Source organism: Vibrio sp. CB1-14 (assembly GCF_040412085.2).
Lineage (GTDB): Bacteria > Pseudomonadota > Gammaproteobacteria > Enterobacterales > Vibrionaceae > Vibrio > Vibrio chaetopteri.
Map to the genome: position 1 here is coordinate 2,537,543 of NZ_CP115920.1, position 57,671 is coordinate 2,595,213.

The following is a 57,671-nucleotide window of genomic DNA, read 5'->3' on the forward strand; positions in this document are numbered from 1 at the left end:
AAAGCCATTAAAAGTGGTGACTACTCTCCAAGTCTCGCCATGTAATTAAAATGGTGAGCGACCAATATTAAAAAGCCCCAACCAAGTTATCTTGATTGGGGCTTTTGTATTCATTCGCTATCAGGATTAATGAAGCTTAAGGTTTGGACGCAGCACACGGTTGATGCGACCGACCAACATCATCAAGCCGGTCTTTAACACGCCATGAAGTGCCATTTGGTGCATGCGATACAATGAAATATACACCACACGTGCGATTCTACCTTCAACCATCATCGAGCCCTTAGTAAGGTTACCCATTAGACTGCCGACCGTTGAGAAGCGGCTTAGAGACACCAAAGAGCCATGGTCGTTGTAAACATAAGGTTTTAGCTCACGGTCGTTTAGCTTAGCTACGATGTTTCCAAAAGCGCGGCTCGACATTTGATGAGCAGCTTGAGCGCGTGGCGGCACAAATTTACCATCCGCTTGAGTACACTGTGCAAGGTCACCAATGACGAAAATATCGTCATCACGAGTGGTTTGCAGCGTGTCTTTTACTACGAGCTGATTGATACGGTTCGTCTCAAGACCAGCAATGTCTTTCATGAAGTCCGGCGCTTTAATACCCGCAGCCCATACCATGATTTGTGCTGGGATATGCTCGCCATCTTTCGTAGTTAGACCGGTTGCATCCGCTTGCGTCACCATAGTCGCTGTACGAACTGTCACGCCAAGTTTTGTAAGCTCAGAGTGTGCTGCACTTGAGATACGTGGCGGAAGTGCTGGCAAAATGCGCTCACCGGCTTCTACCAAGTTCACGTTAAGCTTGCTCGAGTCCAGATCACCAAACCCGTATGTACGAAGTTCTTTAACCGCATTGTGCAGCTCAGCAGAGAGCTCAACACCCGTCGCGCCCGCACCTACGATAGCAATATCTACCGTACCCTGACCGTTTTTCGCATGTAACTTCAAGAACTCATTGTTCATCTCAGTACGGAAACGGTGTGCCTGCTCTGGGCTATCCAGGAAGATACAGTTATCACGAACGCCTGGAGTATTGAAGTCATTAGACGTAGAGCCAATAGCCAAAACAAGAATATCATAGTCGATATTACGGCTAGGCATTAGCAGTTCACCCTGCTCATCCTTCAGCTCACTGAGCGTGATGTGCTTGCTTTCACGGTCAATCTCTTGGAGGCTGCCCATTTGGAAATCGAAATGGTGGTTTTTTGCATGCGCACGATAGCTCAATGCATCCACACCTTCATCCAGCGAACCTGTCGCTACTTCATGCAGCAACGGCTTCCATAAATGGCTGGCTTTACGATCAACTAGGGTAATATTGGCGCGCCCTTTACGTCCCAGTGTACGGCCTAATTTGGTTGCAAGCTCTAATCCGCCTGCGCCACCACCTACTACGACAATATTAGTCACAATGGCTCTCCTAAAAAGTGAAAATTTAAAAATTGAACGTGCCCCGACAAAGTCCAAGCACAAAAATTCTTGTCATTCTGCGTTAACTTGCATGAGTACAGAGTGCCCCTAACGCGTTACAAATCCGGTTTCACTTCACATATCGGCACAAAATCGTCTAATTTTGCGACCTTTGGGCAAGTTTTCTTCTTGCTCTCAATTTTTTTTGATATTTATCAAAATTTGTAGAATGGTTTTATTATATAGAGCAAATCAATGTCCGCAACTATTCCGTGGGATTATTTTTTCTTGGTAAATTAAATGGTGATTAAAGCAGCAATTACCGGCACAACAAAAAAACGGCCCTACTTAGAGGACCGTTTACAGGCTAAAACCTGGAGAATTCTTTAGATATCATGCATTTTTAAAAGCTTTCATCGCCTGCAAATGCTGAGAAATCTTCTTGAACTTATGAGTCTGAGTCTCATCCCATGTCACGTCATAATAATCACTTAATGCATCAGCCGTTTCGTGATTGTCACGGATCTCATCTTCACGAGATAGAACAACCATACATTGCTTCGCATTCTTAGTACGGAACTTCTCGACACACTTAGTGGCGATGTCTTCGTACTCTTCAGGACGGTCGATACGTCCTTGCATGTTGATCTCTGGATGAAGGTTTGGGTTAAAAACTACCTGTTTAATGCCACACAAAAAACCGATTCGCTCAGACCAATAGCCACCGAGTCCAACACCACAAATCAATGGATTAGTATCAGAAGACTCCTGAACTAACTTGTTGACCTCTTTGAGAAGAAACTGCATGTCATGTTTGGGATGGAGTGTGCTGTAGTTAACGAAGCGCACGTCTTCGTCGATGAATTGCAACTGAAGCACCTTTTCATGGTTGCCTGGGCTTGTTGAGTCAAAGCCGTGAAGATAGATAATCATAGTACCTCTCGATCATTCCTGTAATGGTACGCTTTCCTTAAATCTAACATGAAAGCCATAACTTCAAAGGGGTTAAACGCGTTTTACGATGATGGAACTGATAAACAGTGATCCATTCAACAATTTCGCTGATAAATTTGCTCAGCAGCAACTAAAAACTCTGGATTTTCCCATTGCTCTGCGGCGAGTACATACCAAAGCATGGCCATAATTTCAGAGTGAGGCTGCCAACTACGCATATCATCTAGCCACTCAGCGGCATTGTCGATATAACGATATTGCTGATAAAGATTAAGTCCCGTCTGGTAATCTAGACCCAACATATCCAACGTCAGGACTAAATCGAGCGTAGGGGAAGCCATCGCCGCATATTCCCAATCTATCACCACAAGCTGATCTTTGGCGCTTAGTATGTTGTGGTGACCAAAATCGAAATGGCAAAGCACATTGTCTTCGCAATGAAGCTTGGGTAACTGGCGGTATTTCTCATACAGTGACTTATAACGCCGTTTTAAGACATTATCGTGAATATGCGCCCAGTAATGGTCGAGTTTGGCGGTGAGATCAAAATTACGTATTGATAAGGACGGTTTGATCTCGTGGATCTTGGCTAACTCACTCAATAAAGCATCGGCCGGATGATCTGCCGAAATAGGTTTCCCTTCGCACCAAGTGACCAACAGCCCCTGCTCACCCTGCGCCACAACACGATTGGCTGAAAGATACCCTTCAACGCTCAATAACGCATTGGCTTCATTGCGGCGATCAATATCGAATACTTGGCAATGCTCACTACCCGCTCGCCAGACTAACCAACCATAATTCGATGTAAGAACGCGCCAACAACGATTGGTTAGCCCTCCAGAAAGAGGAAGTGCCCCGAGGGGCACTTCATTAATCAGAGAGGGGATGGCCGCAAGATTGGGCGCTGATTGCAGCGCTTGCTTCCATGGCTGCATCATTAACTCTGTAATATCGGCATTACAGACCCAATACCGAGCGAGACTCTTGTTTACGAATCTCGGTCTCGTCAGCCCACTCAATCAGGCCAGTTTCTAGATCCATAAGACGCATCGTCATTTTGTAGTAGACGTCTTTGTCACTGCCCGCCTCTTTAACGATGCTGCTCAAGTTGCCGTAAAGCATGTACTGTGCGCCCACCATTTGACCAAATTGAATCGCAGTGCTTTGGTTCACAAGCTCGTCGTTGTTTTGGAAGTTAAGCTGCTCACGCACAGACTCTACGCGATCCATATCCACGAAACGGAATTTGCCTGAGTTAAGCATCTTGGTACTGATTGTGTCAGTAATCGACTCAGTATCAATGTGCTCTGTGGTTTTATTCTTAATGCGCTCAACAAACACGATTGGACGGCTGTCGCGAGTGATTGCCGCTACAGAGCCCGACATCAACATGCTATCAACCATATCCCCGGCAATTTTTTGCAGATCAGTCGAACCGAAATCGATGGTCGTTGTTTCAGTTGCCTGTGCATCGCCATAGCTGACTTTATTTGAACAACCGCCAAGAATGACAGCTAAACCCAACAAAGCAATAATACTCTTTTTCATTTTGTTTCCTTAGTCTTGCTTACGTTTCCAACTCGTGGAAATTAATCATCAGCTCCGCGCAACTGCACACGGAATTCTTTACCATTTGGATTAACAGACACCTCAGAGAGGGTAATGGTTTCATCACCGCGTAAAATGGCTCTACGCCACGGCGCCTGTTTTGTATTGACTTCTAGGCCTTGCTCGTCATACCAATAAAAACGATATTGAATCGTTTGATCGACAGAGGTCTTATTCGATAGCTTAACCACCGCTCTAGGGTGACCATTTGTGTCAACAGTAGAGATGTCGTCAATGGAGAACTTATCCCCCATTTTTTCATCCCCATAAAGCACCGTCTGAGTCTGTCCCTCAATTTTAATACCGGCTGTTTTGCTTGAGCTACAGCCAACAATTGAGAGCAACACCCCAATTACTACTAACCACTTTTTCATTACAATCTTCCTAGTTGCTTGTGCCAAATAGTGGCATTACCACCTTGCCTCGAAATCCAAACCAAGGCTGTTTGGCGATCTCTTACTTCAAAAGTATAGTCCTGACCATCCACTGTGAGTGTATGCTCACCCGCATTCACTATGCTACTCGCCGCGTTTACTCGCCCCGGCAATGTTTGCCAACTGCGGGTATCCGGTTGTTCAGTCAAAGTATTCCACACGTTGAACAGCAGATTACCCACGTTGTCTTCATCACCCGTCGAGCTTTTACGAATCTGATCTTTTGCATACACACGCAGCGCTTGTCTTAACAAAATTGAAGGCATGTTCTCAGAAAGCTGCTGCTGCGCCATCAAGTTTACATCAACCAGCTCATCGCTCTTCATCGATTTACTGTCTAACACCAGAGGCGACAGTTTTGGCGGAACATTGGGTACATAATAAGGCAAGGCGACAGTATACAGAGCGGTATTGCCACGACTGTCATAGATAGGCAAAGTCAGGTTCCAAGCCTGCATCGCCGAGACAACCCCCTGCTCTTCCAGCACAATCACCCTACCCTGACCTTGTTTTGGCCCAGAGCGATCGCCATATTGTTTTTTCAGTTTAGCCAAATCTTGATTACGGCTAGAGCGTTTCGCCACGCGAATCGCGGATTCAATAACCGCTTCATTTTCAGGTGCAACGGCTAAAGCACGCGTGTAATCAATATAAGCACCATTTAAGTCATTCGACGCTTCATACAGAAGACCCGATAGGTACAGTAGATAGCCGTTTTGAACTGCCTTGAGCTTGTTACCTGCATCAGGGTAGCGTGACAGTACTGATCCCAAGTTTGGTGATAGACCTTGCTGCTTGAGCTGCTGCTCCGCCGATTGGAGATCTTTTTCTCTTGCTTGACGAGCTCGCTCTTGAACTCGATTAGCGCGTCTTACTTCGACCAACGCGCCTTCAAGATCATTGCTTTCAACGTAGTTAAGTCCAAGGTACAAGTGTAGAAAACCCAGCTCATAGTCAGGCGGGGTATACTCGGTAATGTTGTCGTTAATCGCCAACGCACCGACACTGGTTGCTGTGTCAGTAATCGAGATCAACGCTTTATCCTGCTGCACGCGCACCGCTTTATCACTTAATTCCAGCGCGGACTTACTTTGCGGGTAGTCGCGGTTCAAAAATTCCACTCTACCGCGTTCAAAGTTATCCAAAATTCCGCCCGCTACAGGCTCAGCTGGCAATGCTGACAAGGCCTTATCGTACTGACCTGTTTTTACCGACTGGTAAACAATCGTATTTTGCTGAGTATAGTGACTAAATAGATTGCCGGCGGAAAGCCCGGCACAAGCGGTCAAGGTCGCTGTAAGCGCGACCGTTGCCGTATGTTTAACGCAACGTCTTAACATAAATTTTGAATAACATGACTCATTTGTTTGTGAAACTATGACCGCTAAACGCCAATATGGTTGCAACTCGGCCGATATTGGCCACAGCTTCATTCGTACGCAACAGTCAGGATAACAACTTGGTTAACTTGCTACCTATGACGTTTTAGCCGACTAATAGGGGTCCAAGTGGACGACCGCCCACAAGGTGCATATGAATATGATAAACCTCTTGTCCACCATAAGCGTTGCAATTCATGATCAGACGGTAACCGTCATCAGCAATGCCTTCTTCTTTTGCAAGCTTTTTCGCGACAGTAAACATACGACCCATCATTGCTTCGTCATCAGCCTCAACATCATTCACTGTTGGGATCAGTTTGTTTGGAATGATAAGGATATGGCTTGGCGCACGAGGATTAATATCGCGAAACGCCGTCACTAAGTCATCTTGATACAAAACATCAGCTGGGATTTCTTTACGAATAATTTTGCTAAAAATGGTTTCTTCAGCCATGAAGGTCTCCAATTACCAGATAGGATACGTGTGTGAGTGAATACACTTAATAATAAAAGAAAGTATGCACCATGGGCTTAGGGATCACAATTGAAAGCAAACCCAACTAGCTACTTGTTTTTATTATTGTTCAAATCTTCAACGTGTCGACTCTTTCTCTCGAAGACTGAGCTAACACTTCTTCACAAAACTATCACTTTTGTTGTGTTTTTGATGAGTGCGTCATAAAACGTAGCACTGTTTATTAGATATATTTCAGTTTTTGCTATTTGTAACGATAGAGAGACATAGCACCAACTGATATTTAGTCCGCACGCAGATTGTGCGACAGGTTGGTGACAAGCGTCCAGACTATTTTTGTATCGTTTTTGTATTGCTGCACTTTATAGGGAGAGATAAATGCAGGGTTCTGTCATCAGAAGAATGTATGCCGGCTTTACGCTGATCGTCGTACTATTCGTCATCACTATTGCCATCATGCTTAACGGCATGAATCAGATTCACCAAAACTTTGGTTCGGTATCGAACACATCGTTACCCCTGGTGTCCATGTCTAACCAAACCAGTGTGCAGCTGCTATCCGCTGATAAGTCATTCAAAGACTTTCTCACTACGCAGAATGAAGAGCGCATGACCATTCGCCGTGAAGAGTTTACGGTATCGATGCAGAAATTTGGCGAGGCGCTTACTCAGCTTTCTGAAGTCAGCCAAGGTATCCCAGAGCTTGAAACGGCTATTACCGAATTGCGTGACGTGCAAACCCGTTATGACCAGGAAGCGCAAACAGCTATGGACAACTACCAGTCCATGTTTGCCGCGCAAGAGCAAGTTCAGCAATCGACTCGTCGCTTCCAAAAACTTCACGCTGACTTATCCGTGGGTATGAAAGATTATGTGGATGATTCATCGAGCATCTCGGTGAAAGTGATGGCGAAGAGCTACTTCATTAAACTTAAGGATGCTGAAATCATTACATCCGATGCGCTTGCTAGCAGTGATACAGAATTTGTACAGCAAGCCGTAAACAAAAACCGTAAGGCAGTGAGCCACTTAAACTACGCGTTCAATGGCCTAGTCACTCAGATGCCAGAGCTAAAAGACGCTTTTTCTGAGTCGGTAGCTCAATTTACGCAGGATGTCGGCCGCAAAGGTGGGGTACTCGACCAACACAACAACTACCTTATTGCTAAAGATGCCTTATACCAGAACATTGAAAGTCTAGCCGTCGTGGTTGACGATGCCATGGGAACACTTAATGGCTTCAATGACATTGCAACCAGTAACCTCAATTCATCATTGGCTCATGCCGGTGACATTTACAACGAAGGCGTCATCAAAGCCGTCGGTATCGGTTTTGTTGTAACATTGATTGCGGTTGGTATTGGCTATCACATTGCACAAAGTGTCCGCCAACCACTCAACAGCACGCTTAAGACGCTGGAGAGCCTAACTGAAGGCGACATGACTCAGCGTATCGAAGTGAAATACAACAACGAGTTCCGCCGTCTAGGGAATCACATCAATACCCTTGCGGACAGCTTACACAACGTTCTGGTCAAGCTTAACGATGCTTCGGACAACCTAACGGATACCGCAAGCAGCAACCAATCGACATCAGCCAGTGCCCAGCAACAGTTGAGCGCTCAGCGTGAGCAAACGGCTAACGTTGCTACAGCAATGACGGAAATGTCTCATTCGGTACAAGAAGTGGCGAACAGCGCGCAAAGCTCTCTAGAGAAAGTGCATGCCGTAGAGTCTGCATCTGAATCTGGTCGTCAGATCATGAGCACCAACATCAGCACGATCAACCAGCTTGAAACTCGTCTCAATGAATCGGTTGAAGCGGTGGGTGAGCTGCAACGCATGAGTAGTCAAATTGGTAGTATTCTTGATGTAATCCGCAATATTGCAGAACAAACCAACCTGCTCGCCCTCAACGCAGCGATTGAAGCGGCACGTGCAGGTGATCAAGGTCGAGGCTTCGCAGTCGTTGCGGACGAAGTTCGAGTGTTGGCACAAAAGACCACGGAATCAACCACAGAAATTGAAACCATGATCAGTAACTTACAGTCTAGCTCAAAGAGTGCTGGCTCAGTGATTGAAAGCTGCATGAAAGATATGGAGCTGTCCGTTGAGCAAGCTTCAAGTGCTAATGGCGCGATGGAAGAGATTCAAGCGCTCATTATTGAAATCAGCCAAATGAGTACTCACATCTCTCAAGCCGCTGCAGAGCAGAGCGAGACAACCGCTGACATCGCGAAAAACATTGAAGAAATCAATCACATCGCAGATGACAGTTACCAAGCCATGTCGCAAATTGCCGCGACCAGCCAAAGCTTAACTAGCCTTGCTAACCAACAAGGCGAACTGGTACATCGATTTAAGCTTTAACTTCGTCAATAAAGCGTAAATAATTCAACAAGAGCGAGATTCCTAGAGTCTCGCTCTTGTTTTTTAAACCTAACGCCATTATATCTTGAGTATGGCTTGCTTTACTTTTTAAAGACCTAGCGCAGGGCTGCGTTGGGTCGTCTTCCATTTTCTTCGGTAAGCCAAATGTTGAAGGAAACACTATGGCCGTTCATGTAGGCATCATTGACCAAGACCCGATTCGCTTGGTCACTCCATTACTCGATGACCGCACCGTCAGTCGTCATATCATTTTTATCGGTGACGAATCCCAGTTTGATATGTATGAGCGCCTGAGCGCCGTACTTGGTGAGCGAGAAATCACCTCTGAGTTTTTTGAAATTCCCAATATCGTCAACACCTCAGCCATCAAGCAATCCATTCTAACGCTCGCCAATACACTCAAAGAGAAAAACCTTGAGGTCAAGCTCAATGCAAGTTGTGGTTTAAGGCACAGACTGCTGTCCGTCTATGAAGTGTTCCGCACCTTCCACTGGCCTATTTTTGTAGTTGAGCCAAACAGTGACAAGATGTGCTGGTTGTACCCAGAAGGCGCACAGGATGCCCAGGTGCAAGACCACATTACTATTGGCGACTATCTAACCATCTTTGGCGCGAGAGGCGAGTTCACTGACTACGACCTACCACCACAGTTAGATAAGAAGCTGTACCAACTTGGCGAGAAATGGGCAAGTAACGCCCTAGAGCTTGGCCCTGGCCTTGCGACGTTAAACTACCTTGCGACTACATGCCGTAAAGAGCAGAAACTTGATGTCGCCTTGTCTGAGAAGCAGCAAGGCTACCGCGAGCTGAACATGCTAATCAGCGACCTAGTCGAGTCTCAAATCGCCAATTACGACAACGGGGTACTGACGTTTATCAGTGAAGACGCTCGACGTTTCTCAAACGGTGAATGGCTAGAGAACTTAGTTCATAGCACAGTGAAGCAAATCCGTGATGACTTGCCGACCATTCAAGATCACTCGCTAAATGTACAGGTGTATCGTCAGCTCGGAGAGCGTGAAGTGCGTAACGAGTTGGATGTCGCTTCCGTGGTGAACAACAAGCTGCACATTATCGAGTGTAAAACCAAAGGCATGCGGGATGACGGTGACGACACGCTCTACAAGTTAGAGTCACTGCGCGACCTCCTAGGTGGCCTGCAGGCACGAGCGATGCTAGTAAGCTTTAGACCCCTTCGTCACAACGACATTACTCGCGCAGAAGATCTGGGACTGGCACTTATCGGCCCTGATGAACTCAAAGATCTCAAACACCACCTCACTATCTGGTTCCAAGGCGCTGGCGGTATTGATGAGCGTGCGCGTCTGAGCTAATTTCCAACTAGCTCATACAAAAAAGGCTTGGCACAGCGCCAAGCCTTTTTGCTATCTAAATCTGAATTAAGCAGATTTGATTTGTTCACGCTTTACTGCAGCTTTATGCTTCATGCCAACGATAACCACACACACGTATGCGGCAATCGTTAGACCAAGGATAGCAAATGGTAGTGCTGCCCAGCCGTAACCATCAACGGCAATACCACTGATCACACTGCCAAAACCAAAGCCAAGCGAGATAAAGAACATCATCAGACCTTGAGTCAAACCGCCGCCAACAAACGTCAGACGTGCAGCAATCGCTGGAGAAATCATGTCCGTTACCGTAATACCTTGCAAGTAAACGAGGAATAGCGCTAGAGGAATGATGTAGTGCAGAGACATACCCGCTTCTGCAATCACATAAGCAATAGCAATCACCACGATTGATGCAACTGCAGATAGCTTAAATAGGCTTAGGTTACCAAAGCGTGCAACGAATTTTTCCGCGGCAACCAGAATCACTAAGCCAAGAATTGATGCTACCGAAAGGTTGGCTGCAGACAGAGACTGAGACACACCATAGCCATTCTCTAGTAAGTTCGGATATTGTGCTTGGAATGCACCTTGACCCGCACACAGTAGGCCAACCGCCAACAAGAATAGACCAAAGTTAGAGAAGATAACCTTAACAAAGCCAACTTTTGGTGCATCATCTTCTGCAGCTGCAGCTGCCATAGCTTCCGCGTTATCAAGAATACGCTGCGCTGGCTTCTTATTTGTTAGCATAGTGATAACCGCGAGCACTGCAACGATCGCCATCATTGCTATAAAGCGCATTTCGTATGACCAGCCAAGATCTGTCACGTACGCGAGTGCAATGCCAGATAGCAACGAACCGATAATAAGAACCTGAGCCATGCGACCAAGCATAGACGCTTCGGTCTTTGCATCGTAACCAGCAAAAGTGATAAACACTGGGTTTAGCATAAGAAGAATCGCAGAGCCTGTACCAAAGAAGACTGAGCCTACCGCCATCATAGAAAAGTTGCTACCCGCAGTAAGGAAACATGCGCCAGCCAGTAAGTAAGACACCATACCGAAAAGCTGAGCAAGACGGTGTGCCTTATATTTGTCTGCTAGCATGCCAATAACTGGAGCAAAAAGGCCAGCCAGACCAAACAGACCCATTGCCAAGCCAGCGTCCGTTGCGCTGCCAGTACGAGCAAGGATGAACGATGGCACCATCATAGGAATAAAAACGATTTGTACGATACCGTAAGCAAAGTGCGCTGAGAACCAGCCTTCTAAGCCAAGCTTTTTCAACATGTTGCAGACCTCTTTAGGAAAATATCCATAGGGTTGTAGGAATAAAGGAACAGTACGGCAAAAAGAATCCTTCTTTTACCCACTTTCATCATAGCCTCCATAATCAACGATAATAAGTAACATACTAGTACACGTTTTGTGTGCTTATCTGTTACTCTAGCGCGCTCATTGTGGCAGGCATTTAAAGGCCGCAATCATAGCAAGGTCTCCATTAGCCAGTAATAGTGCTACCTCCCCCACTGTCAACATAACGCTTCACTGAGCGTCACAAATGCTATACTCTACGCATCATAACAATAAACTCATTAGCGACTCATTCACACGCTAATTCTTTTGGTGGGAGCTCCCCCTATGAACCTTACAAAATTGCGAGTGTTTGCACTGACTGCCGAACATGGCTCGCTAACCAAAGTTGCCAATATTATGGGTAAAACCCGCACATCTTTGAGTATGGCTCTCTCGAGCTTAGAGGATGAGCTTGGCGTAGAACTGTTTGAACGAACTCGTAATCGCCTAGTTCTGAATGATGCAGGTGCAGCCTTACTGCCAGACTGTCGGAATATTCTCAATATGGCTGAGAGCTTGTACTCAAAAGCAGAACAGTTCCGCCAAGGCGACAGCGACAAAATCCGTATTGCCTACGATGACACACTTCCATCGACGTTTTGGCGTCGGCAGTTAGTGGCACTGTCTGATGAGTTTCCTCACATATCGCTCACTGCAATAAAATCATCCAGTGCAGATATTCCAACGCTCGTTAAAGAAAACCACGTTGATCTTGGCTACGGGCTTGTGTTTAGTTCAGGTGACGACCCAGCGATCAAAGTTCGCGCTCTGCACCGTATTCGTATGATGGCCGTCTGCTCACCACTACATGATTTGGCTAAGCTATCTAATGTGACCAGCACAGACATCACTGCCTATCGTCAAATTGTACTTTCTCACCTTTTCGACGAAATTCACCAAGATTTCCGCCCGATTTCTAGTAGTACGATGAGCTTTTCTAACTATCAAGAAGTACTAGAGGCCGTGGTTGATAACCTCGGCTGGGGCATTATTCCTGAGAGTTTAGTCAAACAAGAACTACGCAAGGAGCATCTTGTGGTACTCAAGCACCCAAATGGAATGTACTACGAGAGCTTTGGCGAGATGTCTAGACCGAATGACCATACCGTTGAGACGCGTCAGGCGCTGATCGATGGAATTGAGGAAGGGATTTACGATTTGTTTTAAGGGTTGTGGTTTCTTTGGATTCTGCATATTTACCCCTCCTAGCCTCCCCTTATTAAGGGGAGGAACCATAAGCTCGCTACGCATCGCCTTATAATTAGTGCAATGTTACGCGAGTAACGAGCAGTGGTTCTCCCCCTTTATAAGGGGGAGCTAGAGGGGGTGCTCTTAAAAAAACCAAAAGCCGAAGCAACAGCTTCGGCTTTTTCACGTCAATCAGTCAAACAACCGATTAAACGATACGCAGACCGCCTTGAGCGATTGCGAAACGACGTGCGCGAGTGAACGAGTACGCGTTTGTGATACCTTCGCCAGTTGGACCTGCGATTGTGAACGTTGAAGTACCTTCAGCGTTGTAACCTACACCAGATAGTGTTGGACCGTTGTGAGCGAAGATAGTTGTGTTGATAGCACGACCGAACTTAGTGACGTTCTCGATGTTACCAGAGTAGATACATGCAGAGTGCTTGTTACCACGTTCAGCAGCTACTGCGCGCTCGATAGCTTCGTCGATGTTCGCACAACGAACAACTGGAAGTACTGGCATCATTTGCTCTACGTGTACTAGTGGGTGATCGTTCTCAACAACCATAACCGCTAGACGAGTCTCTGATTCAACACCGATAGACTTAAGGATTTCACCTGCGTCTTGACCAACGTGTTGCTTAACTGGGTGCCATACGCGAGCAATTTCTTGCGCAGTACATGGCTTAGCACCGTCGATTTCGTCCATAGTTAGGATTTGTGCAGTTAGCTTCTCAGCTTCTTCTGCAGAAAGAACGTAAGCGCCCGTTGCTTCTAGCTTAGCTAGGAACTCGTCAGCGACTGCATCTTCAACGAATACTTCTTTCTCACCGATACATAGTAGGTTGTTATCGAAAGATGCACCGCCGTAAACGCCAGCCGCAGCTAGGTCTAGGTTAGCAGAAGCGTCAACGATGACAGGTGGGTTACCAGCGCCAGCGCCTACACCTTTCTTACCAGATTGTAGGATTGCTTTCACTAGACCAGGACCACCTGTACCTACTAGCATGTTAACTAGTGGCGACTTAGCGATTTGGTTAAGAGTTTCTAGAGTAGGCTCTTTAACCATAGTAACTAGGTTAACTGGGCCGCCTGCTTCAACGATAGTTTTGTTGATCATGTCGATCATCATCGCAGAAACCACTTTAGAAGATGGGTGAACGTTGAACGTTACCGCGTTACCAGACGCTAGCATAGAGATAGCGTTGTTAACGATAGTTTCAGTTGGGTTAGTGACAGGAGTAACAGCACCGATAACACCGTAAGGTGCGCGCTCTTCTAGAGAGATACCGTTGTCGCCAGACCATACTTTAGTTTCTAGAACTTCAGTACCAGGAGTTTTAGCAGCCGTTAGCTGGTGCTTAGCGATCTTGTCTTCAACGCGACCTAGTTTCGTTTCTTCACGTACCATTTTCGCGAAGTCTTCAGCTTTAGCTAGAACTGCACCACGGATAGCAGTAAGGATAGCTTCACGGCCTTCTTTAGTAGAGTTTGCGTAGTATTCTACTTGTGCTTTATGAGTTGCTTCGATTGCAGCTTCAACAGTTTCGAAAACGCCTTGTGCGTTGTTGATATCGAATGACATTATAATTACCTTCTGTAAAGTATTCAGTGGCAAGCCACTTTTAAAGAGCAGGATTAAACCTGCTCCTAATCTTTATTCAATTAAGCGTCGCTATTAATTAAGCGTAAGTTTGAGCAGCTTCTTCGCCGTTCACTACGCGTAGCGTACCTAGTACTAGTGCTTCTAGCTCAACTTCACCTGGGAACTTAGTTACAGGAGCGATGAACTCAACACGCTTAGTGATTTCAGCTGTGATGTACTTGCTGTATGCGATACCACCAGTTAGAAGGATACCGTCAACCTTTTCACCGCCGAATACCGCGCCCATAGCAGCGATCTGCTTAGAAACTTGGTAAGCCATAGCGTCAGTCACTAGTTTGAACTCAGCGTCGCCAGCTTCCGCTTTCTCTTCGATTTCACGCATGTCGATGCTACCTGTGTAGCTGAATGCGCCGCCTTTACCTTGGATGAATGCTTTCATCTCAGCGTGCGTGTACTCACCGCTGAAGCAGATGTCGATTAGCTCGCGAGTTGGTAGGTCACCAGAACGCTCTGGAGTGAATGGACCTTCAGATACTGCGTCGTTTACGTCAACAGTTTGGCCGCCCATGTGAGCACCTACAGTGATACCGCCACCCATGTGACAAACGATAACGTTAACGTCTTCGTACTTCTTACCTTGGTCTTCAGCGAATTTACGCGCGATAGCTTTTTGGTTAAGAGCGTGGAAACGACCCTTACGCTTGATAGCTTTGTGACCAGAGAAAGACGCCAGCTCAGATAGCTCGTAAGTTACTGGAGCGTCAGTGAAGAATGCTTCGATGCCGTTCTCATCAGCGATCTCTTTACCAATGATGCCTGCAAGGCTAGCTGGGTGCTGGATTTGCGCTTCTAGAAGGTCTGCGATTACTGCATCGTCAACCTTGTAAGTACCGCCAGAGATTGGCTTAAGAACACCACCGCGACAAGCAACAGCGTTTAGCTCAGAAGCTTTAACGCCCGCTTCTTCTAGAGCCGCTAGAATTGCTTCTTTACGGAATTCTTTTTGGTTTGCAACAACTGCACCGAATGGCGCTAGCTCTTCAGCGCTGTGACGTAGAGTTTTTTCGAACAGTTCAGTTGTACCTTCGAAAAGACCGATTTTTGTAGACGTAGAGCCTGGGTTGATAGCTAGAATTTTCATCACTTATAAACCTAATTTAAGTTATTGCTAGTTATAATTAAGCAGACGCGTCTGCTGCTTCTTTCTGCTGGCTCATCGCCGCGACAGAACATGCAAGCGCGATAGATACTGTCTTCTCAGCTTCGCCGTCAGCGCGAGAAACTAGAACAACAGGAATACGTGCACCAAGTAGAACACCCGCCATGCTGAAACCAGCCATGTACTGAAGTGCTTTAGCAAATACGTTGCCTACTTCGATGTTTGGAACCATTAGGATATCTGCGTTGCCCGCTACTGGAGACTCGTAACCTTTAAGGTTTGCAGCGTACTGAGATACCGCGATATCTAGAGAGATAGGACCAGAAACGATACAACCTTCGATTTCACCGTTTTGGTTCATTTTTTGAAGCTCTGCCGCGTCCATAGTCGCTGGCATTTTGTCGTATGGCTTCTCTTTCGCACACAGGTTAGCTACTTTAGGCTCTTGGATGCCTACAGAGTGTGCAAGGCTCACTGCGTTCTTGATGATGCCCGCTTTTTGCTCAAGCGTTGGCATGATGTTCATTGCTGCGTCAGTGAATACGTGGAAGCTGTCGCCGCCTTCTTTAAATAGAACGCCTGCGTGGCTAAGAACGTTACCAGTACGTAGACCGTGCTCTTTCTTAAGCACTTCCTTTAGTAGAACTGAAGTGTCGATTAGACCCTTCATTAGTAGGTCGCCTTTACCTTCTGCGATTGCAGATACCGCTGCAGTAGCGATTGCTTCTAGACCATCAGCTTCGATAATGTCGAAGTTCGCTAGATCAACGTTAGCTTTTGCTGCTGCTTCGTTGATTAGCGCACGCTCACCAACAAGAATCACGTCAGCCATTCCTTCTTGGAATGCGTTGTTTGCTGCGTCTAGCGTTGCATCATCGTGCGCCGCTGCAACAACCATGCGTTGCTTCTTACCGAACTTTTTAGCTTGCTGAATAAAGAAGTCTTTATTGTACATAGGGGCGATACCTTTTATTTAAGAAGAGAGCCACTCGCCCTCTTTCTATTATCGATAAACACTTATCTCTAAAAACAATTCGTCATTGTGGAGCAATAGAAGCGAATTATTTTGTTGGACCCTCGTGAAAGGATGGGTTGAATTTATCGTAGGTATTATCGGAATTAACGTCACTCAGTGTCAGTTTTTTTGACCGATTTACGGTAACAACTATTTGACCATGAATGATTCATAAGCATTCATATCACCAGTAGCTATGGGAGCAGATCGTGATCACAAATTTGCTTAGATTTGGCTGTCAATTTGACAAGAGAAAGGCAAAACGTAACAAGGCAGAGCTTAGGTAACACACCCTTTATACTAGGTAAGTTACCTATATAAAGTTGAGTAACACTGCGAATATCAGCGATAAATTCACAGCAATTATCTATTCGCTATTTACGATTAAAGGCCATCGAGTTGCCTATGCTCAAACCACTCATTCAGTGAATGAATGTTAATGGCACATTGTAGTGGTTTAATGATCCCGGACACCAAATTAGGTGGTAAAGTCTCCACCGTAAATGAGGTGTTCAATGACAAAACGACAACGACGTACATTTTCTCCTGAGTTCAAAGTAGATGCCGCAAGCTTGGTTCTTGATCAAGGTTACTCAATATCTGAGGCGGCACGATCCTTAGATATCGGCGATACGGCCTTACGACGCTGGGTAGATCAACTAAAGATTGAGCGCGGCGGAGAAACGCCAGCGGTTAAAGCTCTAACGCCAGAACAGCAGAAGATCCAAGAGTTAGAAGCTAGGATTAATCGCTTGGAAAGAGAAAAATCCATACTAAAAAAGGCCACAGCTCTCTTAATGTCGGACGAACTCGAACGTTCTCGCTAATTGACCAGTTGAGGGAGCATGAACCGGTCAAAGTTCTTTGTGAGCTGTTCGATGTAGCTTCTTCCTGCTACTACGAGTTTAAACAACGAAAGCCGGATGCCAATCGTATTCGGTTAGTCAGCCGAGTTAAGCAGCTCTTTAACATGAGTCGTGGCTCTGCCGGAAGTCGGACTCTTGCTTCTATGCTGCAGTCTGAAGGCTTCGATGTCGGACGCTTCAAAGTACGCAAGCTTATGCAAGAAGCCGGGCTGATGAGCAAACAACCAGGCTCGCATCGCTATAAGCAAGCTAAGCTAGAGCGACCAGATATCCCCAATCGATTGAAGCGTGAGTTCTCAGTTTCCACTCCAAATGACGTTTGGTGTGGCGATATTACTTACATCTGATCCGGTTCAAAGTGGAGTTATCTGGCTGTTGTACTCGACTTATTTAGTCGCAGAGTAGTGGGTTGGGCGCTATCAGACAAACCCAACGCAGAGTTGACTTGCAAAGCTTTGGATATGGCTTGGGAACAACGAGGACGGCCTAGCAACGTGATGTTCCACTCAGACCAAGGAAGCCAATACAGTAGCCTTAAATACCGTCAAAGGCTTTGGCGATATCGCATAACTCAGAGCATGAGTCGTCGAGGTAACTGCTGGGATAATGCTCCTATGGAGAGGCTATTTAGAAGCTTAAAAACCGAATGGATACCAGCTACTGGATACCTGACCCAAACTCAGGCAAAGAAGGATATCAGCTATTACTTGATGGATTACTACAATAGGCAACGGCCTCATCAAGCAAATGATGGGCTATCGCCAGTTACTGCCGAAAATCGGCTTAAGTTAGTGTCCGGAATTTGTTGACCACTACACATTTGTAAAGTGTAGTAGTAACGCTAGAGTAAGTTTTTTTGACGCTGAGTGAAGTGCCCCGATTCATGACCATACCCTATACTTGCCTCAGCTAATCAACGTGATTGAGAAGTTTAAGTTTCTGAATCACAAAGTAGATACACCATTGACTACTATTAAGTAAGGGTCGACGATGACAATCCAAAATCGCCTAGAAGAAAGTGTAAATAACCTAAACACTGTACTTGAAGAGCAAAAGCAACTTCTTGCTGAGCACAAAGCGAGCCAAAACTACGCTGAACGCCTACAAAACCTGCTTACTCCAACAGATGAACTAAGCACTAAAGGTGATGACCTATACATCGGTGGCTGCAAAGCAACTGATCTAATTGAACAATACGGCAGCCCGCTATTCGTACTGAGCGAAGACACTCTACGTGGCAACCTACGTCGCGTTAAGAATGCATTCGGTTCAAACTGGCCTAAGCCTGTGAACGTAATGTTCGCAATCAAATCAAACACTAACTACGCTGTTCGCGCTATCTGTAACGAAGAAGGCGTTGGTGGCGACTGTTTCGGTCCTGGTGAAGTTGAAGCAACTCACATCGCAGGTGCGGATCCAAAAACTATCGCACTAAACGGTACCGTTAAGCCTGAGCTAGCTATCCGTAAAGCAATTGAGTACGGCTACGCAATCCACCTAGACTCTTACGAAGAAATTGAAATCGTAGAGCGTATTGCGGCAGAAGTTAAGCCAAAAGAAAAAGTACGCATCGCTGTACGTCTGAAAGTTATCCCAGAAGATTTCTTCAACGACTTCGAACCAGATGCATACCCATTCCCTAACTTCATCGGCGCGATGAAATGGATCAAGTTCGGTCTACTAAAAGAAGAAGCGAAGAAAATCGTTAACCGCGTTAAAGAAATCGATGCATTCGAATTCTACGGTTTCCACACTCACCTAGGTCGTTTCTCTAAGCAACCTGAAGGTTGGGATGCGCTATACCGTGAGTACGCACGCAACGTTATCGAGATCTCTCGTGAGTGTGGCGTTCAACCATTCCAAATCGACCTTGGCGGCGGTTGGCCACGTGAGCGTGAGCCAGAGTGTCGTAGCGTTGAACACATGATGAACCGCAACACAATCGAAGACTACGCTGCTATCGTATGTAAAGGCATGCTAGAAGAATTCAACAAAGAAGGCTTCGAGATCCCACAACTATGGCTAGAACCAGGTCGTTACATCGCAGGTAACATCGGTACGCTACTAACGTCTGTATACGTAGTGAAAGATGACCAAGAGATGGACTACACCTACACAATGGTTGACGCATCTACGTACCTAGCAACGCTAGTAGAGTCTCAAGAGTCTAAGAACCCAGTTCTACCGGCTAACAAGATGACTCAGCCTCTTCAAGAGAAGACGACTGAAGTAGCGGGTCCAATCTGTATCCCATCTATCTGGGAAAGCGGTGCACGCATGCCAGCTCTAGAGCCAAAAGACGTTCTAGCTATCATGGATGTAGGTCACTACGCAGAATCTCAAGCGAGCCAGTTCAACTCTCTACCACGTCCTGCAACTGTACTAGTTAAAGACGGCGAAGCTGAACTAATCAAGCGCGCTGAAACGGTTGAAGACGTATTTGCTACGCAAATCCTTCCAGAGCGTTTCAAAAAAGCAAAAGCAGAACTTGAGAAGCAGCGTAAAGCTTAATTCTTAAGTCTTCTGGACGGACAAAAGCCTCTCAATTGAGAGGCTTTTTCGTATCTGTTGCCCAGATAATGTTACCAATAGACAAGTAACAAAAAAGCGGAGCAGTTTCCTGCTCCGCTTTTCTATAATCTCACTTTCTAACCGCGATAACCGTTAATTAAGTAGCTTGCGCGCCGCTTCCACAACAACGCGAATAGAACGCGTCTCTGCTTGTTTCAACGTATCGTGATCCGGTGTCTCTTTCTGTGTACGGTTGATGATAACGCCCGCAACACAGCCAGCTCGTAGACCTGAACTTGCACACATTGTTAGTAGCGTGGCTGATTCCATTTCAAAGTTAAGCACACCCATTCGTTGCCACTCTTCCATAGAACCTTGGAAACGACGTACTACACGACCCGAGAACGTATCATAGCGCTCTTGGCCTGGGTAGAACGTATCGCTCGATGCTGTCACACCAGTGTGCACTGTTGCACCTGCTTCAATCGCAGCTTCTTTCATTGCCGTTGCTACATCGAAATCCGCAACCGCTGGGAACTCCATTGGCGCGAAGTGTAGGCTTGCACCATCAAGGCGAACAGAGCCTGTGGTCACAATCATATCGCCCACATTCACATGTGATTGAATCGCACCTGTGGTACCAACACGCAAGAAGGTACGCACGCCAAGTTGCGCTAGCTCTTCTACAGCGATAGAGGTTGACGGACCACCGATACCTGTCGAGCAAACCACCACTGGCTTACCGTCTAATTTTGCACGATACACAGTGTACTCACGTTGGCTTGCCAAAAACTCTGGCTCATCCATCAACTCAGCGATCTTCTGAACTCGAGCTGGGTCACCTGGAATAATGGCAAGTGTTGCGCCTTGTAGATCTTCTTTATTTACTCCGAGATGGAAAACAGCTTGGGACATGGGGGACTCCTTTTGTCTCTTGGGTATGGGTTTAAGCTTATAAGATAGTGTCACCAATAAACGTACACGGATCACACTTATTTAATGCAACAGACGCAACATTTCACATTAAATCGGTTTGCATCACACTTTATTGTCGAATTTGCTCTGATATTGCACAAATTCAGTTTTTCAGCTCACAAAAAAGCCGCTCATAAACGTTAAGTCCCTGAGCGGCTATCGCCATACTAGTCGAGACTAATCCAACGAGGATTTATGACGAAGCAGTCTTAGCGCATTCAAGGTCACAATCGCCGTCGCGCCACTATCGGCTAGTACGGCGACCCAAAGCCCAGTAATACCCAGCAAGCTCGTGACAAGAAACACCCCTTTGAGACCAAGCGCAAGGGCGACGTTCTGTTTGATGTTGTTGAGCGTTGCACGTGAGAGTTCGATCATCGCTGGTAGCTCAGTTAAACGGTTGTGGGTCAGAGCTGCATCGGCGGTTTCAAGCGCGACATCAGTACCGCCTCCCATCGCAACCCCAATATTGGCCGCTTTCATTGCCGGAGCGTCATTAATACCATCTCCCACCATCGCCACTCGATGCTGGCTTGCCAGTTCATTCACATAACTCACTTTGTCCGCAGGCAACAATCGCGCTTTATAATCCATCCCAAGAGGAGAAGCGATGGATGCGGCGCTGCGTTCATTATCCCCGGTCAGCATGATAGTTCGGATACCAAGTTTGGACAGTTTTGCCACTGCCTCAGCAGTATCTGGCCTAATTTCATCTTGCCACGCAATCAGACCCTGCAGCGCCATCCCCTGCTCGGTTTCACAAAGTGCTACCACGACGGTTTTACCTTGATCCTCAAGTGCTGCAATTCGCTCTAGAGCTTCGCTAGAAATTGACACCTCAAGCTTGGAGGGGGCAGAAAGTATCCACTTCACATCTTCTAACATGCCTTCAACACCCACACCAACCAGCGCTTTTTGCTCTGAGGCAGGCAAAATCGACACACCTTTACTTTCTACATAGCGCACTAACGAGGTTGCGAGTGGATGGTTAGAACCCTGCTCAATAGACGCTGCCGCTGATAGTAGCTCGTCTTCAGACAATGAACCACTGACAATCACATCCGTCACTTGCGGTTTGCCTAGCGTTAGGGTGCCCGTTTTATCAAACGCAACGGATTCAATGTTGCCAAGCTGCTCAAGCGCCGCCCCGCCTTTAATGAGTGCACCACGTCTTGTCGCCGCAGCTAGCCCAGAAGTAATCGCGGCTGGTGTAGAAATAACGAGAGCACAAGGACAAGCAATCAATAACAGCGCAAGGCCTCGATAGACCCAGGTTTCCCAAGGCTGAGCAAACAGAAGTGGCGGCGTAATAATAACCAGCAAAGACACTAACATCATAAGCGGGGTATACCAGCGGCTAAATTTATCGAGAAAACGCTCGATCGGCGCTCGGCGTGACTCGGCTTCTTCAATAAGGTGTAAGATGCGATCAATCGCGTTCTCACCTTGCTTTGATGTCACTTTTAGGCACACGACTTTATCAGCCAACACTGCACCTGCCATGACCGTGTCACCAACCATACGCTCAACGGGAACAGATTCACCGGTAAGTGCACTTTCATCAAAGCTTGCATTGGCACTGAGAAGTTCACCATCAGCGGGCATTCTATCGCCCGGCGCGACTTCAATAATATCGCCAGGCTCGAGCAAAGCGGCACTTTTCTTTTGACGAGTGTTGTCAACAATGACCGTGGCTTCTTCTGGTACTAGCGACATTAGCGCTTGAACGCCGCTTCTTGCTCGTGAAGCAGCGAACGCTTCAAGGCGCTCGCCAATCAAAAACAGCAACAGCACCATCGCCGCTTCAACCGTTTCACCGAGATAAAGTGCACCAATCGCCGCCACACTCATCAGAGTTTCAATGGCAAAAGGCGTACCCGATTTAGCAAGCTTAATAGCTTTGGCGCCAATAGGCATAAGACCAAGGATACAAGTCAGAATAAAAAGCCACTCACTGATAACAGGATAAGTCCCTTTAAAGGCAGCGGCGATAACCATACCTGTGGATATCGCAAGGATATGTGCGTTGTCTTTAAAAGTCTTTTTCCAGCCTGTCAGCTCAGCGTCACCGTTGTTATTAACCGTGCTGCCATCTAATGCATTGAGGGTAAATCCGGCATCGGCAACAGCGGCTTCGACTTGTGAAAATAGCGCAGCATCATTGACTCTCACCACCAATTTTTCGGTAGCAAACATCACTTTTGAATTAACAACGCCTTGGATTCGACTGGTTGCAGTTTCCACTTTTCGCGCACAAGCGGGGCAATCCATGCCGGCGACTTTCCAGGACTTTAGCAGTCCAGTGGATTCGGTTGAGGGTTGGCCACTGGAGGCAGCAGGCTCTTCAGGTTCCGCGCTGCAGCAACTGTCGCCAGACTGGCAGCCTTCATCCGGACTCGCAGCGATAGTGGAAACTTGGGTGATTTTGGCTGCATCACAAGCGTCACTTACAGGACGAATAGCATTGATTTTTTGCGTACTGCACGCTTTATGTTTGTTACACATGGGACTCTCCTTTTCATATCCTTGATCCCAAGTGTAAACCTTGGAGCTAGCTCCAAGGTCAAGAACAAATTAACCAGAAAGTGTTGGTGATTCGAGCTGCTTGTCGATTTTTGATACTTCTTCGATCATCACAGGATCATGGGAGCAGAAAGGCTGTGAATTGACACTAACGATACTTGGGTCTTTGGTTTGTGTGCACTCTCCAGTTTTATGAAGCTCGGCAATATGGAAACGCAGCACAATGTAACCAAGCACACCAAACACAATGTTGCCTACGGCTTGACCATACAAAACCCCCAAGGCGCCAAACCACAGTGAGCCAAAGTAGACAAATGGCAAGGTACCGGCGGTCGCTTTTCCCAAATTGAGCGCTGTCGAGTAAAGCGGCTTCCCAAGATTATTAAATGATGTATTGGCAACAAACAGCACGCCATTAAACACGAAGGTGATCGCCACATAGGTAGCAAACGCCGCAACAACATGCGCCGCATCGCCGGTCAATGAAAACACCGCTATTAACGGGTCTTGAACTAAATAGAGCAACAAGCAAACCACCAGCGTGTAGAACGTAGTGACAATTAACGAGTTCTTTAATGTCTCTTCAACCCTATCAATTCGTGCAGCACCAAAGTTTTGGCCGACAATAGGGCCAACCGCCCCAGACAACGCAAAAATAAACGCAAAACACACTGGAATAATACGGCCAATAACCGCAAAACCAGCCACATAATCTTCACCATATTGAGCGATCGCTGTGGTAACAATAGCATTACCAATTGGCGTCGCGGTATTAGTGACAATCGCAGGTAGAGCAATGGCTAGCATGACCTTAGTATCGCGCTTCACGGAATCAAAGGTTGGTCTAGAAAGCAGCTGGTGTACTTTGATGAGCGGCATAAATGAGAAATAGAACACAGCAAATCGAGCCACTACAGAAGCCGCCGCGGCTCCCTCTACATTCCAGTTGAAGCCGAAGATAAACAACGGGTCGAGTATGGCATTAACAATACCACCCGCGAGCGTTGCCCACATCGAACGCTTTGCATCACCAGCGGCACGAAGCCCAGCGCCACTCGCCATCCCAAGGGCAATGAGTGGGGTACTAGGAAGCAAAATCCACAAGTAGGCTTCTGCACGCTCATGCGCTCGACCTTCCGCCCCAATGGCAGTGAGAAGCTCCGGTATGTACGCGCACATCAGCGCGGTCACCAAGGCACTAATAACGAAGGAAATCACTAAGACACTACTGCCAATTTCTCGCGCATAGCTGATGTTCTTAGCGCCAATGGCCTTGGACATCAATGCACCCATTGCAATGGATGTACCGATACTGACCGACGTAGCAAAGAAAGTGAGAGTGCCCGCAAAGCCCACCGCGGCGGCGAGTTCTGCTTGTCCGAGCATACTGATAAACAGCATGTCGAGTAAGTCGACAATGAAAATCGCCATGATGCCCACAGTCGATGTTCCAGACATCACCAAAATGTGGCGCATCGTTGATCCTTCAACAAACTTGGCAGATTGTTCAGCCATTGAATTCCCTTTCTGTCTACAGACGCTCTACAAACAACAAAGGGCGCCGCAGCGCCCGTTTCGAATAATAGCTAGTTTATACTGGATGTTTGAAGCATGCTTCAATGGTTTTACCAATAGCACGCAGCACATCACGACGGGTAATCACACCGACCAAACGACCGTTATCGATAACAGGATACATTTTCGGCTTACCCACTTTCATCATATCAGCCAGTTCGATAATGGAGGTATCCGGAGCGACAGACAATACCTCACGGTACATACAGTCCCCTACCGTGTGCGTGTCCTGACAGTGATAACTCACTTTTACTAACTTCTCGAGCAAATCTTGCTCAGAAATAAAACCAATCACCTGCTCTCTTTCATCAATAACAGGCCCGCCTAAATGGGTCGATTGCATCACTTTGTCGAGTGCTGCACTGAGCGACATGTCTTCCGTGAACGTGACCGTTCTTTGCGTCATATAATCTTTTACTTTTAGCGACTCCATAGCACTCTCCTTACTTCCCGATAATCAAACCTTGTACGTTCATTCTGGTGCAATCCGTCACAAGGTAGAAATGGGACTTATCGATACTATCGATAGTGAATTCCTATTACAGCGGAAACTCCTTGATTCCACTGCATTGATATTTTTAAGCGTAAGACGGTTTTTTCGATTTTGCCTATCTTATCGATAAGAATTTTGTAACAATCCCGTGAATTAGATTTTCCGTTACTGGCGCCATCATGTTCAAAAAGCTGCTTCAATCTTTATCCGATGCTGTTGAATTTCGCTCACGTATTTGGGTGGTTCACATCTCAGAATCGTTTCTTAAAGACCAATCCTTTGTGGTCAATGAGGATCAGTTTTCAAGTCCGTTATCTTGGATGAAAAGCCGCGGCTACCCGAAAACTATGCTCGACAAGGTCGAGACAATGAAGCGTTCGCAAGTACTCGTTGTTGAGCTCGGTGAAACCACTCACCAGCTTATGAGAGTGAAATAATCTCACCCTCATTATAAGCAAAGCGTAAGTTACGCTGACATCACCCAGACTTCCTCACCACGTATTTCGACAGGCCACGTTTTCACCGAGATATTAGGGTCTTCGACACACTCGCCAGAGGTTAAATCGAAATGCTGCTTGTACAATGGGGAAGCAACGCAATCTCTGCCACCTATGTCTCCCACAATCCCACGACTTAGCACAAATGCCTCACCCAAAGGATCCCAATTATCAATGGCATACACCGCCTGTTCCGTTTCCGGTAAATAAAACAGAGCAAGTTGAGTTTCCCCGACCAGTGCGCCGCGCCCTTGGTATGGCGTCAAATCAGCAACATCACAAATCTTATTCCACATAATTAATCCTCCAACTGCGGGTCAACGATGGTAACAGGGATCCTCTGGCCTCGAACACGCTGATAGCCAAGGTCGGTACTTTGTTGGTCACTGTTGATAAATGGCATAAACTTGGCACGCTTCTCTTCAGATTCAATCGCTGTTTTCCATTCACACTGGTATGTGTCCACAATGTGTTGCATTTGCTTTTCAAGCTGAGCATTGATACCAAGTGAGTCTTCAATCACCACTTGTTTGAGATACTCGAGACCACCTTCTAGGCTTTCCATCCAAACCGAAGTACGCTGCAAGCGTTCGCCGGTCTTAACGTAGAACATCAACACCCTGTCGATCAAAGTGACCAACTGTTCTGTCGTTAGATCAGACGCAAGTAAATCTGCATGGCGTGGACGCATCCCGCCATTGCCACAAACATACAAGTTCCAACCATTTTCGGTGGCGATCACACCAATATCTTTGCTTTGTGCCTCGGCACATTCACGTGTACAACCTGACACCGCAAACTTGATCTTATGCGGAGCTCGAAGACCCTTGTAGCGATTTTCAAGATCGATAGCGAGACCCACTGAATCGTCGACGCCATAACGACACCACGTCGAGCCCACACACGATTTCACAGTGCGCAGCGACTTACCGTAAGCGTGGCCGGTTTCAAAGCCTGCAGAGATCAATGTGTCCCAAATTTGCGGAAGTTGCTCGACCTGAGCACCAAACAAGTCCACTCGCTGGCCACCGGTAATTTTGGTGTAGAGATCGAACTTCTGCGCCACCTCACCCAGCACGATCAATTTTTCAGGGGTAATTTCACCACCAGGGACGCGTGGAACGACTGAATAAGAGCCATCTTTTTGTAAATTCGCGAGAAACAGATCGTTTGAGTCTTGCAACCCACGATGTGAGCCTTCCAAAACATGTTCATTCCACAGTGAGGCAAACACAGAAGCCGCTGTAGGTTTACAAATGTCACAGCCTTTACCTTTACCATGCTTTTCAATCAGTTCATCAAAGCTCTTAATGGAATCCACTTGGCAGATGTGGAACAGCTCTTGTCTTGAAAATTCAAAGTGTTCACAAAGATGGTTATTGACCTCTTGTCCCATCGCCACCAGCTCTTCATCAAGAACGCTCTTCACCATGTTGGCGCAGCCGCCACAGCCAGTTCCAGCCTTAGTTTCATCTTTTAACGTCGCGAGATCATGAGCACCAGCATGAATAGCTTCGACCAAATCCCCACGGGTTACATTGTGACAAGAACAGATCATGGTTGAGGCACTTGCACCGCCAGACAATGAACTGGTATCAAACAGCAGCTCCGCTGGATGCTCAGGTAGGGTTTTCTCATTGAGATACGCTTGTAAGAGCAAATCGTAGTCGGTGGTATCTCCAACTAGAATTGCGCCTAGCAAACGGCTACTGCTTTCATCAACGATGAGCTTTTTATAAGTGCCTTGAGCGGCGTCTTGCAGCACCATCTCTTTTGCCCCGGGAGTTTGCATTTGCGCGTCACCAATTGATGCGACATCAACCCCTAGTAGTTTAAGCTTGGTGCTCATGTCCGCACCTTCAAACGTCGCCACCTTACCCATAAGCTGGTCTGCGACTGCGCGCGCCATGGCATAACCTGGTGCCACTAGTCCAAAGATACGATTTTGCCAAAGGGCACATTCACCGATTGCGTAAATAGCCTCATCACTGGTTTGGCAATGATCGTTAATCACAATGCCACCACGCTCACCAATATCTAAACTCGCCTCTCTTGCGAGTGCATCTTGGGGACGAATACCGGCGGAAAACACCACTACATCCACATCCAATGGCTCAGCATCTTTAAACACCATACGGTGATAAGCGGTTTCACCATCACAGATCTTATCGGTACCGGTTGAGGTGTGTACCTTGAGCCCGAGATCTTCAATTTTGCTCTTCAACAGACCGCCAGCACCATCATCAAGCTGCACTGGCATTAATCTAGGCGCAAACTCTACAACGTGAGTTTCAAGCCCAAGAAGCTTCAAGGCATTGGCCGCCTCAAGACCCAGCAAACCACCGCCGATAACCGCACCCGTTTTCGCTCCCTCACACGCTTTACGAATCGCAGAGAGGTCATCCAAGGTTCTATATACAAATACGTTGTCGCGATCTTTGCCTTCAATTGGCGGCACAAACGGATAAGAGCCCGTCGCTAAGACCAAGTGGTCATAACCAAGAATGTCCTCGTCATCTAGAGTGATGCGCTTACTTTGTTTATCAACGCTGGTGACACGGCTGCCGAGTACTAGCTCAACGCCATATTTTTTGTACCACTCTTCGTCTCCTAGCATCAGAGAGTCATGCGAGTTACCAGAAAACAGCGATGAAAGCTGAACACGGTCATAGGCAGCATAACGCTCCTCGCCAATCACCGTAATTCGATAATTTAAATGTCCTTGCAGGCTAATGAGATGAGCGATGAAATGATGCCCAACCATGCCATTACCGACCACAACGATATGTTCCATATCTCGTCTCCCTATGCGCTTTTCTTCGCGTCTTGCTGCTTGCTGATTTCTGCCGTTGCTGACAATTCGTTTTTGGCTTGCTTCTCATATAGGAAGGTCAGTACGGCTTGGCGGTACTTTTGATATTGCGGGTTGTCGGCCATCGCTACGCGATTTCTAGGACGTTCCAGTTCGATATCTAAAACTTCACCAATCGTCGCTGCGGGTCCATTGGTCATCATCACTATCTTGTCGGAGAGAAGCACGGCTTCGTCCACATCGTGAGTAATCATGATGACGGTATTATTGAGCTCCGCCTGAATCGCCATTAGCGCATCTTGCAACTTGGCACGAGTCAACGCATCGAGTGCGCCAAACGGTTCATCCATCAATAAGACTTTTGGTTTTAATGCTAGAGCGCGGGCAATACCAACGCGCTGCTTCATACCGCCGGAAATTTCATCTGGCCTCTTGTCGGCCGCGTGAGCCATTTCAACCAGGTCGAGATAATGATGAACCTGCTCTTTCACCCAAGCTTTATCTTTGCCCTTCGCGACCTGCTTTACTGCAAGTTCAATGTTTTCATACACGGAAAGCCAAGGCAGTAACGAGTGATTTTGGAACACTACCGCTCGTTCGGGGCCTGGGCCATCCACTTCACGGCCATCGACAATCACGCCACCATCGGTGGGAAAATGCAGACCCGCGACCAAGTTCAGTACTGTAGACTTACCGCAGCCTGAGTGACCAATTAGCGAGATAAACTCCCCTTTTTGGATTTGTAAATTGACGTTCTTTAGTGCCACAAACTCCCCTTGTGGCGTAGGGAACCGCATTCCTAGCTGGGTTAAGTCAAGTAAAGGTTTCGACATCGTTAACTTCCTTATTCGATAATCAAGGCGCCATTTCTTCTCAATGAGAACAGAATGACAACAGAGCCTAGTTAGCGAAGCGATTGTTGTTTGTTCCAAGAAAAATGCTTTTGCAGCAGCAACATGCCACGATCAAGCAATAAACCGATAAAGCCGATGGTGATCACCGCGACCATGATGCGGCCTAGTGACGCTGAGCTACCATTTTGGAACTCATCCCACACGAACTTGCCAAGCCCTGGGTTTTGCGCCAGCATCTCTGCTGCAATCAACACCATCCAAGCAATACCGAGTGACAGTCGAAGACCTGTAAAAATCATTGGAATCGCTGAAGGCAATACGATAGTGCGAATATGCTGCCACCAAGAAAGCTTGAGCACCTTACTCACGTTGAGCAGATCTTTATCTACGCTAGTAACACCTACAGCGGTGTTAATGAGTGTCGGCCACAAGCTACACAAGGCAACGGTAATCAATGAGTTAACGAAAGATTTCGCAAACAAAGGATCGTCACTCACGTAAGTCGCACTGACGACCATGGTCACAATAGGCAGCCAGGCCAAAGGTGACACCGGTTTTAAAAGCTGAATGATTGGGTTAAATGCCTGATACACGCCTTGATTCAGACCCAACACAATCCCAAGGGGAATCGCAATCACTGACGCTAAGATAAACCCACCTGCTACAGTGATAAGTGAGGTCCCAATCTGGTCAAAGAAAGTCGGTTTCCCCGTATAAGGGCGGATCTTCACTTTCGCGTCCGGATTTTTCGCCAGCTTGGCTGCGTTGCGCTTTTCTTGACGCTCAACAAACGCCACCGCTTTATCACGCTCCTCAACGTGTTCTGCGGCTAAGTTTTTGAACTGTTCAAACGTCTGAACGGGTCCCGGTAAGGTACCTAAAGACGTCTCTACTTGTTTTGCTGCCAAATGCCACATCATCAGGAAACACAAAATCCCAATGAGGGGGAACAACAGCACTCGGCTGCGGTTCACCACCATGTCGCGGCTTGGCTTAAGTGAAATTACGTTCGTTGCCATCGCCTATACTCCTTAGCTTTCTCGGCTTACTCGCTTTAACGTTCGTGATAGACGTTCGCGTCTAAACTTTATCGTTACCTTTCAGACCGATAGAGAATTTTTTCAGGTACTCATTCGGCTTACTACCGTCATACACGATGTTGTCGATAAAGTGAGTTTGTGGGGCGCGGAAACCATCTTCATTTTTGAAATCAGGGAAGTCTTTCGACGTTAGCACGCCATCTTCGACTAAGGCCTCAGCCGCTTGTTGATAGATATCTGGACGGTAAACTTCTTTAGCGATATCCATGTACCATTGGTCATCTTGCGAGTCTGCAATCTGTCCCCAACGACGCATCTGAGTGAGGTACCAAATCGCATCACTGTAGTATGGGTACGTGGCGTTATGACGGAAGAACACGTTAAAGTCAGGCACATCACGCTTATCACCTTTCTCATACTCAAACGTGCCCGTCATGCTGTTGGCGATAACTTCAGCATCAGCACCAACATAGGCACTTTTCGAGAGCATTTTCACTGCTTCTTGACGGTTGGCATTGTTGTTTTCATCCAACCAATGTGCAGCACGGATAAGCGCTTTCACAACGCGGATATGAGTATTTGGGTTTTCCTCAGCCCAAGACTTCGATACACCAAACACTTTCTCAGGGTTGTTTTTCCAAATCTCGTAGTCTGTCACCACAGGAACGCCAATGCCCTTAAATACCGCTTGCTGATTCCACGGTTCGCCTACGCAATAGCCTTCAATCGTACCCGCTTCCATTGTGGCTGGCATTTGAGGCGGCGGTGTCACGCTAAGTAGTACATCTGCGTCTACTTGGCCACTGTTATCACCTGATTTTGGTGAATAGTAACCTGGGTGAATTCCCCCTGCTGCCAACCAGTAGCGCAGCTCATAGTTGTGCGTTGAAACGGGGAAAACCATACCCATGTTGAACGGCTTACCTTCATCAAGGTAACCCTCAACCACAGGCTTTAGCGCGTCCGCCTTAATTGGGTGAACAGGTTTGCCATCGGCCTGCTTAGGAATGTGCGGCTTCATCGCATCCCAAGTGTTATTGGAAACGGTGATGGCATTACCATTGAGATCCATACTAAATGCAGTAATGACCTCCGCCTGAGTACCGATACCAATCGTCGCGCCCAGCGGCTGACCAGCTAGCATATGAGCGCCGTCCAGCTCACCATCGATGACGCGGTCTAGCAGGACTTTCCAGTTAGCCTGCGCTTCCAATGTGACGTAGAGACCTTCATCTTCGAAAAAGCCCTTTTCGTAAGCGACTGCTAGCGGTGCCATGTCAGTCAGTTTGATAAAGCCAAATTTGAGCTCCTCAATTTCCGGCTCACCTAACTCAGCCCAAGCCGACGTGCCAACCAGTAGCGTTGCCGTTGCAATAGTCGCGGTACTGACGCGATGAAACGTCTTACCCACTTTGTTTGCTCGTTGCGTCCATGTTTTCATAACACTATCTCCGTGTGATGCTTAAAAATTTTTCCAAAAAGGCGCTACTGCCATCTATAAGCAATAGAGCCTATGTGTAAGCAGTAACGCCGTCGCCAACCTTCCATTCACCGCCGTTGATGAGTTCAGGAGCTGCCCACTTAAGGGCGGGGGTATTGTAGTTAATATTAGTAATTCAATATGCGTGCCATATTTAAATTTTCCTATAAAATCATAACCTTAATAAAATCCAGACTCCATCCTGACTTTCTTTTGCTTCTCCAGTGTGCACCCTGCACCAATTGAATGAATTATCATTAACCCCAAAGTGGTAGTTAAAGATGGATGGATTCCAACGTGTTGATCAGGTTCTTTGCAACTTGGTTAAGCGATAGGCTCGACTGCATAGCCGATTTTCGAAGCGCAGCAAACGCCGTTTGCTCGTCAAGATGGTGATACTTCATCAGCAGACCTTTGGCTTTTTCGACAACTTTTCGCTCTTCGAGCTTCAAGTTTAATGCTGCGATTTTTTGATCATCTTGAATCGATTTATCTCGCACTTGTCTGGCGTGAATCACCCAGGCGTTGAGCTCGAATTGAGAATCATGAGGTAGCAAAACATAGTCATTACTTGCAGGTAAGCGGTTGATATCATTGTTATTAAGCTGTTTTAGGATTACAAGAAGTGGACGCTGTAGTTGCTTGGCAACCTCAATGATCAGCGACAGTTCTGCACAAGGCTGCTGCCAAGAAATAACAAGGGTGGCTGAGGGCTCTTTTTCGAGCATGGACTCCAGCTGAGATAGCTGGCAGCCCATGATTTTATCAAAGTCTCTGGCAAGTCTAGCGCTTATATGCGCCTGCTCGGCGATTGAATCGCAACAAACTAAGACTGGTGTTTTTGGCATACGATTTCCCTAACATAGTGTTCCTTCACTCGTTAGTCCATCGCAATATGTATGCCAAAGTCGCTGGGCTTTGGTTTGAGCCTTGTTCCAATCTGCCGACAAGGTAAAAAGCGCCACAGTCATCGTACTAATAACGGAGTTGGCCATCAGTTCTTGCTCATCTTCAGGAGTGCCCAACGGACAAGGAATCTCGCGTTGCTGAGTCATGCACTCTTCAATGTAACTCGAGTTCACTTTGCCGTTTTCTGCCCACCAAATGGTTTGACTTACCTTGGGGTTATATTCGGTCTCACCCGACTGTCCTTTAAAAGAAACGGTTCGCTGAGTTTGCGCCGTGGGTAGGTGTACTAGCGATTCCACTTTGGCGTGTAACTCTTGAAAGCCTGGGTGGAAACTGCCGCGCAGTGCAAACGGCGCATTGGCTGGGTTTAAAGCGCGAGCAACGGTGTTGACGGGCGTTCTTAGTCCATATCGATGCTTCCAATCAAGCATGGTCTTAACTTGCGGCAGAAAATTCTCAAGGGGTAAATAAGTGATGTTGAACTGCTCAAGTCGTTGCTGCGCATCCGCAAGACTGTTTGCAGTGGTGATATTAAGCTGGTTTAAAAAGTCTCTCGCGTGCAAGCGATTATGCATTTTATCCAAATCGCCATGAAGCAAGATTCTCACACCACTGTCCGCCAATATCTTGGCTGCGACCAAATGCCAAGGTAAACCTGACGTTTGGCCGGTGCGTTTTCCTGCATACAAAGGCCAATCAAGATCAGCAAAGCTCTCTGATGAAGATTTAAGCGCCTGTACAAAGCCAGCGATTTCCTCCGGCGTCTCATCTCTCACGCGAATTAGCATCATCAGCATGGCCATTTGGTCATCACCGACCTCACCATCCATAAACGCAGCCATGACCTCGCACGCCTGAGTTTGCGTAAGCGGACCTCTACCTCGTGAACCACGGCCTACCGTGCGAATACATTCTTGAATTAACGACACATCTTCTCCTACTTAATGTGACTTTCCCAGCCTAGACATCAGAGCGGCGATACCAACAGTTCATCTTGAGTATATTCTTTCGCTATATCAACAAGCTGCTGGCGAATTGACACCACTTCACCAATGATCATCAACGCCGGGCTCAAGCCGCGAAGTTGCTCCGCGATTTGATTCAGTTGCGATAGCTCGAAAGTATATACTTCTTCTTCTGCGCTACAACCTTTACCGATAATAGCAACAGGCGTGGAAGCCTTCAGTCCTGCTTGCACTAAGCCACTTTGAATCTCGAGGCTTTTCTCAAGCCCCATATAACAAACTAACGTTTGCCCTTGAGCAATCAGCGATGACCACGCTGGCAGTGCGCCAGACACGACATTACCGGTGACAAAGGTGACACTGCGTGCCACTTTGCGATGGGTTAACGGGATTAGTGCGCTTGAAGAACAGCCAAGCGCAGCGGTAATGCCCGGAATCACTTCAAATTCAATGTTCGCAGCTTTTAGCGCCAGTGCTTCTTCTCCACCACGCCCGAATACAAAAGGGTCACCACCTTTTAACCTTACTGCGCGATACCCTTTCAGGCCACAATCTTTAAGGATTTCGTTAATCGAGTCTTGATTCAGGCTTGGCATACCACAGCGTTTACCTACATAAAATCGTAACGTGCTGCTGGGAATCAAATCCAAGATCGGCTGACTGACTAGGCGATCATAAACCACAATATCCGCCTGAGATATCCGCTTATGGGCAGCCATGGTCAGCAAGTCCGGATCACCAGGCCCCGCCCCGACAATGGAGACAAACCCATTTTCAGATCGATAAGGCAGCTCATCAATAAAACCAACATCTTGCTGTTGGTGCAAACGGTATGCATGCTCATTCCTTTGAGTATTCATCCTACAACTCCTTGGTTAACTGAACCATTATTTAACTATCACGTCGATATGCTGAGCGTGCTGAAAGTGCTGATTGGCGAGCTTTTCCACCTCTGGTAGACAAGACCCGCAATTACTGCCGCATTTGAGCTGACTTTGAAGCTGGGCGACACTGGTATGGCTATGAGTTTGAATCGCATCAATGATCTGTTTTTCAGTCACTCTAAAACAACTGCAAACCAGCTTGCTTGTCGCACCCGTTTGGGTCGCCTTGAGAAGTTTTGACAGTGAAAAAGGCTGCCCCAACAGCTGTGAAAGCTGCTCGACATCAGCATCAAAGGTCTTATTCTCTACTTGAATAATACTTTTTACCGTCAGCGCGGCGTCATCAGCACAGCTTAGCGTCACCCAGCCCTGCTCGGTATCCATCACCAATAGCTTGCCGTTTAGGGCGGCGCCTGTTGCCTGATTCCAAGTGTGCTTCTCTAAGGGTACTTGCGTCGCATAGCGCCATAAACGCTCGCCAGCGCCACCAATGTCAGTCACTTGCATAGATGCAAAGTCCGCGAGGCTACGCAACTTGTCACAGCCCTCGCCTATGGCAACCATATAGCTGCCAATGCCAAATGGAGCGACGCGAACTAGCGTCGATTTAAACGCTGGCTGACCCGAAATAGGGTCAACCACGGATTCTGTCACCTGGTTAACACCACTGCCGGCACCAAATTCGCCTGCCCAGTGCATCGATAAATACACACTGTGCATACTCAAACCTTCGTCTGCTCTGATACGGGCGATCACATTGCCGCTGCCATCTGGCAGTGTTAGCTCGGCAAGTTGCTCCGTTTTAAGCTCTGCTCTTTCAATCGAGATTGGGTTTAAGTAGAGCGTAGGCTCGACCTCCTTTTGGGTAAGCGAAGGAACGTAGCCTGTGCGCGTCATGGTATGCCACTGGTCGCGGTCACGTCCCGTATTGAGAATGAATTCTTGATGTCCGCGAGGCGTTTCAAGCTCAATAGTCTCGGGAACAATCAAATTGGCACGCCCAGAAGGTGTCGCAAACGAACCATCGGCAAACGGTCTCTCACTACCAAGCGGCCATTGCACTGGTTGCCATTGTTGATAGTCGCTTTCAGTCAGTGTACTTAACTTGCTTAAATCGAATAGCTGAGGCGCATGTTTGTTGATGCCCGATAACTTGATGTGTTCTTTGAAAATCTCATACTCACTGTGATACCCAAACCCATCGCTAACATCCATTAAGCGACAAAAAGCCTGACCTACCTTGGAAATAGCCCACCAATCTGGCCTGCTTTCACCGCGCATAGGCAAGAATGCTCGCTGGCGAGACATCATGCGCTCAGAGTTAGTTACCATACCCTGCTTTTCACCCCATCCTGCGGCGGGTAGCAAAATGTCCGCGTAATGGGCGATATCAGAATCAGCACAGATATCCGACACTATTACCAACTCACAGCGCTTGAGCGCTCGTTTGATCTTCTGACTTTGTGGCAGTGACACGACTGGATTGGTTGCCATAATCCAAACCGCTTTCACTTCACCGCGTTCTATCGCATCAAATAGATCCACCGCTTTCAAGCCGGGTTTGGTTGCCATGTCTGGGGCCTGCCAAATCGCCTTAACTTGCTCTATCGACTCAGCATCAAAACCCCGATGGGCAGCCAGTTGATTCGCCAATCCACCTACCTCTCGTCCCCCCATCGCGTTGGGCTGACCAGTAATCGAGAAAGGGCCGCACCCTTCACGACCGATTTTGCCCGTTAGTAAGTGAGCATTAATAATGGCATTGCCTTTATCAGTCCCATTCTCAGCCTGATTCACGCCTTGGCAATAAAGCGTAATCACGCGCTGCTTGGTCGCGAACCAATGATAAAACTGTTTAAGGCTAGTTTTATCGACTTGAGTTTGCTCGGCAACAGCATCAAGAGAACAAGAGGGTTGTTTTAGCGCTTTCATCAGCGCATCCGCGCCTTGCGTGTGCTCGTCGATATACTCTGTATCTAATTGCTTGGTGTCATCGCAATACCGCGCCAACCCCATAAACAGTGCCACATCGCTGTCGCTTACAAGAGGCAGGTGTAAATCCGCTTGTTCTGCGGTCATGGTTTTACGAGGGTCGATCACCACCAGCTTTAAGTTTGGATTTGATTCTCTCGCTTGTTGAATTCGTCGAAAGACGATCGGGTGTGTCCAGGCCATATTGGAGCCCACCAACACAATCATCTCGGCCAGCTCTAGGTCTTGATAATTCACGGGCACGACATCTTCACCAAATGCACGAACGTGAGACGCAACCGCAGACGACATACAAAGTCGTGAGTTGGTATCGATGTTAGCGCTGCCAATAAAGCCTTTCATAAGCTTGTTGGCTACATAGTAATCTTCTGTCAGCAGTTGACCTGAAACATACATAGATAGCGCGTCACTACCGTGCTGCTGTTTGATGTCATAAAACCGCTCTGCGATAGTATCAATCGCTTCTTGCCAGGACGCCTGTTTGCCGTTGATTTTTGGGTACAACAACCTTGCTGGCCCAGTATGGCTTTGATCCAAAGATGAGCCTTTTACGCATAGCGCTCCCATGTTTGCAGGGTGTGAAAGATCGCCACACGTTGATGCTTGATTCGGGGTGCTGACACACTTGGCCACTAAGCCGCAGCCGACACCACAATACGGACAGGTTGTTTTGACACTTCTCGGCTTCATAGCTTCTCCTTGAGCCCGGCGACATCGATAAAAAAAGCGCCTCTTCTTATTTCAAGAAGAGGCGCCTTTGCCATTGACGAGTTAGTTATTGTTCACGGTCATCTGTCTTATCTTTTCAACAAGACACGTCCTTTGATAAAAGAGAGAGCAAGAATGGTTCCAATCTTGATAATGTTATTTATCAGTTAGTTACGTGAAAACGAGGATTGTGTGATGCACTGTTTTGGGGAAGCGCACAAATAATGGGCGATCGTTGCTCAATTTGTAGGTAACCACCAGTAATGTACTTCCTTTACCATATCTTGAGCGCTAAACTCTAGCCTCACTCACAAAAAATAGCCTTCAACTATGACAGCTTCAAAAATCAAATTCATCGCAACCGACATGGATGGAACCCTGTTAGACGAACAAGGCCAGCTTCCTGCGCAGTTTCCTGCGTTATTTCAAAGGCTAAAGTCTCAAGGAATTCTGTTTGCTGCGGCGTCCGGACGTCAATATTATAGCTTGCGTGATACCTTTGCTGACTACCAAGACGAGATGCTGTTTATCGCTGAAAATGGCACCATGGTTATGCATCAAGACAAAGAGCTGTATAGCTGCACGCTCGATTCAGCCTCTGTGCCTGACATCATTCGTCAAGCCCGTGCTATCTCCGGCGCGTTTATTGTGCTGTGTGGTAAGAAAGGTGCCTATATCGAAACACAAGATCCAAAGGCGCTGGCAGAAATCAGTAAATATTACCACCGCTGTCAATATGTCGACGACTTGCTGAGTGTGGAAGACGAATTTATTAAAGTTGCTCTGCTTCACTTTAATGGCTCTGAGGCTCACATCGATCCGGTGATCCGCCCAGTATTTGGTGAAGATTTTCAAGTCGTGGTTAGCGCTAAGATTTGGCTCGATGTAATGAACAAAGTCGCATCAAAAGGCGCGGCCATTCACCACCTACAGCAAACCATGAACTTTACTTTTGAACAGACTATGAGTTTTGGTGACTACTTTAACGATGTGGAGATGTTGAAGGAGAGTTATTACTCTTACGCGATGGAAAATGCCCATCCAGATGTCAAAGAACTTGCCCGCTTCTCTGCACCGAGCAATACAGAAGATGGTGTGATTAAAGCGGTCAACGCCTTTCTTGATGCTGAGCTTTCTGTCGCTAAATAGAAGCCAGACAAACCGGTTCACTGTGTAAACAAAGAGCATGGTAAAAAAAGAGCATGCCCAGGCATGCTCTTGTTATTTTTGCCAGCGCTCAGCGGCCTGTGCGTCGGATTCGCGAGAGTCAACCCATCGAGTTGACTCTGTCGTACGCTCTTTCTTCCAAAATGGCGCCTTGGTCTTCAAGTAATCCATAATGAATTCGCACGCTTCAAACGCTGCACCTCGGTGAGCACTGGAAACACCAACAAACACGATTTGGTCACCCGCATCGAGATCGCCTACGCGGTGAATAACTCGAATACCATTAAGCATCCATCTCGTTTCCGCTTCATTGCAGATTTTTTGTAATGCGCGTTCGGTCATTCCCGGATAGTGCTCAAGTGACATACCTTTCACATTGTCGCCCAAGTTCATATCGCGAACTTTGCCAGTAAAAGTAACTATCGCACCCGATGCACTGCCTTCCGCAAGAGCATCATACTCAACGCCTACTGAGAAATCTTGTTGCTGTACCGATACTCGAATCGTCATATCAGCCACCAGTTACCGGAGGGAAAAAGGCCACTTCGTCACCATCACTGACGGCTGCCGTCAGCGGGACAATGTCTTGGTTTACCGCAGCCAATAACTTGCCAGAATCAAGCGCCAAGTCCCACTTGCCCTCTTGCTTCGCTAAGTGAGCACGGATGGCTTCAACCGTGTCAAAGCCGGCATCAAGTTCAAGCTCGTCGACACCAACCAGTTCGCGAGTTTGAGCAAAAAACAGTACTTTGATCATGATTCCACCTTAAAGTGACCTGACTTACCGCCGGTTTTTTCTAGCAATCGAACGCTGTCGATCACCATGTCTTTCTGTACCGCTTTGCACATGTCATAAATCGTCAATGCCGCGACGGAGGCTGCAGTCAGAGCTTCCATTTCTACGCCCGTTTTACCCGCTAGCTTACACACGGATTCGATGCGTACTTTGTTTTCACTTTCCAGCGCTTCTAGCTGCACTTCCACTTTAGAAAGCAGTAGCGGATGACACAGTGGGATCAAATCCCAGGTTTTCTTCGCCGCTTGAATACCCGCAATACGTGCGGTAGCAAACACATCTCCTTTGTGATGGTTGCCAGAGGTAATCATTTTCAGCGTCTCCGGTGCCATATGCACAAACGCTTCTGCACGCGCTTCGCGAACCGTCTCAGCCTTAGCTGAAACATCAACCATATTGGCCTCGCCCGATGCATTAATATGTGTAAATTCCGACATGACTAACCCCGACACTTACTTAGTTAGGTGAGGCATGAAATTGCAAGGGCGATGACTTGCATCGAGTTGCTGCTTAATGATTTTCGTCCAACCCGTGCGACATGCACCTGTTGAGCCAGGCATCGCAAAGATCACCGTGTGATTAGCAAAACCAGCAATCGCACGTGACTGAATAGTAGACGTACCAATCTCTTCGTAAGATACCGCGCGGAATAGCTCACCAAAGCCTTCTACTTGCTTATCGAAAAGAGGCACTAGCGCTTCTGGTGTGCTATCACGAGAGGTAAAGCCTGTACCGCCTGTGATCATTACCGCTTGAACGCTTTCGTCAGCAACCCACTGTGAAACCACTGCTCGGATTTGGTAGATGTCATCGATAACGATTTTTTTGTCTGCCAACGTATGACCCGCTTCTTGCAGGTTTTCAACCAGGTAGCGACCTGATGTGTCGTTCTCTTCTGTACGTGTATCTGAAACGGTTAGCACTGCGATATTCGCAGGCACAAATTTGCTCTCTGCGTGACCCATGATTTTCACCCTATAAAAACTGTAAACATTAAAATCGACGACGCGAATTAGCCGCCGATGGATGCCAAGTGAGGCGTCATTCCTGAATTGCCATCATGTAGGAAGTGACTGACCGACTTGGTCTGTAATTGTGCTTGAATGCGCTTGATTAGCGCCTGCTCCTGCGCGTCTTCTTGCAGTAAGTCTCGCAGCTCTACACCATGCTCACCAAACAAGCATAAATGCAGCTTACCCATTGCAGAGACACGCAAGCGGTTACAACTTTCGCAGAAGTTTTTCTCGTATGGCATGATCAAACCAATCTCGCCCTTATAATCGGCATGCACGAATACTTGAGCCGGGCCGTCGTTGTTTTGACGCGCTTTAAGTATCCAACCGTTGGCGATAAGTTGATTGCGTATGTCCACACCTGAGACATGATGATTTTGAAACAGCTCGTCCATTTCCCCGGTTTGCATCAGCTCGATAAACCTAAGTTGGATAGGACGATCTTTGATCCAGTTAAGAAACGACGGCAGCTCTTTGGCGTTGAGATCTTTCATCAACACCACATTGACTTTGACCTGCTCGTAGCCGATCTCAAACGCGCGATCGATGCCAGCCATCACCTCAGTAAACTTATTCTCACCTGTAATTTGGTGGAACATACGAGGATCAAGACTATCAACGCTGACGTTAATATGAGTCAAACCCGCTCGCTGCCAGTTATCAACTTGCTTTGCCATACGATAACCGTTAGTTGTCGTAGCCACTTTGCTGATGCCAGGCGTATTCGCGACCGTTTCAATGATCTGAGGGAAATCCTTCCTAAGACTAGGCTCACCACCAGTAATACGCACCTTTGACGTGCCACAATCTGCAAATGCAGTGACAACACGCTTTATTTCAGGCAGCGTTAAAAATGCTGGTCTCTTGTGACCAGGTGGTTTGTAGCCATCAGGGAGGCAATATGTACATCGGAAATTACAGACGTCTGTAACCGACAAGCGCAAGTAATAGAACTTGCGATGGAATTTATCTTCGAATTGTTGCGCCACGGAACACCTTTCCAAACACGGGAGGCGTGATCATTTCCAATCAAGCCCTTGTGACCAAATGTCACTGGCTCAACACGCTTATCTTGATTGATATTACATCAGAAGACTTAGCGTCGTGAGCTCGGAGTTATGGCAATTAGCGATATGAGTCGCTAACAGCGTGTGAGTAAAATACTCAATAACGACAGGGTTTTCCAGCTTTGCAATCAAAAAACCTTATCTATTCGTCATTTTTATTATAGTTGAGTATCGCAAATGAACAATTTACCCTATGTTACGAAAACTAAGTAACACAAAAGTAGAATAAGATGAGCAACTATTCATCAAAAAATCGTGGCAATCGGTGGCGGTCACGGCTTAGGGCGCATGTTGGCTGCGCTGAAAGACTTCGGCTCTAATGCCACAGGTATTGTCGCAACAACTGACAATGGCGGCTCCACCGGCCGTATTCGAGAGTGCCAAGGTGGCATTGCTTGGGGCGACACTCGCAACTGTATCAATCAGCTCATTACCGATCCGTCTATCGGTTCAATGATGTTTGAGTACCGTTTCAAAGGCACGGGCGACCTGAATGGTCACAACCTTGGCAACCTTATGCTTACCGCACTGGATAACTTATCCGTCCGCCCTCTCGACGCAATTGAGCTGATTAGAGACTTGCTTAAAGTCGATGTTAATATCATCCCAATGTCTGAGCATCCTTCTGATCTCAAAGCACTTTCAGTAGAAGGGAAATGGGTTACGGGTGAAACCTCCGTGGATGAAATGGAGCAAGACCTACAGCGTCTTGATTTAGAACCTGTCGTTCCTGCGACTAAAGAAGCGGTCGATGCGATTCTCCAAGCGGACTGTATTGTGCTTGGCCCTGGTAGTTTTCTAACCAGTATTATGCCGCCGCTTTTGCTTGCTGATCTCAGCCAAGCCATTAACAGTAATACCAAAGCCAAAGTGGTGTTTGTTGAGAACCTATCACCCGAGTATGGCCCGGCTGGACGAATGACGCTGGAGCAAAAACTGCAATGGTGTGAACGAGCTCTGCATGGCAGAAAACTCGATGTTATTTTAGGTGAGCAGGCTCACCCAGATATTTGCTCACGCTGGAACTGTATGACTCAACCTCTGGCCTCACCCAATCGTGATTGGCGCCATGATAGGAATAAACTCAAACAAGCAATTGAGTCGCTGCTGCAATAAGCTCAATGTGATTCACTTGGACTTTCCAATAAAAGCCTCATACTCAGTCACTTAGAGCTAGTTGGGGCTTTTTGTATACTAGGTAAGTATTCACTCACAGTTCCTCACTGCTATTCTGATAAAAACCCTACTTAGTTAACAATTGCTAACCAAGCAAATTGTTGCGTTGCCATGAATGCATCACTCTAGCATCACAACAATCAAAATAGCGAAGTGCCGACATGAACCAGTACGTGAATGACCCATCCAATTATCAACTGCTGATCAAGAACCTCCTTTTCTCCCCCGTTGCTTTTGATCCAGACCAAGAAATCATCTACGCCAATTACCGTCGCCATACTTATCAGACCTTTCATGATCGCGTGAGGCAACTTGCTAACGCCCTAACCCAAATGGGCGTAAAAAAAGGCGATACAGTGGCAGTAATGGACTATGATTCTCACCGTTACTTGGAGTGCTACTTCGCTATTCCTATGATTGGCGCCAAGCTGCATATGATTAACGTGCGCCTCTCTCCAGAGCAAATTCTCTATACCATCGACCACGCAGAAGACGATGTCCTGCTCATCCATGAAGAATTTTTACCAATCTTGGATCAAATCAAAGGACGTATCGACACCATCAACGATTACGTGATACTCCGTGATGAAGGAGATTGTGAATATGAGCAGCGATTGGCGGCGCAACCTAACGAATTTGACTTTCCTGACTTTGATGAAAACACAGTCGCTACCACCTTTTACACTACAGGTACGACAGGGATGCCAAAGGGGGTGTTCTTTACTCACCGTCAATTGGTGCTGCATACCCTAGGGATTCTAAGCTCTCTCGGTACCAATGCGGTTCAAGGCCGGCTGCATCAAGGCGACATCTACATGCCTATTACGCCAATGTTTCATGTTCACGCTTGGGGTCTACCTTATATGGCGACCATGCTTGGCATCAAACAGGTCTATCCGGGTAAATATGTTCCAGATGTGTTGCTTGGCCTTATTGAACAAGAAAAAGTGACCTTCTCACACTGCGTACCCACCATCTTGCACTTGCTACTCAACTCACCCAAATCTTCCTCAATGGATTTATCGGGATGGAAAGTCGTCATTGGCGGCGCCGCATTGCCAAAAGCACTTTGTCAGGCTGCATTAGCACGCAATATTGATGTCTTTGCCGGATATGGCATGAGTGAGACCGGTCCAATCCTGTCGATAGTGCAACTCACACCTGAACATCTTGAAGAGGATATGGATACTCAAGCGGAGTACCGGGCGAAAACCGGTAAAAAAGTCGCGATGGTCGAAGTTGAGATCGTCGATGAACAAATGGAGCCACTCGCACACGATGGCGAAACCACAGGCGAAATTGTCGTTCGAGCCCCGTGGCTTACACCGAGCTACTACAAAGACAATAAGAACTCGAAGGCGTTGTGGCGAGGTGGTTATTTACATACTGGCGATGTGGCAACTATCGACCAAGAAGGGTTCATCAAAATTACTGACCGCGTGAAAGATATGATTAAAATCTCAGGTGAATGGGTCAGCTCCCTTGAACTTGAGGACATTCTCCATCAACACAAAGCCGTGTCTGAAGCCGCTGTGATTGGCATGCCGCACAATAAATGGGGCGAAGTTCCTCTGGCTCTGATCACGCTAAAACCTGAACAAACGGTGACGGAAAAAGAGCTTTTAGGATTTGCAAAGGGCTTTATCACCAAAGGTATCCTCGCCCGCGAAGCGCTACTAATGAAGATTAAGTTTGTCGATACCATTGCTAAGACCAGCGTTGGTAAAGTTGATAAGAAAGAACTTAGAAAATTGTATCTATAGAGCGCTGCTTTAACGAGCTAACATAAAAAATGCAGCCTCTAAGGCTGCATTTTACGTTTGGTACCTTTGATGCGCTAGGCTTCTATCGTCTCGAGGTAGCTAATATAAGTGGTATGTGTGTTAGCAAGCAGCGCAAGCACTTGGTCAATCAGAGCTTGATCTTCCACCAGTTCGTTTTGCTTCGATTTCGCATCAATTTGGATCGCAAGTTGGCATAAAGGCTCAGCACCAAAACTGGCAGCGCTGCTCTTGAGTGCGTGGCATATTTCCGCCAGCAACTCCATTTTGTCGCTAAGTACGCCTTCACTAAGCTGACTTTGATACGTCACCAACTCACCAGTGAATATTCCAAGTAAAATAGGAATATTACTCACGCCAATTTCGTTAGTAAGCTGCTCAACTCGGTCTTGATTCATAAACGTCATGCTTTGGTCTCACTCGCATTCCATGCTTGGATTTTTCTATAAATGGTCGATGGACTTACGTCCAGGTACTTTGCCGCCTGTGGGATGTTGCCATCACAAGCCTCAATGGCCTGTTCAATGGTACGTCGCTCAGTTTGCCACAGCGGCACAATATCTTGTGGACCAAATGACGAGACCGTGATCGATGATGCGGTTGGTTTCATGACGACCAAAGGCTCATTCAACGGTGGCGGCAGCATATCTAACGTGATTTCTTTACCGTGGTTAAGTACCACGACATTGCGCAGCACATTTTGCAATTGACGCACGTTACCTGGCCACTCGTAGTGGATGAAGCGTTCAATCACATCTTGAGAAAAGCGCACGAAGCTCTTCCCTTCCTCATGCGACATGAAACCCAATAACGAGTAGGCAATTTCAATGACGTCTTCTTCACGATCACGAAGCGGTGGCAGGTGCAATGGGATCACGTACAAACGGTAGTACAAGTCTTCCCTAAACCGCCCTTCTTGTACCTCTTTCCAAGGGTCGCGGTTGGTCGCACACACAAAGCGCACGTCCACTTTCTTCATGCGCGAAGAGCCCACTTTTTGGAAAGTACCGGTTTGGATAAAGCGCAGCAGTTTGGTTTGCAGTTCGAGATCCATCTCGCACAGCTCATCAAGAAACAATGTGCCGCCATCAGCAAGCTCAGCCGCACCTTGTCTATCAACCGCTGCGCCAGTAAAGGCGCCTTTGACGTGACCAAACAACTCACTTTCAATCAGATCTTTCGGGATCGCCGCACAGTTAATTGCGATAAATGGTTTATCACCGCGTTTACTCGCAGCGTGAATGGCTTCGGCACATACCTCTTTACCGGTACCACTCTCACCCGTAATAAAAATACTGGCTTTACTGGATGCGGCGGAATCGATAGTGCGATATACGGCTTGCATCGGCTGACTACTGCCGATAAAACCTTGATAGCTTGGGCTACCCGTATCGTTGATTTCATCGCGCAGTTTAGACGCTTTGCGAATCGCATTGGTTACTGTTACGCGCAGACGGTCAGCTTCACAAGGCTTAATCAAAAAGTCTTGGGCACCGTGCTGCATCGCATCGACGGCGATATCAATAGAACCGTGCGCCGTCATAAAGATGATAGGCACGTCTGGATGAGATTGTTTCACTGCGTCCAAAACATCCATCCCCGTCATATCGGGAAGACGCAGATCAAGAAGTATCAGATCGGGTGTCCGATGCTGTAAGCTTTGAATCGCATCGCGGCCATTGCCTACGATATTGATATCAATCCCCAATGGAGAAAGATACGAGCGATATAAAGCTGCAACGGAGGCCGTATCTTCTACCATCAGTAAGTAGCGAGACTTCGGCTCGTCGAATAAAGGTTGCATAAATCCTAGCTAACTGTTGTTTTATTATGTTTGCTTTATTTGGTTACTCTATAAGCATATTCGCATTTTGCAATTATTGATTAAGAAAAACCATTTTTATTTTACTGCTTAAAGCTTGAGCAGCCTACCAGACTGCTCAAAGCTTGTTAACTGTTAGCGATGAAGTGTTGTCTAAGTTTCTCTATTTCATCACGTTTTTCTGCAGCTAGTTCAAATTCTAAGTTCTGAGCGTGTTGATACATTTCTCCTTCGAGCTTGAGAATTTGTTTTTCGAGATCTTGTGAGGATAGCGCCACATACGCTTGAGAAGGCTCTGCGACCTTAGAAAGTGGTACCTGTTTGCCTTTCTTCGGCTTACCACCTTTGACTGCACCACCAATTTCCATAATGTCTTTGATGTTGCGCTTAAGCGCAGTGGGTACCAGCCCCATTTTTTCATTGTAAGCATGCTGCTTTTCACGGCGGCGCGAAGTCTCATCGATGGCTTTTTGCATCGACTTGGTGATACGGTCGCCATACAAAATCGCTTTGCCTTTGATATTACGCGCGGCGCGGCCTATGGTCTGAATCAAAGAGCGTTCTGAGCGCAGGAAACCTTCCTTGTCAGCATCAAGGATCGCCACCAGCGACACCTCTGGCATATCCAAACCCTCTCGAAGCAAGTTGATCCCCACCAGCACATCAAATTCACCCAAACGTAAATCGCGAATGATCTCGGTACGTTCAACAGTATCGATATCTGAGTGCAAGTAACGCACCTTAACGCCGTGCTCACTGAGGTATTCAGTCAAATCCTCTGCCATGCGTTTGGTAAGAGTCGTCACCAACACACGCTCATCGCTCGCAGCGCGAGCTCTCGCTTCGGAGAGCAAATCATCTACCTGAGTCGCAACAGGACGTACTTCAATTTCTGGATCCAAGAGACCCGTCGGACGCACCACCTGATCGGCTACGTCACCATTAGATTTCTCTAGCTCATAAACACTTGGTGTTGCAGAGACAAAAATGGTTTGCGGCGAAATCATCTCAAATTCTTCAAACTTCATTGGACGATTGTCCAACGCCGAAGGCAAACGAAAACCAAACTCCACTAGCGTTTCTTTTCGAGAGCGGTCACCTTTATACATTGCGCCAATTTGTGGCACGGTCACGTGTGACTCATCAATAATGAGCAACCCGTCTGCTGGCAAATAATCGAATAGTGTCGGAGGCGGCTCACCCTCTTTGCGACCACTCAAGTAACGAGAGTAGTTCTCGATGCCTGAACAAAAGCCAAGTTCGTTCATCATCTCAATATCAAATTGGGTACGCTGAGAAATACGCTGCTCTTCAAGTAGCTTATTGTTTTCTTTTAGATAAGTTGCACGGCTGGTAAGTTCTTTTTTGATCTCTTCTATCGCATCTAGAATACGTTCTCGCGGCGTTACATAGTGGGTTTTCGGATAGATGGTGTAACGCGCGATATCGCGTTGGGTAATCACACCCGTTAACGGGTCGAAAAGACTGATGCAATCAATTTCATCATCGAACATTTCAAGGCGTACCGCTTCTTGATCCGATTCAGCAGGAAAGATATCGATAACTTCGCCACGTACGCGAAATTGGCCACGTTCAAACGCAACGTCGTTACGGGAATATTGCAGTTCTGCGAGTCGAAGTAAGATATCACGTTGGTCGATCACCGCACCGCGAGTCACGTGAAGCATCATTTTTAAATACGAATCGGGATCGCCTAGGCCATAAATGGCAGATACTGAAGCGACAATAATCGCATCTTTGCGCTCAAGCAGAGCTTTGGTCGCCGACAAACGCATTTGCTCGATGTGAGCGTTCACTGACGCGTCTTTTTCAATAAACGTATCTGTGGTCGGTACATACGCCTCTGGCTGGTAATAATCATAGTAAGAAACGAAGTACTCAACCGCATTGTTCGGGAAGAAGGCTTTCATCTCACCATAAAGCTGTGCGGCGAGGGTTTTGTTTGGTGCCAACAAAATAGCGGGTCTTTGCGCTTGGGCAATGACGTTCGCTAACGTGAAGGTTTTACCGGATCCGGTTACCCCTAGCAAAGTTTGGTGGGCGAGACCTGAATCCAAGCCATCGACTAACTGCGTAATCGCGGTAGGTTGATCTCCTGAAGGTTTGTAATCAGAAACCAATTCGAAGTGTTTTGCCATCTATTTGTATCCCTTATCTGCAACCCTACTATTTGAGCGCTAGCGCTATCAATTTGCAACCTAAAGCTCGCCTTTATACGTGCAATTTGCTATTGTGTGCACCCAAGCAAAACCCACGTCTACACCCAGCGTTTCAAACCATCCACGGTTTTTCCCCAATCAATCCTAGCTTAGCTGTTAATAATAATATTCTCATTTTTGATACTCCAAACCCCAGCTTTTAAAAGTCATTATATTTCAATCACATAATTGACAATTTATTCAGTTATTCACACCCCATCAAATGAGTAATTACTCAATTCAACATTCTCTACAGCGCAATTAACACATTTATCCACAATTTTGGTGGATAAGTAAAACAACCTTATGAGCAATAAGGCTCTCAGGAAAGTAAAGTTTTTTTTGAAGTTTTTTTTGCAGTGATTTTTCATAAAAACCATTGACTCATACATCTAGGGTAGCTAAGATTCGCCCCGCTTTAAGCAATTCCCCCTTAGTTCAGTTGGTAGAACGGCGGACTGTTAATCCGTATGTCGCAGGTTCGAGTCCCGCAGGGGGAGCCAAATTTAGAATAAGCCGTGTCGTAAGACGCGGCTTTTTCGTTTCTAAGCGACAGAAATCCCTACAGGATTTTATGCCGCAGAGCTCGCCGCCCGCGTTCCAGTCCCGCAGGGGGAGCCAAATTTAGATTAAGCCGTGTCGTAAGACGCGGCTTTTTCGTATCTGCGTCTCACAAACTCCTTCCAGATAACAGCCTTTTTGTCTGCTCCCACTCACCCAATTCTGTACGTCTTTTTTTGGTTTTAGCCCGAATGCCTATACTTTTCGTACAAACGAGCAAAACCATAGATTTCACAGGTTGTTATTCACCGCTCAAAACTGGATAATATCGGGATCGGAGCTCTTTACACTTTTTATTATGACCGAATATCTTTTGTTGTTGGTGGGCACAGTACTCGTCAACAATTTCGTACTGGTTAAATTCCTTGGATTATGTCCATTTATGGGCGTATCTAAAAAACTCGAGACGGCCATCGGCATGGGTCTTGCGACAACATTCGTACTGACTTTAGCCTCAGTGTGCGCCTACCTTGTAGAAACCTATGTGCTTGTACCTTTAGGTATCCAATACCTGCGAACGATGAGTTTTATCCTCGTCATCGCGGTGGTAGTGCAGTTCACGGAGATGGTAGTTCACAAAACCAGCCCTACTCTATACAGGCTACTCGGTATCTTCTTGCCACTGATCACGACCAACTGCGCCGTATTGGGTGTTGCACTGCTAAACATCAACGAAAACCACAACTTCATCGAATCCATTATCTATGGGTTTGGCGCAGCCGTTGGTTTCTCTTTGGTACTGATCCTATTTGCTTCAATGCGTGAGCGTATTGCGGCCGCAGATGTACCAGCGCCATTCAAAGGTGCTTCTATCGCAATGATTACCGCAGGACTCATGTCTCTTGCGTTCATGGGCTTTACAGGGTTGGTGAAACTATAATGAGTACCATCCTTATTGCCATCGTTGCTGTTGTTATCCTAGCGGGTCTGTTTGGCGCCGTTCTGGGCTTTGCCTCTATCAAATTCAAAGTAGAAGCTGACCCTATTGTCGATCAAATCGACAGCATTCTGCCGCAAACTCAGTGTGGTCAGTGTGGTTACCCAGGTTGTCGCCCCTACGCCGAAGCGATTGCTAACGGCGACGCAATTAACAAATGCCCTCCGGGTGGTCAACCGACAATTGAAAAGCTTGCAGACTTAATGGGTGTCGAAGTCGAAGATTCTGCACACGATGCCGAAAAATCGATTAAAAAAGTCGCCTTTATCCACGAAGACATGTGCATTGGCTGCACAAAATGTATTCAAGCGTGCCCTGTAGACGCCATTGTAGGTGGTACTAAAGCTCTACACACGGTTATCAAGGATGAGTGTACCGGCTGTGACCTTTGCGTTGCGCCGTGTCCAACTGATTGTATTGAAATGATCCCGGTAGAAACCACCGCGGATACATGGAAATGGCAAATGGATGCTATCCCTGTCGTCAACATTACCGAACCAACGACAGAACTAAACGGTAAGTAGGGAGCATTATGTTATCACTCATCGAACAAATTAAATCAGGCTCCCTTTGGGACTTCCCTGGCGGCGTGCACCCGCAAGAAAATAAGACACAGTCTAACCGCAATGAGATAGCACGTGCTGCTGTACCGAGCGAACTCGTCATTCCTCTAAAACAGCACATTGGTAAGCCAGGCGACCTATTGGTTAACGTTGGCGATAAAGTACTTAAAGGTCAGCCGCTAAGCCAAGTCAACGCGGCCTTCATGTTGCCTGTTCATGCGCCAACGTCCGGCACCATCAAAGCGATTGAACCTCGCACTATTGCTCACCCATCGGGTTTGAATGATCTCTGCATTGTGATTGAAGCGGATGGCGAAGACACCTGGACTGAGCTTTCTCCTGTCGAAGACTACCGCGCACTTGAGCCAGACGCGCTCATCGAGACCATTCGTCTTGCCGGTATCTCAGGTATGGGCGGCGCAGGCTTCCCAACAGCGAAGAAAATTCAATCGGGTTTACAGCGCACTGAAATCTTGATCCTCAACGCCGCTGAGTGTGAGCCTTACATCACGGCAGATGACCGCTTAATGCAAGACTGCGCCGATGAAGTAATTGAAGGCATCAACATTCTCAAGCATATGCTTAAGCCAAAGCTGACCATCATCGGTATTGAAGATAACAAGCCCGAAGCAATAAAAGCATTAGAGAAAGCCGCTGCGAACGAAGACATTGTGATTCGTGTGATCCCAACCAAATATCCATCAGGCGGTGAAAAGCAGCTCATCAAGATTTTAACCAATCTTGAAGTGCCAGTGGGTGGCATTCCTGCCAATATTGGCCTTATGGTACAAAACATTGGCTCTGCGTTCGCAATTAAGCGTGCCGTTTGCCAAGGTGAGCCACTCATTGAACGTGTCGTCACACTCACAGGTAAAACCTTCAAACAACCACGTAACGTCTGGACTCGTATTGGTACGCCAGTGCAAGCGCTGCTTGATGAGTTTGGTTACAAAGCAGATAAGAAATCACAACGTCTTATTATGGGTGGTCCAATGATGGGCTTTACCCTACCGCATGCCAATGTCCCTATCACCAAAACGGCGAACTGTATTTTAGCACCAACGTTTCGTGAGATTGATCCTCGCTCTCACGAGATCGCCTGTATTCGTTGTAGTCAGTGCGCCGAAGCCTGCCCCGCATCTTTGCTTCCACAGCAATTACAGTGGTACGCAAAATCGCAAGAATACGACAAATGTGAAGAGCTGAACCTTAAAGACTGTATCGAATGCGGTGCGTGTGCGTTTGTTTGCCCAAGCGAAATCCCGCTGGTTCAATACTATCGCCAGGCCAAAGCCGAAATCCGCATTCGTAAACAAGATGCCGATGCAGCTGAACGTGCGAAAGTCCGTTTTGAAGAGAAAAAAGCACGCATGGAGCGTGACAAAGCAGAACGTGAAAATCGATTCAAGAAAGCCGCCGATGATCGCCGCAAACAGATGAGTAAATCTGATGGCGACGACGCTATCGCTGCTGCCATTGAGCGCGTTAAAGCGCAGAAAGCCAAAACTGAAACCACTAGTGAAGTGAAACCAGCGGTCGCTGCAGCGATTGCCCGCGCTAAAGCTAAGCAGGCGGAAGCCGCTAAACAAGGTCAAGCAGAGCCAGACAATTCAGAAATGGCTAAACTGCGCGAAGAGCGTAAGCGTCAAGCCAGAGAGCGTAAAGCTGACAAAGCGTCAGCGCCAGAAAACGCTACTGCAGAAACCAGCGCAGATGTCGATCCGAAGAAAGCTGCGATTGCTGCAGCCCTCGCTCGTGCGAAAGCCAAGAAAGCTGCGCAGCAGCAAGATGCGCCTTCTGATTCAGGCAGCCAAGAAGCGAAAAAAGAGGCAGTGGCCGCCGCGATTGCCCGTGCGAAAGCACGCAAACAAGCAACTCAAACTGATCCGTCAGAATCAGAAAGCGAAACACCAACTTCTGAGTCAGACGATTCAAAAAAGGCAGCAGTCGCTGCTGCAATTGCTCGTGCCAAAGCTCGCAAACAAGCCGGTAAAGCTGAGTCAGAAGAAGCGAAAGACGAAGCGCCAGCGTCTGAGGCAGACGCTCCTAAGAAAGCTGCAGTTGCTGCCGCTATCGCGCGCGCTAAAGCTCGTAAACAAGCTGCTCAGGTTGAGCCGGAAGAAGCGAAAAGCGAAACGCCAGCGTCTGAAACAGATGATCCGAAGAAAGCCGCAGTAGCTGCTGCTATTGCGCGCGCTAAAGCTCGTAAACAAGCTACTCAGGTTGAGCCAGAAGAAGCGAAAAGCGAAACGCCAGCGTCTGAAGCAGATGATCCGAAGAAAGCAGCAGTAGCTGCCGCTATCGCGCGAGCTAAAGCCCGTAAACAAGCCGCTCAAGCTGAAACTGAAGAAATGGCAAGCGAAACGCCATCTTCTGAAGCGGAAGATCCGAAGAAAGCTGCAGTTGCTGCGGCGGTTGCACGCGCTAAAGCTCGCAAGCAAGCGGTTCAAACTGAACCTGAAAAAGCAGAATCAGCACAAGCTGAACAACCTAAAGAAGTGGCTACTGAGACGACAACTTCGGAATCAGACGATCCGAAAAAAGCCGCCGTCGCTGCCGCGATTGCTCGCGCAAAAGCTAGAAAACGCCAACAAGAACAAAATAAGGAGAACAACTAGTGTCGTTCTTTATTGCTAGCTCTCCACATGCTCATAGTCGTAAACGTACGCCGGATCTGATGAAAGGTGTGGCGCTGTGTGCGCTGCCAGGCCTTGTCGCTCAGACCTATTTCTTTGGTTGGGGCACGATTATCCAACTCGCGCTGGCGATTGTTGTCGGGCTGGGACTTGAAGCTGCGGTCATGGTGCTGCGTAAGCGATCCCCTGCTCTAGCACTTCGTGACTACAGTGCATTGGTTACCGCTTGGCTTCTTGCTATTGCCATCCCGCCACTGTCTCCATGGTGGGTGGTAGTCATTGGTCTACTATTCGCTATCGTCATCGCGAAACACCTTTATGGTGGTCTGGGTCAGAACCCATTTAACCCAGCAATGGTGGCCTATGTTGTGTTACTTATCTCTTTTCCTGTAGAGATGACAAGCTGGATCACGCCAATCTCTATCTCAAACGAACCCGTTGGTTTTGCTGACGCTTTCTCGCTGATTTTCGGTGGCTTTGATATGGATGGCTACTCACTACAGCAGATCCGTACTGGCATTGATGGCATTACAATGGCAACACCGCTTGATGCATTCAAAACAGGCATCAGTAATGGCAACACCATGGGTGAAGTTCTAAGCCAGCCCATCTTTGGCAGCCTCGCTGGCATTGGTTGGGAATGGGTAAACCTAGCCTATCTGCTCGGCGGTTTGGCACTTCTCAAGTTACGCATTATCCAATGGCACATACCGGTGGCGATGTTAGTGTCTCTGACTGTAGTCAGCGGCTTCTTCGCCATGATATGGCCTGGCGAAACAGGCTCGCCTCTGCTGCACCTGTTGTCGGGTGCGACTATGCTTGGTGCGTTCTTTATTGCGACCGATCCCGTTTCTGCATCGACCACAGTAAAAGGTCGTTTGATTTTTGGTGCCTTCGTTGGCTTGATGGTTTTCATCATCCGTACTTGGGGCGGTTTTCCAGATGGCGTCGCCTTTGGTGTTCTACTTGCCAATATGTGTGTACCGCTTATCGATTACTACACCAAACCAAGAACTTACGGGCACTGATATTATGTTGAATGCGATTAGAAAAAACGGCTTAACACTGGCTATCTTTGCTTGTGCATCAACCGGTGTCGTTGCCGTTACTCAGTACCTGACGAAAGATCAGATCTTGCGCCAAGAACGCGCACAGCTGCAAGCAACGCTAAATGAGGTCATCCCTCATGAACTGCATGACAACGAACTATACGCCGCTTGCACCTTGGTCAGCGATCCGGCACTTGGTACCACGGCAGCGCAGCCCGCTTACATTGCCACCATCAACAATGAGCCAAAAGCTCTTGCAATTGAAACCATCGCACCAGATGGTTACAGCGGCGCAATCAAGCTCATCATTGGCGTTGATGTAGACGGAACTATCTTGGGTACGCGAGTATTAGCGCACCAAGAGACACCAGGACTGGGTGATAAAATCGACCTTCGAATCACTGATTGGATCTTAGGTTTCTCTGGCAAGCAAGTGACCGAAGACAACCTGAATGAGTGGGCAGTCCGCAAAGACGGCGGCCAGTTCGACTCGTTCACTGGCGCAACTATCACGCCAAGAGCGGTGGTCAATGCGGTCAAAAATACCGTGGAATACGTGAACAACAATCGCGACTCCATTTTAAACCAGCCACGTAACTGTGGAGGTGAGTAATGACAACCTCAAAAGAACTTCTTAAAAATGGCATGTGGGATAACAATCCAGCTTTAGTACAGTTGCTTGGTCTCTGTCCTCTGCTTGCGGTTTCATCCACCGTAACCAACGCCTTAGGCTTAGGACTCGCAACACTATTGGTATTGGTTGGCTCCAACGTGACAGTCTCTTTAGTTCGTGACTACGTGCCAAAAGAAGTGCGTATTCCGGTGTTCGTAATGATCATTGCAGCGCTAGTAACCTGTGTTCAGCTATTGATGAACGCATACGCCTATGGCCTTTACTTATCATTGGGTATTTTTATCCCGCTTATCGTGACCAACTGTATCATCATCGGCCGTGCAGAAGCGTTCGCATCTAAAAACGCGGTTGGCCCTGCTGCTCTCGATGGTTTTTGGATGGGCATGGGCATGACCTCTGCGCTTGTTGTGCTTGGTGCGATGCGAGAGTTAATTGGTAACGGTACCCTGTTTGATGGTGCCGACCTGCTACTAGGTGACTGGGCGGCAGCCCTTCGTATTGAAGTGTTCCAGTTTGATAGCCAGTTCTTGTTGGCATTGTTGCCACCAGGGGCGTTTATCGGCGTTGGCTTCCTGATTGCTCTCAAGAACGTCATCGATAAGCAAATCGAACAGCGCCAACCAAAACAAGAAAAACCAGAGATTGAACGCGCTCGCGTTACCAACTAAAGCTTTTCATGCCCGAGATTTTCGGGCATTTTTATAATAAAAATACACTGGATACTCAGACACTGAGTACAAGCAATCAGCGGAAGAATTAGTCAGCAAATGAACAACACCAAAAGAAAAGAGATTCTAGAGCGGCTTCGCGAAAACAACCCCAAACCAGAGACTGAGCTCAACTGGAGCTCGCCATTCGAACTGCTGATAGCGGTTCTACTATCGGCGCAAGCAACCGATGTCAGTGTTAACAAAGCTACTGATAAACTCTATCCCGTCGCAAATACACCGGAAGCTATGCTAGCGCTCGGTGTAGATGGCGTGAAAGAGTACATCAAGACGATTGGCCTGTTTAACTCAAAAGCCGAGAACGTCATCAAGACTTGTAAGATCCTCATCGAAAAGCACGGCAGCGAAGTCCCAGAAAATCGTGAAGCGTTGGAAGCGCTACCTGGTGTGGGCCGTAAAACCGCCAACGTGGTACTCAACACCGCCTTTGGTTGGCCAACCATCGCGGTAGACACTCATATCTACCGCGTCTCAAACCGCACTAAATTCGCGATGGGCAAAACCGTCGACGATGTGGAAGAGAAATTACTCAAAGTCGTTCCAAAAGAATTTAAGCTTGATGTGCATCACTGGTTGATCCTTCACGGACGCTACACCTGTGTCGCCCGCAAACCGCGCTGCGGCAGCTGCATTATCGAAGATCTCTGCGAATTCAAAGAAAAAGTCTATCCAGACAATTAATATTAAGGAGCAATGTTATGTCTAACGGCCGTATCCTTCACACTATGCTACGTGTAGGTGACCTAGATAAATCTATCTCGTTCTACACCGACGTCATTGGTATGAACTTGCTGCGCAAAAATGAAAACACCGAATACAAATACACCCTAGCCTTCTTAGGCTTTGGTGATGAGTCTGAAGGTGCAGTGATTGAGCTAACGTACAACTGGGGCGTCACCGAATACGATCTAGGTAGCGCCTATGGTCACATCGCTATCGGCGTAGACGACATCTACACCACATGCGACGCCATCAAAGCTGCAGGTGGCAACGTCACCCGCGAACCGGGTCCTGTAAAAGGCGGCACGACGCAAATCGCCTTCGTCAAAGACCCAGATGGCTACATGATTGAGTTAATTCAAAACAAAGAAGCCAGTGCTGGCCTTGAAGGTTAAGTGCTGATTTAGCCGAGCTGAAATGAGAAAGCCAGTGGACATTAACCACTGGCTTTTTAGTACCTCTCTCCAAGTAACCAAAACTTGCAAGTTCCCACTCTTTCCCCAACATAAAAGAACGTTCTCTACTTGAACGCCAAGGCCTACTACCTTACTGACCAATCCAACTTAGGGGGAGTTAGAGTGGATATAGATCGTCTATGTTCAAGTGGCTTTCTGTGTCTTAGATATATGTGAGCCAAGTAAGCCTTTAAACGAATTGAGTGTTATGTTCAAACTGGCTAAAATAGGCGATAGAATTTACATAGAGTTTCGTTAGGTTAGCCTAATCATGTCTAAGCTCTAGCCTATGTTGTCCCAGATCGTTTTTATCCTGTAAAGGATTAGCTGCTAGCTTAGTACCACAGCGTCTTAAATTGAGTGATATAGATTATGAATAATAGAAAGGTCATTTTAAGCCTACTGTAGTGGTCAACAAATTCCGGACACTAACTTAAGCCGATTTTCGGCAGTAACTGGCGATAGCCCATCATTTGCTTGATGAGGCCGTTGCCTATTGTAGTAATCCATCAAGTAATAGCTGATATCCTTCTTTGCCTGAGTTTGGGTCAGGTATCCAGTAGCTGGTATCCATTCGGTTTTTAAGCTTCTAAATAGCCTCTCCATAGGAGCATTATCCCAGCAGTTACCTCGACGACTCATGCTCTGAGTTATGCGATATCGCCAAAGCCTTTGACGGTATTTAAGGCTACTGTATTGGCTTCCTTGGTCTGAGTGGAACATCACGTTGCTAGGCCGTCCTCGTTGTTCCCAAGCCATATCCAAAGCTTTGCAAGTCAACTCTGCGTTGGGTTTGTCTGATAGCGCCCAACCCACTACTCTGCGACTAAATAAGTCGAGTACAACAGCCAGATAACTCCACTTTGAACCGGATCAGATGTAAGTAATATCGCCACACCAAACGTCATTTGGAGTGGAAAC

General features: G+C 47.2%; 49 protein-coding genes, 1 tRNA gene, 2 pseudogenes and 1 riboswitch (2 of these 53 running past the window's edge). Of the genes and pseudogenes, 19 read left to right on the forward strand and 33 right to left on the reverse strand.

Going from position 1 to position 57,671, the window contains the following annotated elements; genetic code table 11:
* Nucleotides 1–45 carry the final stretch of a DUF2989 domain-containing protein gene (locus PG915_RS11435; protein ID WP_353496641.1) on the forward strand. The gene continues 768 nt to the left of window position 1, outside the view, so 45 of the gene's 813 nt are visible here — the last part of the coding sequence; its start codon lies off the left edge, out of view; it ends in the stop codon at nt 43–45.
* An 81-nt stretch (nt 46–126) separates the two neighbouring features.
* On the opposite strand, the gene PG915_RS11440 is transcribed toward PG915_RS11435, so the two are convergent.
* The 7 genes from PG915_RS11440 to hinT all read right to left on the reverse strand — a co-directional run bounded on the left by PG915_RS11440 (nt 127) and on the right by hinT (nt 6,251).
* Entirely contained in the window at nt 127–1,416 is a 1,290-nt protein-coding gene (locus PG915_RS11440; RefSeq protein WP_353496642.1) for an NAD(P)/FAD-dependent oxidoreductase, read from the reverse strand.
* A gap of 393 nt (nt 1,417–1,809) precedes the next feature.
* Nucleotides 1,810–2,349, reverse strand: a complete 540-nt coding sequence (ycfP, locus tag PG915_RS11445; RefSeq protein ID WP_353496643.1) for an alpha/beta hydrolase YcfP — start codon at nt 2,347–2,349, stop codon at nt 1,810–1,812.
* Nucleotides 2,350–2,465: 116 nt separating this feature from the next.
* Nucleotides 2,466–3,308 (reverse strand): phosphotransferase, encoded by an 843-nt coding sequence (locus PG915_RS11450; protein ID WP_367357775.1) that lies wholly within the window; start codon nt 3,306–3,308, stop codon nt 2,466–2,468.
* Nucleotides 3,309–3,330: 22 nt separating this feature from the next.
* Entirely contained in the window at nt 3,331–3,921 is a 591-nt protein-coding gene (gene lpoB / locus PG915_RS11455; protein WP_042476725.1) for a penicillin-binding protein activator LpoB, read from the reverse strand.
* 41 nt (nt 3,922–3,962) lie between these two features.
* Nucleotides 3,963–4,355 carry a YcfL family protein gene (locus PG915_RS11460; protein WP_353496645.1) on the reverse strand — a complete coding sequence of 131 codons (393 nt, stop codon included), beginning with the start codon at nt 4,353–4,355 and terminating at the stop codon, nt 3,963–3,965.
* Nucleotides 4,355–5,755 carry a COG3014 family protein gene (locus PG915_RS11465; protein ID WP_353496646.1) on the reverse strand — a complete coding sequence of 467 codons (1,401 nt, stop codon included), beginning with the start codon at nt 5,753–5,755 and terminating at the stop codon, nt 4,355–4,357. Before PG915_RS11465 ends, PG915_RS11460 begins: the two co-directional genes overlap by 1 nt.
* A gap of 145 nt (nt 5,756–5,900) precedes the next feature.
* The gene (hinT, locus tag PG915_RS11470) at nt 5,901–6,251 is read right to left on the reverse strand and encodes a purine nucleoside phosphoramidase (RefSeq protein WP_353496647.1); all 351 of its coding nucleotides are present in this window, start codon (nt 6,249–6,251) and stop codon (nt 5,901–5,903) included.
* A 399-nt stretch (nt 6,252–6,650) separates the two neighbouring features.
* Between hinT and PG915_RS11475 the strand changes: the two genes are divergently transcribed.
* The gene (locus PG915_RS11475; protein WP_353496648.1) at nt 6,651–8,642 is read left to right on the forward strand and encodes a methyl-accepting chemotaxis protein; all 1,992 of its coding nucleotides are present in this window, start codon (nt 6,651–6,653) and stop codon (nt 8,640–8,642) included.
* 182 nt (nt 8,643–8,824) lie between these two features.
* On the forward strand, nt 8,825–9,997 hold the full coding sequence (locus tag PG915_RS11480; protein ID WP_353496649.1) for a DUF1887 family protein: 1,173 nt from the start codon (nt 8,825–8,827) through the stop codon (nt 9,995–9,997).
* A gap of 66 nt (nt 9,998–10,063) precedes the next feature.
* Here PG915_RS11480 and PG915_RS11485 read toward each other — a convergent pair whose 3' ends face one another.
* Nucleotides 10,064–11,308 carry an MFS transporter gene (locus PG915_RS11485; RefSeq protein ID WP_353496650.1) on the reverse strand — a complete coding sequence of 415 codons (1,245 nt, stop codon included), beginning with the start codon at nt 11,306–11,308 and terminating at the stop codon, nt 10,064–10,066.
* A 351-nt stretch (nt 11,309–11,659) separates the two neighbouring features.
* On the opposite strand from PG915_RS11485, the gene PG915_RS11490 reads away from it, so the two are divergent.
* Nucleotides 11,660–12,541, forward strand: coding sequence for a LysR family transcriptional regulator (locus PG915_RS11490; RefSeq protein ID WP_353496651.1), 882 nt, complete (start codon nt 11,660–11,662; stop codon nt 12,539–12,541).
* 229 nt (nt 12,542–12,770) lie between these two features.
* Here the strand turns inward: PG915_RS11490 and PG915_RS11495 are convergent, their stop codons facing one another.
* The 3 genes from PG915_RS11495 to PG915_RS11505 all read right to left on the reverse strand — a co-directional run bounded on the left by PG915_RS11495 (nt 12,771) and on the right by PG915_RS11505 (nt 16,282).
* Nucleotides 12,771–14,147 (reverse strand): aldehyde dehydrogenase, encoded by a 1,377-nt coding sequence (locus PG915_RS11495; RefSeq protein ID WP_353496652.1) that lies wholly within the window; start codon nt 14,145–14,147, stop codon nt 12,771–12,773.
* 97 nt (nt 14,148–14,244) lie between these two features.
* Complete coding sequence (buk, locus tag PG915_RS11500; RefSeq protein ID WP_353496653.1) at nt 14,245–15,309, reverse strand: butyrate kinase; 1,065 nt, start codon at nt 15,307–15,309, stop codon at nt 14,245–14,247.
* Between the two features lie 37 nt (nt 15,310–15,346).
* Complete coding sequence (locus PG915_RS11505) at nt 15,347–16,282, reverse strand: bifunctional enoyl-CoA hydratase/phosphate acetyltransferase (RefSeq protein WP_353496654.1); 936 nt, start codon at nt 16,280–16,282, stop codon at nt 15,347–15,349.
* A gap of 575 nt (nt 16,283–16,857) precedes the next feature.
* On the opposite strand from PG915_RS11505, the pseudogene PG915_RS11510 reads away from it, so the two are divergent.
* Nucleotides 16,858–18,017, forward strand: a pseudogene (locus PG915_RS11510) (IS3 family transposase).
* 181 nt (nt 18,018–18,198) lie between these two features.
* On the forward strand, nt 18,199–19,719 hold the full coding sequence (locus PG915_RS11515) for a diaminopimelate decarboxylase family protein (protein ID WP_353496655.1): 1,521 nt from the start codon (nt 18,199–18,201) through the stop codon (nt 19,717–19,719).
* Nucleotides 19,720–19,872: 153 nt separating this feature from the next.
* Here the strand turns inward: PG915_RS11515 and udp are convergent, their stop codons facing one another.
* The 4 genes from udp to PG915_RS11535 all read right to left on the reverse strand — a co-directional run bounded on the left by udp (nt 19,873) and on the right by PG915_RS11535 (nt 25,225).
* On the reverse strand, nt 19,873–20,634 hold the full coding sequence (udp, locus tag PG915_RS11520) for a uridine phosphorylase (RefSeq protein WP_353496656.1): 762 nt from the start codon (nt 20,632–20,634) through the stop codon (nt 19,873–19,875).
* 237 nt (nt 20,635–20,871) lie between these two features.
* The gene (locus tag PG915_RS11525) at nt 20,872–23,199 is read right to left on the reverse strand and encodes a zinc/cadmium/mercury/lead-transporting ATPase (protein WP_353496657.1); all 2,328 of its coding nucleotides are present in this window, start codon (nt 23,197–23,199) and stop codon (nt 20,872–20,874) included.
* Between the two features lie 69 nt (nt 23,200–23,268).
* The gene (locus PG915_RS11530; protein ID WP_353496658.1) at nt 23,269–24,732 is read right to left on the reverse strand and encodes an MATE family efflux transporter; all 1,464 of its coding nucleotides are present in this window, start codon (nt 24,730–24,732) and stop codon (nt 23,269–23,271) included.
* Between the two features lie 76 nt (nt 24,733–24,808).
* The gene (locus PG915_RS11535; protein ID WP_353496659.1) at nt 24,809–25,225 is read right to left on the reverse strand and encodes a CBS domain-containing protein; all 417 of its coding nucleotides are present in this window, start codon (nt 25,223–25,225) and stop codon (nt 24,809–24,811) included.
* 239 nt (nt 25,226–25,464) lie between these two features.
* On the opposite strand from PG915_RS11535, the gene PG915_RS11540 reads away from it, so the two are divergent.
* Nucleotides 25,465–25,722 carry a hypothetical protein gene (locus tag PG915_RS11540; RefSeq protein WP_353496660.1) on the forward strand — a complete coding sequence of 86 codons (258 nt, stop codon included), beginning with the start codon at nt 25,465–25,467 and terminating at the stop codon, nt 25,720–25,722.
* 29 nt (nt 25,723–25,751) lie between these two features.
* Here the strand turns inward: PG915_RS11540 and nirD are convergent, their stop codons facing one another.
* From nirD to PG915_RS11585, 9 genes are all read right to left on the reverse strand, one after another.
* Nucleotides 25,752–26,078: a nitrite reductase small subunit NirD gene (gene nirD / locus PG915_RS11545; RefSeq protein WP_353496661.1), complete on the reverse strand. Its 327-nt coding sequence runs from the start codon at nt 26,076–26,078 to the stop codon at nt 25,752–25,754.
* A 2-nt stretch (nt 26,079–26,080) separates the two neighbouring features.
* Nucleotides 26,081–28,576 (reverse strand): nitrite reductase large subunit NirB, encoded by a 2,496-nt coding sequence (nirB, locus tag PG915_RS11550; protein ID WP_353496662.1) that lies wholly within the window; start codon nt 28,574–28,576, stop codon nt 26,081–26,083.
* 11 nt (nt 28,577–28,587) lie between these two features.
* Nucleotides 28,588–29,427, reverse strand: a complete 840-nt coding sequence (locus tag PG915_RS11555; protein WP_353496663.1) for an ABC transporter ATP-binding protein — start codon at nt 29,425–29,427, stop codon at nt 28,588–28,590.
* Nucleotides 29,428–29,498: 71 nt separating this feature from the next.
* Nucleotides 29,499–30,467: an ABC transporter permease gene (locus PG915_RS11560; protein ID WP_353496664.1), complete on the reverse strand. Its 969-nt coding sequence runs from the start codon at nt 30,465–30,467 to the stop codon at nt 29,499–29,501.
* 61 nt (nt 30,468–30,528) lie between these two features.
* Nucleotides 30,529–31,929 carry a CmpA/NrtA family ABC transporter substrate-binding protein gene (locus tag PG915_RS11565; protein ID WP_353496665.1) on the reverse strand — a complete coding sequence of 467 codons (1,401 nt, stop codon included), beginning with the start codon at nt 31,927–31,929 and terminating at the stop codon, nt 30,529–30,531.
* A 314-nt stretch (nt 31,930–32,243) separates the two neighbouring features.
* Entirely contained in the window at nt 32,244–32,816 is a 573-nt protein-coding gene (locus PG915_RS11570) for an ANTAR domain-containing response regulator (RefSeq protein ID WP_353496666.1), read from the reverse strand.
* A gap of 9 nt (nt 32,817–32,825) precedes the next feature.
* Complete coding sequence (locus PG915_RS11575; protein ID WP_353496667.1) at nt 32,826–33,806, reverse strand: glycosyl transferase family protein; 981 nt, start codon at nt 33,804–33,806, stop codon at nt 32,826–32,828.
* Nucleotides 33,807–33,844: 38 nt separating this feature from the next.
* Nucleotides 33,845–34,702 (reverse strand): uroporphyrinogen-III C-methyltransferase, encoded by an 858-nt coding sequence (gene cobA / locus PG915_RS11580; RefSeq protein WP_353496668.1) that lies wholly within the window; start codon nt 34,700–34,702, stop codon nt 33,845–33,847.
* 27 nt (nt 34,703–34,729) lie between these two features.
* Entirely contained in the window at nt 34,730–37,408 is a 2,679-nt protein-coding gene (locus PG915_RS11585) for a nitrate reductase (RefSeq protein ID WP_353496669.1), read from the reverse strand.
* Nucleotides 37,409–37,756: 348 nt separating this feature from the next.
* Here PG915_RS11585 and PG915_RS11590 point away from each other — a divergent pair, with 348 nt between their 5' ends.
* On the forward strand, nt 37,757–38,575 hold the full coding sequence (locus PG915_RS11590; protein WP_353496670.1) for a Cof-type HAD-IIB family hydrolase: 819 nt from the start codon (nt 37,757–37,759) through the stop codon (nt 38,573–38,575).
* A 72-nt stretch (nt 38,576–38,647) separates the two neighbouring features.
* Here the strand turns inward: PG915_RS11590 and moaE are convergent, their stop codons facing one another.
* The 5 genes from moaE to moaA form a co-directional block, all read right to left on the reverse strand.
* Nucleotides 38,648–39,103: a molybdopterin synthase catalytic subunit MoaE gene (gene moaE / locus PG915_RS11595; protein WP_353496671.1), complete on the reverse strand. Its 456-nt coding sequence runs from the start codon at nt 39,101–39,103 to the stop codon at nt 38,648–38,650.
* 1 nt (nt 39,104) lies between these two features.
* Nucleotides 39,105–39,350, reverse strand: a complete 246-nt coding sequence (gene moaD / locus PG915_RS11600) for a molybdopterin synthase sulfur carrier subunit (RefSeq protein ID WP_353496672.1) — start codon at nt 39,348–39,350, stop codon at nt 39,105–39,107.
* Complete coding sequence (gene moaC / locus PG915_RS11605) at nt 39,347–39,826, reverse strand: cyclic pyranopterin monophosphate synthase MoaC (protein WP_042502300.1); 480 nt, start codon at nt 39,824–39,826, stop codon at nt 39,347–39,349. Before moaC ends, moaD begins: the two co-directional genes overlap by 4 nt.
* Before the next feature lie 15 nt (nt 39,827–39,841).
* Nucleotides 39,842–40,354 (reverse strand): molybdenum cofactor biosynthesis protein B, encoded by a 513-nt coding sequence (moaB, locus tag PG915_RS11610; protein WP_112462417.1) that lies wholly within the window; start codon nt 40,352–40,354, stop codon nt 39,842–39,844.
* 47 nt (nt 40,355–40,401) lie between these two features.
* Nucleotides 40,402–41,391: a GTP 3',8-cyclase MoaA gene (gene moaA / locus PG915_RS11615; RefSeq protein WP_353496673.1), complete on the reverse strand. Its 990-nt coding sequence runs from the start codon at nt 41,389–41,391 to the stop codon at nt 40,402–40,404.
* Nucleotides 41,380–41,530: riboswitch (molybdenum cofactor riboswitch) on the reverse strand. (Overlaps the previous gene by 12 nt.)
* Nucleotides 41,531–41,757: 227 nt before the next feature.
* Here moaA and yvcK point away from each other — a divergent pair.
* Nucleotides 41,758–42,585 (forward strand): uridine diphosphate-N-acetylglucosamine-binding protein YvcK, encoded by an 828-nt coding sequence (gene yvcK, locus PG915_RS11620; protein WP_420884623.1) that lies wholly within the window; start codon nt 41,758–41,760, stop codon nt 42,583–42,585.
* Between the two features lie 221 nt (nt 42,586–42,806).
* A complete protein-coding gene (locus tag PG915_RS11625; protein WP_353496675.1) occupies nt 42,807–44,408 on the forward strand; it encodes a long-chain fatty acid--CoA ligase in 1,602 nt (533 codons plus the stop codon).
* A gap of 74 nt (nt 44,409–44,482) precedes the next feature.
* Here PG915_RS11625 and PG915_RS11630 read toward each other — a convergent pair whose 3' ends face one another.
* From PG915_RS11630 to uvrB, 3 genes are all read right to left on the reverse strand, one after another.
* Complete coding sequence (locus PG915_RS11630; RefSeq protein WP_353496676.1) at nt 44,483–44,833, reverse strand: Hpt domain-containing protein; 351 nt, start codon at nt 44,831–44,833, stop codon at nt 44,483–44,485.
* Nucleotides 44,830–46,230 (reverse strand): quorum-sensing sigma-54 dependent transcriptional regulator LuxO, encoded by a 1,401-nt coding sequence (gene luxO / locus PG915_RS11635; RefSeq protein ID WP_353496677.1) that lies wholly within the window; start codon nt 46,228–46,230, stop codon nt 44,830–44,832. Before luxO ends, PG915_RS11630 begins: the two co-directional genes overlap by 4 nt.
* 146 nt (nt 46,231–46,376) lie before the next feature.
* Complete coding sequence (gene uvrB / locus PG915_RS11640; protein ID WP_353496678.1) at nt 46,377–48,407, reverse strand: excinuclease ABC subunit UvrB; 2,031 nt, start codon at nt 48,405–48,407, stop codon at nt 46,377–46,379.
* A 487-nt stretch (nt 48,408–48,894) separates the two neighbouring features.
* Between uvrB and PG915_RS11645 the strand changes: the two genes are divergently transcribed.
* From PG915_RS11645 to gloA, 9 genes are all read left to right on the forward strand, one after another.
* A tRNA-Asn gene (locus PG915_RS11645) sits at nt 48,895–48,970 on the forward strand.
* Between the two features lie 356 nt (nt 48,971–49,326).
* Entirely contained in the window at nt 49,327–49,908 is a 582-nt protein-coding gene (gene rsxA / locus PG915_RS11650) for an electron transport complex subunit RsxA (RefSeq protein ID WP_042476631.1), read from the forward strand.
* Nucleotides 49,908–50,489, forward strand: a complete 582-nt coding sequence (rsxB, locus tag PG915_RS11655) for an electron transport complex subunit RsxB (protein ID WP_112462411.1) — start codon at nt 49,908–49,910, stop codon at nt 50,487–50,489. The genes rsxA and rsxB overlap by 1 nt, the downstream gene beginning before the upstream one ends.
* Nucleotides 50,490–50,497: 8 nt before the next feature.
* The gene (gene rsxC, locus PG915_RS11660; RefSeq protein WP_353496679.1) at nt 50,498–53,146 is read left to right on the forward strand and encodes an electron transport complex subunit RsxC; all 2,649 of its coding nucleotides are present in this window, start codon (nt 50,498–50,500) and stop codon (nt 53,144–53,146) included.
* Nucleotides 53,146–54,192, forward strand: coding sequence for an electron transport complex subunit RsxD (gene rsxD / locus PG915_RS11665; RefSeq protein ID WP_353496680.1), 1,047 nt, complete (start codon nt 53,146–53,148; stop codon nt 54,190–54,192). The genes rsxC and rsxD overlap by 1 nt, the downstream gene beginning before the upstream one ends.
* Nucleotides 54,193–54,196: 4 nt before the next feature.
* Entirely contained in the window at nt 54,197–54,826 is a 630-nt protein-coding gene (gene rsxG / locus PG915_RS11670; protein WP_353496681.1) for an electron transport complex subunit RsxG, read from the forward strand.
* Nucleotides 54,826–55,515 (forward strand): electron transport complex subunit E, encoded by a 690-nt coding sequence (locus tag PG915_RS11675; RefSeq protein WP_112480530.1) that lies wholly within the window; start codon nt 54,826–54,828, stop codon nt 55,513–55,515. The genes rsxG and PG915_RS11675 overlap by 1 nt, the downstream gene beginning before the upstream one ends.
* 99 nt (nt 55,516–55,614) lie before the next feature.
* The gene (nth, locus tag PG915_RS11680; protein WP_112480531.1) at nt 55,615–56,256 is read left to right on the forward strand and encodes an endonuclease III; all 642 of its coding nucleotides are present in this window, start codon (nt 55,615–55,617) and stop codon (nt 56,254–56,256) included.
* 17 nt (nt 56,257–56,273) lie between these two features.
* The gene (gene gloA, locus PG915_RS11685) at nt 56,274–56,690 is read left to right on the forward strand and encodes a lactoylglutathione lyase (RefSeq protein ID WP_353496682.1); all 417 of its coding nucleotides are present in this window, start codon (nt 56,274–56,276) and stop codon (nt 56,688–56,690) included.
* A 471-nt stretch (nt 56,691–57,161) separates the two neighbouring features.
* Here gloA and PG915_RS11690 read toward each other — a convergent pair.
* Nucleotides 57,162–57,671: pseudogene (locus PG915_RS11690) on the reverse strand (IS3 family transposase) (it continues 649 nt past the right edge of the window).

Bases quoted from the DNA above. Each gene is read 5' to 3' on its own strand.
- PG915_RS11565 (WP_353496665.1), bottom strand. From the start codon at position 31,929: ATGAAAACATGGACGCAACGAGCAAACAAAGTGGGTAAGACGTTTCAT.
- nirD (WP_353496661.1), bottom strand. From the start codon at position 26,078: ATGTGGAATAAGATTTGTGATGTTGCTGATTTGACGCCATACCAAGGG.
- PG915_RS11555 (WP_353496663.1), bottom strand. From the start codon at position 29,427: ATGTCGAAACCTTTACTTGACTTAACCCAGCTAGGAATGCGGTTCCCT.
- nth (WP_112480531.1), top strand. From the start codon at position 55,615: ATGAACAACACCAAAAGAAAAGAGATTCTAGAGCGGCTTCGCGAAAAC.
- moaE (WP_353496671.1), bottom strand. From the start codon at position 39,103: ATGACGATTCGAGTATCGGTACAGCAACAAGATTTCTCAGTAGGCGTT.
- gloA (WP_353496682.1), top strand. From the start codon at position 56,274: ATGTCTAACGGCCGTATCCTTCACACTATGCTACGTGTAGGTGACCTA.
- PG915_RS11525 (WP_353496657.1), bottom strand. From the start codon at position 23,199: ATGTGTAACAAACATAAAGCGTGCAGTACGCAAAAAATCAATGCTATT.
- udp (WP_353496656.1), bottom strand. From the start codon at position 20,634: ATGTCCCAAGCTGTTTTCCATCTCGGAGTAAATAAAGAAGATCTACAA.
- cobA (WP_353496668.1), bottom strand. From the start codon at position 34,702: ATGAATACTCAAAGGAATGAGCATGCATACCGTTTGCACCAACAGCAA.
- PG915_RS11460 (WP_353496645.1), bottom strand. From the start codon at position 4,355: ATGAAAAAGTGGTTAGTAGTAATTGGGGTGTTGCTCTCAATTGTTGGC.
- PG915_RS11475 (WP_353496648.1), top strand. From the start codon at position 6,651: ATGCAGGGTTCTGTCATCAGAAGAATGTATGCCGGCTTTACGCTGATC.
- PG915_RS11625 (WP_353496675.1), top strand. From the start codon at position 42,807: ATGAACCAGTACGTGAATGACCCATCCAATTATCAACTGCTGATCAAG.
- ycfP (WP_353496643.1), bottom strand. From the start codon at position 2,349: ATGATTATCTATCTTCACGGCTTTGACTCAACAAGCCCAGGCAACCAT.
- PG915_RS11515 (WP_353496655.1), top strand. From the start codon at position 18,199: ATGACAATCCAAAATCGCCTAGAAGAAAGTGTAAATAACCTAAACACT.
- PG915_RS11570 (WP_353496666.1), bottom strand. From the start codon at position 32,816: ATGCCAAAAACACCAGTCTTAGTTTGTTGCGATTCAATCGCCGAGCAG.
- buk (WP_353496653.1), bottom strand. From the start codon at position 15,309: ATGAAAATTCTAGCTATCAACCCAGGCTCTACGTCTACAAAAATCGGT.
- PG915_RS11540 (WP_353496660.1), top strand. From the start codon at position 25,465: ATGTTCAAAAAGCTGCTTCAATCTTTATCCGATGCTGTTGAATTTCGC.
- rsxG (WP_353496681.1), top strand. From the start codon at position 54,197: ATGTTGAATGCGATTAGAAAAAACGGCTTAACACTGGCTATCTTTGCT.
- PG915_RS11590 (WP_353496670.1), top strand. From the start codon at position 37,757: ATGACAGCTTCAAAAATCAAATTCATCGCAACCGACATGGATGGAACC.
- PG915_RS11485 (WP_353496650.1), bottom strand. From the start codon at position 11,308: ATGTTGAAAAAGCTTGGCTTAGAAGGCTGGTTCTCAGCGCACTTTGCT.
- PG915_RS11675 (WP_112480530.1), top strand. From the start codon at position 54,826: ATGACAACCTCAAAAGAACTTCTTAAAAATGGCATGTGGGATAACAAT.
- PG915_RS11490 (WP_353496651.1), top strand. From the start codon at position 11,660: ATGAACCTTACAAAATTGCGAGTGTTTGCACTGACTGCCGAACATGGC.
- uvrB (WP_353496678.1), bottom strand. From the start codon at position 48,407: ATGGCAAAACACTTCGAATTGGTTTCTGATTACAAACCTTCAGGAGAT.
- rsxA (WP_042476631.1), top strand. From the start codon at position 49,327: ATGACCGAATATCTTTTGTTGTTGGTGGGCACAGTACTCGTCAACAAT.
- rsxB (WP_112462411.1), top strand. From the start codon at position 49,908: ATGAGTACCATCCTTATTGCCATCGTTGCTGTTGTTATCCTAGCGGGT.
- PG915_RS11535 (WP_353496659.1), bottom strand. From the start codon at position 25,225: ATGGAGTCGCTAAAAGTAAAAGATTATATGACGCAAAGAACGGTCACG.
- PG915_RS11530 (WP_353496658.1), bottom strand. From the start codon at position 24,732: ATGGCTGAACAATCTGCCAAGTTTGTTGAAGGATCAACGATGCGCCAC.
- PG915_RS11450 (WP_367357775.1), bottom strand. From the start codon at position 3,308: ATGCAGCCATGGAAGCAAGCGCTGCAATCAGCGCCCAATCTTGCGGCC.
- PG915_RS11480 (WP_353496649.1), top strand. From the start codon at position 8,825: ATGGCCGTTCATGTAGGCATCATTGACCAAGACCCGATTCGCTTGGTC.
- PG915_RS11630 (WP_353496676.1), bottom strand. From the start codon at position 44,833: ATGACGTTTATGAATCAAGACCGAGTTGAGCAGCTTACTAACGAAATT.
- PG915_RS11505 (WP_353496654.1), bottom strand. From the start codon at position 16,282: ATGTACAATAAAGACTTCTTTATTCAGCAAGCTAAAAAGTTCGGTAAG.
- moaD (WP_353496672.1), bottom strand. From the start codon at position 39,350: ATGATCAAAGTACTGTTTTTTGCTCAAACTCGCGAACTGGTTGGTGTC.
- PG915_RS11585 (WP_353496669.1), bottom strand. From the start codon at position 37,408: ATGAAGCCGAGAAGTGTCAAAACAACCTGTCCGTATTGTGGTGTCGGC.
- PG915_RS11495 (WP_353496652.1), bottom strand. From the start codon at position 14,147: ATGTCATTCGATATCAACAACGCACAAGGCGTTTTCGAAACTGTTGAA.
- moaC (WP_042502300.1), bottom strand. From the start codon at position 39,826: ATGTCGGAATTTACACATATTAATGCATCGGGCGAGGCCAATATGGTT.
- PG915_RS11465 (WP_353496646.1), bottom strand. From the start codon at position 5,755: ATGTTAAGACGTTGCGTTAAACATACGGCAACGGTCGCGCTTACAGCG.
- yvcK (WP_420884623.1), top strand. From the start codon at position 41,758: ATGTTGGCTGCGCTGAAAGACTTCGGCTCTAATGCCACAGGTATTGTC.
- nirB (WP_353496662.1), bottom strand. From the start codon at position 28,576: ATGGAACATATCGTTGTGGTCGGTAATGGCATGGTTGGGCATCATTTC.
- hinT (WP_353496647.1), bottom strand. From the start codon at position 6,251: ATGGCTGAAGAAACCATTTTTAGCAAAATTATTCGTAAAGAAATCCCA.
- moaB (WP_112462417.1), bottom strand. From the start codon at position 40,354: ATGGGTCACGCAGAGAGCAAATTTGTGCCTGCGAATATCGCAGTGCTA.
- lpoB (WP_042476725.1), bottom strand. From the start codon at position 3,921: ATGAAAAAGAGTATTATTGCTTTGTTGGGTTTAGCTGTCATTCTTGGC.
- rsxC (WP_353496679.1), top strand. From the start codon at position 50,498: ATGTTATCACTCATCGAACAAATTAAATCAGGCTCCCTTTGGGACTTC.
- luxO (WP_353496677.1), bottom strand. From the start codon at position 46,230: ATGCAACCTTTATTCGACGAGCCGAAGTCTCGCTACTTACTGATGGTA.
- PG915_RS11560 (WP_353496664.1), bottom strand. From the start codon at position 30,467: ATGGCAACGAACGTAATTTCACTTAAGCCAAGCCGCGACATGGTGGTG.